Here is a 57100-nt window from a genome sequence, read left to right as displayed (position 1 = left end):
CGGCAAAGTGACGCGCGAGAAAGTCCGGTGAACAGACCGCCAGATAACGCATCCGCCCAAGACGCGTGGAGCGGCAACCCTGAACCGGCTCGGCTTGCGTGGTGAGCGCGCCTTGCACGCTGCCGTCGCGAATCCGCTGCGCGGTGTGGTCCTGATCGTCGATCACCAGATCGAGCAGCATCTCCCGCTCGACACAGAACTGCGCGACCGCGTCGATGAACCAGGTGCCCACGCTGTCGTCGTTGACCGCGATGCGCAGCGCCGGCCACGATTCGACCAGCGTGCCGGGCAGCGCCGGCAGGCGCCCGGTCAGCTCCGCTTCGAGCAATTGCACGCGTTCTGTGTGGCGGCACAGCAGCGCGCCCGAGGTGGTCGCGACGCAAGGCTGGCCGCGCTTCACCAGCACGCTGCCCACGCGCTCTTCCAGCAGTTTGACCCGTTGCGACACTGCGGAAGGCGTCACATTCAGTTCGCCGGCGGCACGGTCGAACGAACCGTGGCGCACCACGGCGGCGAGCGCATCGAGCAACGCATAGTCGAGCATTAGCGTTCCTTAATCGGCGTTAAGTGAATTAGCTTCTCTTATGAGAAGCAATCCCGCAGACTAGCCTCGTTCGCTGCTTCCGTCTACTGGATCGATTATGAATTGGCTTTCTTTTTCCCACGGCGCCGCTTTGTGCGCATCCCTGATCGTGACGATCGGCGCACAAAATGCCTTCGTGCTGCGTCAGGGCATCATGCGCTCGCATGTCGGCAAGATCGTTGCGCTGTGCGCGTTATCGGACTTCATTCTGATCGGTGCGGGCGTTGGCGGCGCATCGGTGCTGGTCGAGCGCTATCCCGTGTTCGTCCACGCGATGCTGTACGTTGGGCTCGCCTATCTGGTGTGGTTCGGGATCAATGCATTGCGCCGCGCGGTGCGGCCGGAGCATGCGGTGATGGATGGCGAGAACGTCAGCGCGGCGCCCGTGCAGCGCGCCGTGCCGATCATTCTGATGACGCTCGCCTTCACGTGGCTCAATCCGCATGTGTACCTCGACACGTTCCTGCTGATCGGCACGGCCGGCGCACGCGAACCCGAAGGCGCGCGGGTCGCCTTCGCGCTGGGCGCGATGGCGGTCAGCGGGATCTGGTTTATCGGTCTGGGTTACGGTGCGCGCGCCCTCGCGCCGCTCTTCAAGCGGGCAACGGCGTGGCGCGTGCTGGATGGCGCGATCGGCAGCATGGTGCTGCTTGCGGTGACGCAGTTGCGGTGAGCGCCGCCAGCGCCATTGTAATTGGACGATGCTGACAGCAAGCCGCGACTTTCAGAAAGCACGGGTGCCCGCGCCACGGCAAACCCGTACGCAGCGCCCCACCTAGATGCACCCGAGCGCGGACGCCTTCAACGTGGCCGCGGCACGGGTAGAACATTCGAGCTTGCGAAACACGCTTTCCACATGCGTGCGCACGGTACTCGGGCTCAGTTCGAGAATGCGGGCGACCTCCTTGTTGCTCGCGCCCAGGCTGATGTGCTTCAGCACTTCCGCTTCTCGCGGCGACAGCAAGCCTGCTTTCGGCGTCCGCCCACGCTCGCCGGACGCCGGCAAGTCGCCGAGTTCAGAAGAAACGGTTGCCTCGACCGCTTCTGTATCGAAACGCCCCGCCTGCGCCTGCTCGTTGAGCAGAGCCGCGGCCTGTTCCGGTGACAATACCGGCCGCCAGGGACGCGCTGAGCGCAACGCCACCCAGGCGGCGGCAACCGCGAGCACACGCGCTTCACGTCCCATTGCATCGCCGCCGCTGCCGCGGAAATAGCCTGAACCGTCCAGACGTTCGTACGCGAACGAAGCAATCTCCGACTCGCGAGCGAGGCCCTCGATCTGCTTGCCTGCACGCGCGGTCCAGTAAGGCACGAGCCGCACCTTTTCCCATGCGGCAGGAGAAAGCTCGCCGGCTGTGTTCCAGATGGCATTCGGGACCGCCATGCGTCCCATGCCATGGAGCAGCCCCGCCGTGTAGGTGCGCCGCCGCGCCTCATCGCTCAGGCCCAAATGCGCGCAGCAGGCGCCGGCTGTCTCGGCTACCTGGCGCGAATAGCCGGTCATCCAAGGCAGCTTCAGGTCGATCACGTCCGCGACGATCTCCGGCGCGCTGACAAGCTGCATCGCAGCCGTGCACTCGGGCTCGGCATGGCGCGGCGCGGCCGGATCGTCGAGTTCCCTGAGCCACGCGGCAGCGCGCGCTGAGGCGAGTTGCGCGAGTTCCAGCGGATATTGCCGGCCGGCTTTCTGCGCGATCAACATCTGCGCGCGCTCGAGACCGTAGACCCGGCTGAGAATCTCGAGATCCCCGGCCACGGCGACGATGAACACCGCAGCGGGCACATCGCGGCCCGGCCGATGGTCCGGGAAACCACCGCCGTCCCAGCTTTCGAAAATGCGTCGCAGCGCCTCCTGAGTCGCCTGTGCGAGGCCGAGCATGTGCGCCACCTCGCCCGAGACCTCGCAATGTATCTGGGCAAGCGGGGTGATCGCGGCGCCCACTTGCTCCGGCGATTTGCCGGTCCCGGTCCAGTCTGGCCGCATGGCGAGCATGGCCGCGCGGCCGCCGATATCGTCGCCGAGCCAGTCGGAAAAGCCGGTTGCATTTGCCGTGCAGCCCGACCACCTCAGAAGCGACACTTCCGTGACGGCATCGCACTGTGCGTCGTCCAGACCGGCCTCTGCCGCGAGCCGCGCCGCCAGCCAGCCCGTGCGTGGCGAATGGTCGGTGGGCTGCCCCATGCTGAGGTCGCCAATGAACGCCAGAGCCTTGACGGCGTCCAGCACCCGGATTGCAGAAACGTCATGCATAGCTTTCGACCTTGTTGTCAGTACCTGCTCATCCAGTGAAACCGGATCGGCTCGGTCATTCGACCGATACAGCAAACCGGCCAAACAGCGCATCCTCCAATCCGCAAACCGTTTCTAACCCAACCAAGTTGACGAAGAGGATGAACATTATGAATACCTTGTTGAAAAAGTGCCTGGCCGCGACGCTGATGCTCGGAGGCTTGCTGTCGCTGGCCGCCGTCACCCCGGCGAGCGCCGCCGCGCCGAACGACGGTCTCAAAGGAAAGAACGTCGTGCTGGTGCACGGCGCATTCGCCGACGGCTCGAGCTGGAACAAGGTGATTCCGCTGCTGGAAGCAAAAGGTCTGCACGTGGTCGCGGTGCAAAACTCCCTCAAGTCGCTCGACGACGATGCCGCGGCGACGCAACGCGTCATTGAACAACAGAACGGTCCCGTCATTCTGGTCGGCCACTCGTGGGCCGGCGCGGTGATCTCTCAGGCCGGCAACGACGACAAGGTCAAGGCGCTCGTCTACGTCGCGGCGTTTGCGCCGGATAGCGGTCAATCGATCAACGACATTCTCAAAGGCAAGCCCGCGCCTTCCTGGGCAACGGAATTGCAGAAGGACTCCGCCGGCTATCTGACGCTCTCGACCGATGCGATCATCAAGGACTTCGCGCAAGACCTGCCGCCGGCCCAAGCCCGTATCGTAGCCGCGACGCAAGGCCCCTGGTTTGCCGGCTGCATGGACGACAAGGTGGCCGCCGCAGCCTGGCACAACAAGCCGTCGTGGTACGTGCTGACGGCGAAAGACCGCATGATCCCCGCGCCCTTGCAGGCCGCGATGGCGCAACAGATCGGCGCGACGGTGGTCAAGGTCAACGCGAGCCATGTTGCGATGCTGTCGCAGCCGGCTGAAGTCGCGGCAGCGATTATCACGGCGGCTCGTGCGGCGAAGTGAGGACGGTTGGCTGACGGACTGTTCCGGGGAACCAACGGTTAGCCAGCCGCTGCACGCATCCTTGAGGATCTGTTAAGCCGGCAGTCGTAGGATTCTGGCCTGAGCGTGAATCGTGGGGCCGGGGTTGGTCTGCGCGCATGTCGGACGCAGCGCTTACATTCTCTCAGGTTCTGGAAGCCTCGGAAAACCAGAATCGTTCAAGCCGGCTATCGCCGGCTTTTTTTGCCCGTCAGCCTGACATCACGAACCGCACGCACCTGCACTGACGGCGATGGCCGGATGTGCTGTCAGGCCATACGCGAACTCTTTGCCGCGGTCAGTGATCGCGCGCGCTGACTCAGACGTCTACTCAGCAGTTTCGCGCTGCTCACCCGTGACTGTCGATCCAGGCACGCGCCCACTCGAGACCTGCGCGTTGCGCTTCGTCTTCAGTATCGAAGCAGGCGAGAACGCCCGACGCTTCAACCAGCTTGCCGGCTAGCGTGATGGTCCCGCTAGCGCCGTACCGCTCGGGCTGCAAGATGTCCTCCTGCTGCAAAATGGCGTGACCCCAGACGGTGTAGCCGTGATAAGTCTGGGACTCCATCAGCGTGTCACCTCGGGAATGACGCCGCGAGAACCCACCCGCAACACATTGCCCTCCGGCGTGATCTGCCGCGGAATTTCGGACATGTCCGGTACGTGTGCAGGCACGCTTTCCCGCCGATCCGATTTCGCAACGAGCCTTGCAACAGGCGCCGGTGCAGGCCGCGCGCGAGCTTTCACGGCGTGGGGAACGATGTGCCGACTCCCGGCAGGCCGACGGGCAACGACCGCGCAATGCGGCTTGCCAACTCGCGCCTCCGGCGGGTTCCAGACCTCGACATAGTGCCCGCCAGCCATTGCCGTCGATGCCGCCGCGAACAGCATGATGCCCAAGCCCAAAAATCGAAACATGTTCTCTCCCTATGCTCCGCAGCTCGCGCCGCCGCAACTACAGCGGCGCCGCGAGATTCCATGCAGGATACTGTACATCCATACAGGTCTTTGCGCAATCCGATGATCGTTGCGGAGCAGCTTGCGCTCCGGGCATGACGCCAATGCGTAACGAGGATGAGAACAGAGCCGCCGCGCGGTTTGCGAGCGATTACCAAAACTCTGGATGAGCTTTGGCAGGCAGGAAGCCCGACGCGGATTGTCGGGACCAGCAGTCGAGCTGCAAAACTAACACAGGGTGGTTTGAAAGCGTTTTCGGGTTGGTTGCGGATATTCGCTGCATCAAGGCCGGCGAAGCCGCCGGCCACCCCAACCCTACCCCTTCACTCCACCGTCACGGACTTGGCCAGATTCCTCGGCTTATCCACATCCGTCCCGCGCGCGCAGGCCGTGTGATAAGCCAGCAACTGCAACGGCACCACATGCAGAATCGGCGACAACGGCCCATAGTGCTCCGGCATTCTGATTACATGAATCCCGGGCTCACTCCCAATCCGCGTATCCGTATCGGCAAACACATAAAGCTCGCCGCCACGCGCCTTCACTTCCTGAAGATTCGACTTCAGCTTCTCGAGCAGCGCGTCGTTCGGCGCGATCGTCACGACCGGCATCGCGTCGGTGACGAGCGCCAGCGGGCCATGCTTCAATTCACCGGCGGGATACGCCTCCGCGTGAATATAGGAGATCTCCTTGAGCTTGAGCGCGCCTTCGAGCGCGATCGGATAGTGCGAGCCACGGCCGAGAAACAGCGCGCTTTCCTTACCCGAAAACTTCTCCGACCACGCGATGATCTGCGGCTCCAGCGCGAGCACCGCATTCAACGCGGCCGGCAGATGGCGCAACTGGCGCACGTAGTCGGCTTCCTGTTCCGGGCTCACCGTGCCGCGAATTTTTCCGAGCGTCGCGGCAAGCACGAACAGTCCGACCAGTTGCGTGGTGAACGCCTTGGTCGACGCCACGCCGATCTCGCGGCCCGCGTGCGTATGGAACGACAGTGACGTCAAGCGCACCATCGCGCTCGTCGCTACGTTGCAGACCGACAGCGTGTGCTCGTGTCCGAGCGACTGCGCATGCTTCAACGCAGCGAGCGTATCTGCCGTTTCTCCCGACTGGGAGATCACGACCACCAGCGCTTTCGGATTGGGCACCGAATCGCGGTAGCGGTACTCGCTGGCGATTTCGACCTGAGTGGGAATCTTCGCGATCGATTCGAGCCAGTACTTGGCCGTCAGTCCCGAGTAATAGCTGGTGCCGCACGCGAGAATCAACAGACTGTCGATATCCGCGAACACGGCCGCAGCCTCTTCACCGAACAGCGATGCATCCAGCGATTCGCCTTGTGGCACCGTATCGGCGATCGCGCGCGGCTGCTCGAAGATTTCCTTCTGCATGAAATGCCGGTACGGGCCGAGTTCCACGCCGCCGCCATATGCGGCCACCGTGCGCACTTCGCGCTCTACGTCGATGCCATCGCGGCTCACCACTCGCACGCGCTCGAGCGTCAGCTCGCACACGTCGCCCTCTTCCAGGAAGATGAAACGTTCGGTCTCGCCGGCCAAAGCGAGCGCATCCGACGCGAGGAAATTCTCGCCTTCGCCGATACCGACGACGAGCGGCGAACCCTGCCGCGCGCCCACCACGAGATGCGGATGCGCTTTATGCTCGACCGCAATCGCGTACGCGCCGTCCAGTTGCTTCACCGCCTCACGAACCGCGTCGAACAGATTGCCGCGATACAGGCTGTGCACCAGGTGCGCGACCACTTCCGTGTCGGTTTGCGACACGAACACATAGCCCTTCGCGCGCAGCATCTCGCGCAACGGCTCGTAGTTTTCGATGATGCCGTTATGCACCAGCGCCAACTCGTCCTTCGAGAAAATCGGATGCGCGTTGTCCGTGACCGGCGCGCCATGCGTCGCCCAACGCGTGTGCGCGACGCCCGTGCCGCCTTCGAGATGCGTCTCGCGCGCCTGCGCGTCGAGATCGGCAACGCGCGCCGTGCTGCGCGCGCGGCGTGGACCAGTGGCGTCCAGCACGGCGACGCCGCACGAGTCGTAGCCGCGATACTCGAGACGCCGCAGCCCTTCGATCAGAACCGGGACGATGTTACGTTGCGCTACCGCGCCGACAATGCCACACATATATTTGCTTTCCCACGTGATGTTGTATCGGATGGGGCGAATCGCCCCGAATCGAATCGAGCCTCAGGCGTAGCCGGCCGGATTGGTCGATTGCCAGCGCCAATGGTCGGCGCACATGCGTTCGATGCCGTACTGCGCGCGCCAGCCGAGCAGCTTTTCCGCCGCGGCCGGATCGGCGAAACAGGACGCAACGTCGCCCGGACGGCGCGCCACGATTTCATAAGGCACCGGCTTGCCCGAAGCCTTTTCGAACGAGCGCACCACGTCCAGTACGCTATAGCCCCGCCCGGTGCCGAGGTTCACCACGAAGCTCGCATCGCGCGCGACCAGCGCGTCGAGCGCGGCCAGGTGTCCGCGCGCCAGATCCACCACGTGGATGTAATCACGCACACCGGTGCCGTCAGGCGTGTCGTAGTCGCCGCCGAACACACGCAGCTTCTCCAGCTTGCCGACCGCGACTTGCGCGACATACGGCATGAGGTTGTTCGGCACGCCGCCCGGGTCTTCGCCGATCAGACCGCTCTCGTGCGCGCCGACCGGATTGAAATAGCGCAGCGTGGCGATCCGCCACGACGGATCCGACACTTCCAGATCGCGCAGGATCTGTTCGGCGATCAGCTTCGTCTGCCCGTATGGATTCGTGGCGGACAGCGGAAACGATTCGTCGATCGGCGAAGTTTTCGGCACGCCGTACACCGTGGCCGACGAACTGAACACGAACTGCTTCACGTTGCGAGCGCGCATCACCGACAGCAGCGTGAGCAGACTGCCGAGATTGTTGTCGTAGTACTCGATCGGCTTCGAGACCGATTCGCCCACCGCTTTGAGCGCCGCGAAGTGAATCGCGCCACTCACCGGATGCGCGTCGAAAATGCGCTGCAGCGCGGCTTCATCGCGTGAATCCGTTTCGTAGAATGCGACACGCTTGCCCGTGATCTGCTCGACGCGTTTGAGCGACTCGCGGTTGCTGTTGACGAGGTTGTCCACCACGACCACGTCGTAGCCACCGTTCAGCAATTCGACACAGGTATGCGAGCCGATAAAACCCGCGCCCCCGGTGACCAGAATCGTGCCTTTCAAGTCCATGCGAAATTCCCTTTGGTATTGATTCAATCCGGTTGTGACGGACGTGCATTGCTGGTCCCAGCCGCGCCGACGCCGACAGTGGCGAGTCCGCCATCGGTGACGTAGGGCACGAAGCCGGCTTCCGTAATCCGCGCCGCGGTGGCGGCTGCGCATGTGTCGTCGGCGGGCGGGCAATAGTCGATGGACAGCACCGGCAGTTTGTATTGATCGCGGATCGTCGCTGCCTGCGCCAGCAGCCAGTCGCGATCGGCTTGCGGCACTTCCGTGTAACGCTGCTTGCCGGCATCCCAACCGCGGTACAGCGATTCGAACGCCACCATGTAGGCAAGATCATGGACCTGCGGCAAGACCTCGAAGCCACGGTTGAAGATCAGCTTCGCGCCGGGATAGCGCTTCTTGATCGCGCGGACCACCCGCACCAGCCCCGCTTCCTGCGCGGCGCGCGTGGCGTCGGTTTTGGCGATCAGGTGGTAGGAATCGAGCGTGTCGAGAAAGAAGCCGCGGTAGCCTTTTCTCCATAACGGGGCGACAACCTTGTCGACGAAAAACGCCGGCCATTCAGCGGCCGTCTGATCGATCACATGCGAGGCCCACGCCTCGTTGACGCCCGGCAGCCACTCGCGCGGCATCGCGGTGTAATACGCGCGATGCGGGTTCACCTCGCCGACGCTCACATACGCGAACCACGCCGGATGGGCTTTCCGGTGAGCGCGCGGATCGAAGTGCGCGTCGGGGTCGACCACCACGACATCGAATGCGGCCAGGTCTTCGACAGGCGGATTCATGCCGTAGTACAACGCCACCGATGGTCCCGCCGGCGCGTTCGCCGCGCCCTGCGCGTGCGCGACCGAAGCCAGCGCGCCGAGCGCGGCCATGCGCGCGAAACGGCTGACACGGCGCAGCAGCGAGCGCACGCTGAAGCGTCGGCCTTGATCGTGATCGTGCTCGGACAAATCCGGCTCCTCGTTCATGTTATTCGGGCAACACCGTCCGCTTGAGGCTGTCGTACCTAGATGCCCACGGGCAGGAACGACCACCAGCAAATACTATCGAGCGATACAGTCGAGATCGACGGACTGAAGCCCGCCTGTTGCGCAGCCGCCCATGAGGATTGCGCGCTCGAACTCGCCGTGCATGACGACACGTAGTCGAGCGACCCGACGAGGAATGCGCTGCGGCCGAGATTCTGCTCCGTGCTTTGCCACGACTTCAACTGCTGCACGATCGACGTGCTCGTCGACGGCAAGAAGACCTGTTCCGCGATCACGCCGTCGATCAGCCACGGAAACGATACACCGCCCGTCGTTGCGCCGATGGCCGATACCGGCGCGGCATTCGGCACCATCGCCAGATCCGGGAAGCGGTCGCGCAGTTGCTTGACCAGATCGAGACCGCCCTGGGCGCAGCTTGCATTGCACGGTGCGCTCGACGCATTGGCGCCATGTCCGACGATTTCGAAGTTATCCAGCATGAAGCCGTCGACACCGGTTGCCGCGAGACGAGGCGCGATGTAGTTGACGATCAGGTTCTGATAGTCGGCGTTGGCGGGATTCATCCAGTATTCCTGGAAGCCCGAATATCTGCTGATTTGCGCCGCAGTATTCGCGCCGCACGACACGAAGCCGGACGGCACCGTGTTCCAGTAAGTCCGCGATTTTTCGCAGGCGCCGAAATTCAGGTAACTGAGCACTTTCGCGCCGTTCGCCTTCAATGCGGCGATCTGCGCGGCCGAGAAGGCAGGCGTGCCGTTACCCGGATCCGCGTCGATCACGATCACGTTGAACGTGGTCGCCACCTGAGCGATGTCGAGCGCGCCGCCCTGGCCGTAATAGACCGTCCACACCGGCGATGCCGGCAACGCACGGGCCGTCGAGATCTTCGGCGTGGTAGTCGAACCGGAATTCGTGTTGTTCGACGAATTGCCCGAACCGGTCGAGTTCGTCGAACCGGTCGAGTTACCGGAATTGCCGCTTGTACCGCTCGCCGAAGTCGCCGCGGCCGCGGTCGAATCGCTCGTACTGCCCGTGCCGCTGCCACCGCCTCCGCAGCCGGCCAACAGACTGCACGTCGCAACGATCACGGCTGCGCTGAGCCAGCATTGGACGACACGGCGGCCGTCATGAACACCGACGGCAAGGCGCGCGCGAGCGGCCCGCTGAAGCGGGCCAAAAACAGCTTGATGCATGGTGGAATCCGAAGTCGAACGGTGTGAGGCCAAAGTTGCCGGCGCGCCGGTTCGTCTCGTCATGCGCGCCCTGCCCTCACTGCTTCTAGAACGGCAGCATGAACGCGATCTTGAGCCGAAACAGCGACGCTCCGGTTTTAACCCCGCAACATATACGTTTCGTATTCCAAAGACATGAATTTGCGGTCGAGCACCTTCACGGATGCCACCACCACGACCAGCAACGCCAGCGCAAATCCATAGCCGTAGAAATCCGGCCCGAGCTTGAGCGTGATACCGGTGAAGAGTCCATTCAGCACGACGAATGCGCCGGTGAGCCGCAGCACCATACGCCGCCCGTCGAGATAGAAGAACACGTTGAGCAGACCGAGCAGCAACACCTGCAGACTCGCCGACACCACGTCGACGACGAGCAGCGGCATATACAGCGGCGAAATGCCGAGCGAGCCCAGCACGCGCTCGCCGAAGGCAACGATCAGCAGCAGCACGACCGTCTGCACCTTGATGATTTCATACAGGCCGGCGCGCACGCTGCCCACCATCATGTCGCGCATCTCGTTGATATGGCGCAGCGTCGCGCCGCTGCGCACGGCGTCGTAGAAGGCGTCGTAGTACTCGACGAAATCCGCCTCGATGCGCACGAGGAACGTCGCCATGCCTGGCATCACGCACACGTAGGCGATAAAAATCGGAATGTCGTAAATCACCGATGCATGCAGCGGCCCGATCACGCGCGTGCCCGTGCCCGGCGCATACCAGAACATGAACTTGTCGAGCCACACGCCGATATTGAACAGCAGGCCGACCAGCGCGAGGCTCGGATAGGCGAAGCGCCGCTCGAACACTTCGAACGAAACGAAACGCTCGCTGCGGTAGTTACGGTAAATCAGACCCGACAGACCGGCGAGCAGCACGATGTGGCCCGCCACGAAGCCGCCGAGCAGACCGACCAGTCCGTAGCCGTTCAACGCGAGCGCGAGACACACCACGCACGCATAGCCGACGGCGAACACCATCAGGATCTGACGGTACTGTTTCACGCTCGACAGGAAGATCACGGCGATCCAGATGTTACTGACCACCACGAAGCCCGTAATCATCAGCAAGCGGTAGATCAGCGGCTCCTCACGGAAACCCACCAGCATCGCGATCACCGCGACCACGCTGGCCATTACCGACGACACCAGCACCACGCCGTTATAGTTCGACAGCACGAGGTCGTCGCGCTTTTCGAACAGCCGGTCGGAGATGAAGCGCGTGAACGACAGTTGCAGCGGCCCGGTCAGAATCAGACTGAGCGCGATCAGATAAGTGACCGACACCTGAAACTGCACGATCGCGAAAGTCGGAATCACCGAAGTGAGACTGATCAAGCCGATGATCAGGATGCCGAAGATCGACAGGATCAGCGGACCGGAACTGATCAGGCCCGCGTAGGCATAGGCGCGCGCCACGCCGGTCAGCGTGTCGCGGCGCATGATCTTGCGTAATTCGAAGCCGATACCCGCCATCAGCGTGTCTCCTGCGATTGACCGGGCTGCGCCGAACTCGCGTGCGGCTCCGCCTTGGATTGAGTGCCGTGATGCATCGGGCAGCGCGCCGCATCGGCGGCCGAATAGTTGCGCTCGCGATCCGGCATGGCGGCGAGACGCTCATACAGCGCGCGATAGCGGTCGATCATCTGCTTTTTGGTGTAATAGCGGCGCACGCGCGCGAGTCCGGCCTGCTGCGCGGCCTGCCAGCGGGTTTCGTCGGCGAGCAGCGCCAGCACCGCCTGGGCGAAGGCCGCCGGGTCCGCGAGTTGCACTACCGCGCCCGCCGAGCCGAGCGCGCGATCTTCCGCATCCACGCCTTCGATCAGTTGACGGCACGAGCCCACGTCGGTCGTGATGGCCGGCACGCCGGCCGCGAAACCTTCCAGCACCACCAGCGGCAGCGCCTCGCTGATCGAGGTCAGCGCGATCACGTCGATCTGCGGCATCATGTCGTCGATGCGCTGGAAGCCGAGGAATTTCACATTGCGGCTCAGGCCGAGACTCTCCACGAGCGCGCGGCATTCGAGCGCGTAAGCGGGATCTTCCTCTTCCGGCCCGATGATCCAGCCTTCGAGGTCCGGCATGGTGCGCGACGCAATGAAGATCGCGCGAATGAAGGTCTTGATGTCCTTGATCGGCACCACGCGCCCAATCAGCGCGACCACACGGTGCGAACGCGGTTTGCGCTCTGCCACCAGCGGCCCGAGCGCGTCGACGTCGATGCCGTTCGGAATGCATTGCGTACGCTCGGCGCGCGCACCGTCCGTGATCTGACGCTGGCGGTTCGCCTCGTACAACGCGACGATATCGTCAGCGGCGTCGTACGCGAGCTTGCCGATCGCTTCGAAGAAACGCACCCACAGTTCGCGGAAATAGCTGACGCGCGAGATATCGCGTTCGAACACACCGCGGTTGTCGCGAATCCACTGGCTTTGCAGCAGATCGATCTTGCGCTCTTTCGTGTAGATGCCGTGCTCGGAGATCAGCAGCGGACGGCCCGTGCGGTAATGCATCAATGCGCCTAGAAAGCCGCCGTATCCCGTCGATACCGTGTGGTAGACCTTCGCCGGCAACAGTTTCTCAGCGACGCGAGCGAGTTGCCACAGCGGCTTGTGCATGATGCGCACGGTCCAGAAATAATCGGTGAACGACGGATCGGTACAGTACTTCTGATACTGATCGACGATCGTGTCCCACGCCGCGCGGCTCGACAGAAACTGCTCTTCGTTCAGCGCGCCATTCGCCCCGAGCATCGGAATCATGCTCGCCATCAGACCGCCGACGTCCAGCCCGCTGCGCGGATCGCGCAAGGCGTCGTGCAATCTCTGCGAGCGCGCGAACGCCGCGGCGTCGCCAGCGACGGCACGCGGCTGAAAATCCGCCACGACCTGTTCGTACAGGAAGTGCGTTTCGATATGCACCACGTTGTCCGGCAGCGCGTAAGCAACGCCGTTGTAGTCCTGTTCCCGGCTGCCGATGAACACAATCGCGAAGCGGGTCTCCGGGTAGGAGCGGATCATTTCATTGACCCAGCTCGACACGCCGCCACGCACGAACGGGAACGTGCCTTCGAGCAGCAGGCAGACATCGGCATCGGCGGCACGGCGGATCGGGAGTTCTTTCATCATGACCAGTACTTCACAACCGGTTTGAGTGTGGGCAACGCGGCGGCATTGCCCAGCGATGCGAGAAGCTGCTTGACGCGAGCGTAGTCGCCGCGCAGGAAGTCGGCTTCCGCGAGCCACGGCACCAGCCGTTCGCGCGGGAAGCCGAGTGCGAGCGCCTGGCCGATGTATTCATGCGCGGCATTGGGCAAGCCGTTCGCCAGCGCGAGACGGCCGCGAATCAGCCACAGCGCGGCATCGCCCGGATCGGTTTCGAGCGCCGCCTGGGCATAGCGGTCGGCTTGTTGCAGCGTATGGCGGTAAACCGCGCCTTGCACCAGGTTCTGGTACACGAGTTCGAAGTACAGCTCGGCGAGCAGTCGGTTCAGCGCATGGCGCTCGACGTCGTTGTCCGTCGCTTCCAGCGCTTTGCTGGTGCGGAAGATCTTCTGCATGATCTCGTTTTCGGCGTGATCCAGCGTGCCGTATGCGATCAGGCGAATGTCTTCGAGCGGGTCGGCCAGCAACTCGCGCAGCAACGTGCCCGTGGTGCGGGTGGGCATGCTCTGGATCGCCACCAGCGCGGACAGCCGGTCGGTGGGCGACACCTGAGTGTTGGCGAGGCGCGCCTGCAGACGCGCGCCGCCGCCGTGCGACACGCGCGACACCAAGTAGGTGACGAACTCCGGGCGCGGCACATCGGCGAGTTGATCGCTTTCCTTGCTGCCCGGAAAGAGCGCCGCCCAGATGCAACTGATCAGCACCACGAGGCCGCCGAACAGCGGCACGAAAGTACAGGCGAGCCACAGGAACAGCAACGAAACCGCGCGCGGCTCGCGGTAATTCAGCGGCAGCCATGAGCGGAACGCAACCGCCTCCGCGAGTCCCGCCAAGGCCTGCAACGCGAAAAAGCGCAGCAGCGGATCGATCGCGCCGGCCGGTTGCAGCAGGCTCGCGATCGCCAGATATTGCACGATCACGGCCACCACGGCCGCGAGCGCGCCGACGATGAGAGAAAGGGTCTTAGACATCGAGGCCGCTTCGTTTGAGAAGACGCACTAGCGCCGCGCCCGGCTCGTCGCCCTCGAGGTGGAGCGTATGAACGCCGACGCGCGCGCGTTCCAGGTCGGTGTTGAACTGGGCCGTCAGGCTGGCTTCGATCCGCGCGAGATAACCGTCGATACCGGTCGTATCGGTGGCCGGCATCAGATTCACCAGCACCGACTGCTTCGCGGTCTGCACCGGCCACATCACGTCGAGTGAACGGCGGCGGCGCATGACGTGCTCGAACAGCGAGTCGCCCTCTTCATCGCGCGGAAACGCCAGCGCGACGAGCGACGACGCCACGCCCGCCTTCTGTTGAAGACGCGTGAGACGGCTCAGGTCGAGTGCGAATTCATACGGGCAGTTCGGCACGCGGTCGAGAATGCGCTGCACGAATGCGGAATGCTCGACGCCGTCCGCGTAATAGCCGAGCAGCACCAGCAGCAATTGCAGGTTGTCGAAGTTGAGCGACAGGAACGGCATGCGCTTGACGACGAGCAGCGCGCGCAGTTCACCGTCCGCCGATACGAGCGGCGCGCACACCAGGTACTGGCTGACCGGCACGACGGTGTCTTCGTTCTTCAGATGCGCGACGCTCAGCGTGTTCAACGCATGCGTGACGAGTTCGTCATGCTCGGCGAGTTCGAACGGATCGCCGATCTGCGCGATGGCCTGCGTGCCGAGCTTGCCGTGATGCACCGGATACAACGCCGCCACTTCGATCTGGCAGGCTTGGGCGACGAATTCGAGCAGACCGCTCGCGCCGCCAAGCGGATCGCCGCCCGGCGGATCGTTTTGCTTGCCCGCTGCCGGCACGGCGAGCGCCGTATCCGTGGCGACCGACAGACGGCGCAATTCGGTAATCGAATCGCGCAACGTGGTGGGACGCGACAACAAATCCTTTTCGAGCCGCTCGTGCGAGAGCCGCATCAGATAGTGGCTATTGGTCAACGCGACGAGACGGTCGTTCAGGTAATCGTTCAGCGAGGACGCGCGCTCGGCGCGGCTGCCCCACGTATCGCCGAAGTGCCCGGCGAGAATCGTCTGGATCAGACCGCCCGCGAAATACAGCGTGGGGAACGGGCCGCCGTGCGGATAAAAGAGCGCCCACGCGCCGAGCATCAAGGCCCCGCTCAAGAGACCGAGCAGGCTGCCGTAGCGCAAGGCCACCAGCAGCGACGCCAGCCACAGCCACGGAAAACCATTGTGCAGCAGCAACGGGTCTTCAGGATGAAGCCAGCGGGCCACGGCCAGTACGACCAGCACGAGCACGACGGTTTCAACGATCGCGAACGGCCGCGCCACCGCGGGCGCCAGCAAGCGGCGCACGCGTCCGAGATTGCCGAACGGATGCGCATGGCGCGGCTTCGAGGCGCCTGGGTTGTTTTCCACGGCTGCGGTATTCACGGCCATTTCCTTTTCACATGTCGGGTTGCGGCTGGCGGCCCGCACTTCGGGCGCAAACAGGCAACCTTGGGGATATGCTTATTGATGCTTTTACTGACGCGCTTGCAACGGCGACAGAACCTTGGCGATCAGCGAGGTCGCCACGCTCGACAGACCCGAGCGGCTCCAGCCCGTACGCGTGCCCGTCGCGCTCCACACCACGGCGCCGTTCGACACGTCGATCAGTTCGAACGTCACGCCGACCACCGGCTCGCCGTCCACGCCCGTTTTGTAGCGCCACTCTTCGACCGCGCCCGACAGCACATAGCGGGCGTTCTGCGAACGCGCCCATTCCAGCGCTTTGTCGCTGTCGGCGCGCTGCGTCGTGTCGAACAGCGAGTTGCGGTTCGAATCGGCCGGCGCGATGCGCACATCGGCGATCCCGCCCGCGCGCAGCGTGTTGGCCGCGATCGACTCGGCGCTGTGACCGGCATCCGGCGTTTCAGTGTAGTTGGCGATCGACACCACCGCCACCTTGTCGCCGCGCGCGAGCGCGGGGCCCGAGGTCTGGCGAACCGTGCCGCAGGCGCTCACCATCAGGGCCAGCGCGGCTGCCGCGACACACCAGGCGCTCGTACGAGCCAATCGTTTAATGCCGTACATGAAGAATTCTCCTTGGGATAACTATGCGAAATCCGGTTCAATAAAACCAGCTATAGCGCGCGCCGATCTGGGTCACTGGCGTGCCGAGACGCGAGACGCGCTGATGCGAGAAAAAGAGTGCCGCGTGATCGCCGCCGAACACGGTGCCCGCGAGGCCCAGGCTGATCGACGGCCCCCAGCCCTGGAACGAGTCGTGCAGCACGCCCACGTCGAGGAACGGCCGCCATGCGCGCGTGTACTGGTCGATCAGATCGTTGCCGAAACCGAAGAACAACCCGTATTGCGAGTAGGTCTGCGGAACGAAGGTCGATGCGTCGGCCGGTCCGGCGCTCGCCGGAATCAGCCGCGAAATCAGGCCGTCCGCGGAGCCGCTCGCGCCGTAGTCGCCATGCGCGCCGATCAGGCGCACCGTGTAGTCCGGATAGTTCGTGCGGATCCGATAGCCGATCTCACCCGTCGAGAGCACGCCGCTGCCGAGGTAGTTGCGCGCCTGGCTGTAGAAACGATCGGCTTCGACGGTGCCTGTCGCATACAGATGCTGCGTCGCGCGGTACGTGATCGTGCCGACCACGTTGTCCTTCATGCCGCCCACGAGCAATGCCTGCGATTCCCGCGCGGTCTGATTGCGGCCCGCTTTCAGCGCGAACGACAACGGCGAATTCCTGCCCCACTCCGCCGCCACCGACACGCTATAGAAACTGTCGAGTGCTTCGCGGCGGCCGGCGGTCACCATGAAGGCGGTGTCGTACGTTTGACGGCGCGCGTAGATCTCCACCGAGCGATCCACCGAAGGCACGTTGGTCAGTTGCGACTCGTCCGTCGAGTGCTGAAAGCGTTGGACACCGTTCACGCCGACCATGTAGAGATCAGCGACCTTGATGCTGCCCGCCAACGTCTGCTCGATATAGTCGAGCGGATGTTCGACGAAACTGGTCACGGTCGCGTCGAGCGATTGCGGCCACGTCAGCGCGGTTTGCTCCAGGCGGCTATGCAGTTCCGAATCGTAGGGCGCGCCTTCCAGGCCCTGAAACGCGAGGTTTTCCGCCGCGCCCGGACGATCCACCGCGATCGAAGCATCGATACGGTTGTAGAGCGGCAAGCGTGCGCCTTGCTGGTCGAGCAGACGCTCCATCGCGGGCTTGTCATTTTCGGCGAGCGCGATCGCGATCAGCTGCTCCGACGGCTGCACCAGCACGTCGGCGTACTGGCGAGCCAGCCAGCGCTTCGCCAGCGGATTCGCTTCATGCGACATCGCCCAGGCGAGCGCGACGTCGCGCGCCACCGACGAAGTCAATTGCGCCTGATCCGGCGACTTCGCCACGGTGGGTGCCTTCCCGGGTTGCGCGGGCGGCAGGCCGGCCGCGTCGCCGAGCAGCGTGCGGCGCGCTTCGGCGTTGTCGTTGCGGCCCGCGTCGCTCGCGAGCAGATCGATCAGGAATGCCTTCGACACGTCCGCGTTTTCGAAGATCGACGCGAGCGTGACGCGGCGGCCGAGCATCTGCTCGCGCACTTCGCCGCCCTGCGAGGCGCGCGTGCGCAGCACGATCTGGCCTTGCGCGCTGTTGGCGCGAACCTCTGCCTCCTCCTGCTGCATCTGACGCCAGACGTTGCGGCGGATCGACCAGGCGAGATCGCTGCGCCCCGCCATTTCCTGCGCTTCGGCGTAGGCGAGTTGCCACAACGGATCGCGCGACATCGACGCAGACTGCAGGCGCAGATACTTGAGCGCCGCTTCCGGCCGGTTCAAACGCATCTGCGCGGCGGCGAGCGGCCCCCACAAAACGGGCGCCTGCGCGGGCGCATCGCGCCATTCGGCGACCGCCTCGCGCAATTGCGCTTCACTGCCGTAGTCGACCAGCGTCCAGAGCAGCGCGGCGCGCAAGTCGAGCGTCGCGCCGGGCAGCGACACCGCGTGCTGCAAATCGTGCAGCGCGTCGAGCGGACGATCGATCTGGCGATAGTATTCGGCGCGCACGCGCAAAAACGCCGGGTCGGCTTCGCCGGCCGCCAGTTGTTCGGGCGTCAGGCTCTTTAGCAATGCGTCGACGCGGTCGTATTGCTCGGCATCGGTGTAATAGTGAATCGCGCTCTGCAGCGCCCGCTGCGAGTGATCGCGGCGGAACTGCAGCTCGGACGTGCGGGCCGCGTCGACCGGATACGCGTCGTAGAAGTACGTCATCGCGCTCAGATCTTCAGGCGCCGCCTGGCCGCTTGCCAGCAGATGCTTGTAGGCGTCGTTCGCGATGTCGTCACGCTGCAGCAGGCGCGCGAGCTGCGCGGCGTTGCGCCAGAACAGCACGTCGTCGTCCCTGGCGCCGCGGCGCGCGGTGAGCAGCGTGTCGAGCGCGCCCTTGTAGTCGCCGTGGCGATACAGAAGGCTCGCCGTGCGCAGCGCGTATTGCGTGTTCGACGGATAAAGCTGGTTCAGCTTGCGGTAGTAAGTCAGTGCTTCGTCGTCGTGACCCGAGCGCTCGGCGAGCTGACCCAGACGCGCGTCGATCGCTTCCGCCGGCGAATTGCGTTGACGGCTGCGCAGGAATGCCAGCGCGTCGTCAGGACGGCCGAGGCGTTCGTAGGCTGCGACCACCGAGTCGACCAGCTTCAGGTCGCCGGGCGCAGCATTCGATGCCTGGATCAACGCGGCCAGATAGGCGTTGTCGTCGTTGAGCATCGGCGCGAGGCGCATCACGTTTTTCCAGCCTTCGGGGTCGTGCGTGGCTTGCGCGTAGGCGAGCCACATCTGTAAGGCGAGCGGCGACGCGTGATTCCATTCGGCGACCTGAGCGAGGCGCTTGGTCCAGACCGGCGAACCCGGGTTCTTGCTGACCTGCTCCGCCGCCACGCGCTGAGCGTTCGGCAGATCGCTCGATTCGAGGAACGACTGATAGAGGAGGCCCGGCACGTCGTTGGAAGCGGCGGAGTTCGACGCGGCGGCCGGCGCAGCCGCGGCGCCTGATGCCGTTGCGGCGGGCGCAGCAGCAGCAGCGGGTTTCGCGGATGCCGGCGCAGCGGTGGACGCCGCGACGCGCACGACATGCACCTCGCGCGAACCATGGGTACTCGCGCGCATGGCAAAACCGGCCCGAGCTTGCGGACCATCCATATAGGCGTACTGTCCCTGCGCGCCCTCTTTACCTGAACGTTCGCGGATAAAGTCGACGAGCCGCAGCGCGCCGTCCTCTTCCGGCTGAGCCTGCGCGTAGCCGGCCAGCGCCTTCGCGTAACGGTCCACGAGATCCGGACGATGCGCCGCGCGCGCCAGATTCAGCAGCACCACGAGCGTTCCGTGATCGTGCCTGAATTCGGCACCGTGTTGATCCGCGGCAGCGAGCGCTTCGTCGAGCAGATTGCCCGACTGCAAGGCCTTGATGCCTTCAATAAAGCACTGACGTCTCGCATCGAACGTCGCCGCGCCGGCTTGCAAACGGAACCAGCCGTTCGCCGCGCCGCGATAGTCGCCGCCATACATGGCGAAGCGCACTACTTCGCGGTTCCAGCGCGTTTGCTGCGCGGGGTCCTGCTCAGCGAGGCGCGCGTAGAGTTGCCCGGCGAGTTGCTGCGCATTCACCGACGCAGCCGCCTCGGCCAGCATCTGCAGATCGGCATTCGACCACGTCAGCGCAGCCGCATTCGTGAGCTGCGCGCGCAAACGGGCGAGCGCGGCTTCGCGGCCCGGATCGTTGGCGGGCAGCGCGAACGTCTCGCGCGTGTCGACCGTCAGACGCAGCAACTGCGCCGCGCGGCGCAGGTGGTCGTCCGGAATCGCCTCCATGCGGGCAGCGATACGGCGCGCGTCCTCGTTGCGGCCCAGACGCACGTACTGCGTGCCGAGCACCGAGAGGATTTCCGAGTTGTCGGGCTGCACGCGCAGCCATGCTTCCAGGTACGCGATGCTGAGATCGCTCGGCGCGTCGGTCGACGTCATCCGGCTGCGCAGACCGCCGCGCGGATGCACGAGATAGAGCGTGATCAACACCACGCCCGCGAGCAGCAGGACGAGCCACGTGGGCGCGATGCGAGGGCGATTATCGACCACAAGCGACCTCGATTGACTGATAGTTCAATTTCTGTCCGACGTCGGCCGGCGTATCGAAACGCAGGAATTCGCCGTCGCGACGCGTCGCGACAGGCTGTTTATTGACGCTGACCTTGCACTGCTGCGCGTTGGCCAGCTTGACGAACGGCTGATAGTGACCGGCGAACTCGAAACGCACGCCCTGCGCCGTGCGCTGGAAGTTGCGCACGAATCCGTTGGCTTCGCCGATATACGGCGCCGCGTTCGTGGCCGTGGCGTTGCCGATCGCAAAGCGCGCGCTGCCGCCGTCGATATGGATATACGTGCCGTCCGGACCGTTTGCGAAACCCGTCACGCCGGAAGCATCGGCCAGCGACGGTTTCGCCGCCTGCGGCCAGTGCAGTTCGCGCACCTCGCCGTTGCCGCGCACGATCCAGTCGTTCGCCTGCGGGCCCACCTCTTTCGCCACCGCGAACGTGTGCCAGTCGAGCACCTTGCGGATGTACTCGCTCACGTAGACCGGCATCACCGGCTGCTTGAGCACCGTCGAGAAGATCTGGTCGAGCGCGCGCAGCGAGGCCACCTTGGTGCCGCTATACATGTGGTAGTAGATATCGATCGGCTTGAAGCGCAGCGGCTTGTCGGTCATCGAGAAAGTTTCGAGCACGCGCTGGAAGCCGTAGAACGGGCCTTGCCAGTCGTTCGTGTAGACGTTCTCGTCCTGATTCGGCGCATACACCTGATAGGCACCCGGCCCCTTGTCCACGCCGATCGGCGCGATATTGGTCCAGCTATTGGCCGATTTCGTGATGACCGTGTCGCCGCCGTTGAAGTTGTAGACCCCGGCTTCGTACACCTTGCGCACGACGAAACCCGGCGGACGGCAGTCGCCGGACCATTGCAGCAGCACGGTTTTCTTTCCGGGCGGCGCAAGGCGCGTGTTGATGTAATCGATCGAACCGGTGATCTCGCGGTCGATATTGAAGTGATACCCCGGAATGTTCAGCGAGAACGCCGCGTCGCCGCCTCCGCGATCCACCTGTGCGCCGGTCTTGCTGTCCACCTGCTCCCACTGGAACGGATGCGAGTACGTGTGCGTGCCGATCTCCACGTGCGGCAGCGCGAACATCTTGCGCGCGATCTCTTCGAGGCGCGGCGAGATATCCGGATGCAGACCCTTGGGACCTACTTCACCTTCGATCACCGAGAGCGTCATCGGCACCTGATAGCGGGTGAAGATCTGCTGGTACAGCGCTTCGCCGGAATAGTCGGGACCGGGGAATTCGGCCCGCGAGGCGAAACCGTCGCCGTCCACGTGGGACATGAACAGACGCCGGCCGTTTTCAGTCGTGACGCTCGGCGACGGCATGTCCTGCAAATGCAATGCGGCTTTCATGAACGCCATCGGCTGGATCGCCCAGCGTTCCTGCTCGATGCTGTCGAGCGACGCCACGGTGTACGGGCTGAGCGCGTAGCCGCCCCACGGCGTGAGCGCGACCTGATCGAGCAGCACGCCGTTGGCCGAAACACGCAGCAACGACTGGCTGCGCGAGCCCACGCGCACGCCTTGCAGATCGCGCGGTTCGGGCTTCGGGCTGATTTCGAAGCCGACCATCGGATCGCTCTTGACCACCGTGACCGGCGCGGCCAGCGTGCCGCCCACGGCTTGCAGATCGAGCGCCGCGCCTGCCGAACCGGCCGCGTCGAAGCCGAACGCGCCGAGGAAGGCGACCGGCACGTGGTCCGCCATGCGAGCCGCGACCCAGCGTTGCCACGCCTCGGGATCCGGCACCGCGCCGCGCTGAATCCACGCGACCACACCGGCGTAACGGTCCGGCGTAATGGCGTCGGGCAGACGCGACGAGAAGTCGGCGTACTCGACGTCGTAACCCATATAGTTGAGCGGCGTGGCCAGATCGCGCACGCCGGCGCTCAGGTCGAGCGGATCTTTGGTATCACGGTCCTGCACGACGAGAATCTTGCGCGGCAGGACCTCGATCTTGCCGATGCCGACCACGTCGCGTGCCTTGCTCGTCACATAAGGCAGCATGCCGGCCGACACGACGCGCGCGGCGGTGTCGCGGGCGCATTGCCGGTCGTTGCGTGCGCAATATTCCACCGACACCACCGGTACGCCGCTTTGTTGCGTGAACGCGCGCGCATCCGCAATGCGTTGTGCGCGCAACGCTTCGGGGATTTCCAGAAGCTGGCCGCTGTCGTCGATACCGCGCACCAGCGAATCGCCGACTACCGCGTAGAGCGAGTTCGCCACCGGCAGCGCGTTGCGCATGACTTCGGCGCCGCCCGCTACGAGGCGCGCGTCCGGATGAGCTTGATGAATGCGGCCGGCGGCGGCCACAGCCGCGGGCGTATCGAGCAGGAAGCCACGATAGCCGCGCTGCCACAACGGCTCGATCTGGCTGGAGAGGAACGCGTCGGCCGAACCGGCGGACTCGGCGCCGCTAGTGCGCGCGATCCACGTGGTGTGCGCCAGCGGATGAGCCGCCGGTTCGAAACCCGTGGCGGGGTCGACCACGACGGCGTCGAATGCTTGCAATTCGCCGACAGGCGGATTGGCTGCATAGAAGAAAGCGAGGTTGGGTGCAGACGCGGCGGAGTGAGCCGCCGCCGCAGCGGACTGCAACGGTGCGGCTTCAGCCTGCGTCGCTGCCTGAGTCACTGCGTGTGTCGCAAGCGGTGCAATACCGGCCGCGCCAAGCACTACCGCAATCAAGGTTCGCGTAAGAAATCTTTCGCCCGCACGTTCGACAACCCCGCAAGAGTCCCCGCCGGCGCATGCCCGGGTCCGCTTCTTCATCGCCAAAATCTTTTCCCCGTTCAATCTGAACGCGAGCGGCCTTCTCCCACATAAGGAGAAAGTTTCCGCTTGCGGATTTTCAAGCCGGCCCGTCGGCATTATTTACATCGCGCAAAAATCACGTTGCGGCGGATGCGATACCGACTTTTTGTTTGGTTACTGGTAAGGCCGTGGACGATATCACATGACATAGGGTGCCTCAAGCTCGCTTATGGCATCTGGGCAATCCGGACGGTTAAATAGTGGCAAATGCATCCACTTGAATTCAAAGGCAAACGATTGCGCGACGCGACAGGCCTGATTTCAAACGGCGGGGCCGCTTAAAATCAAATCGTCAAGCAAGCCGCCAATGTGTTGGAAAATGGCCGCACAGCCTCCGGATCGGCCGCGGCGTCCGTTAATTCCTCTGATCATTAAATCATATGGTAACTGCGCCGACATACTCTCGGCCCAGCTTCTTTCAAATATTTTTAACCAGTGGCTAACAGGCAAATACGTCGGTGCGCCGACCGCGAGCGCTCCGCTCGCCAGCAATAAGTACCGAAACTCATGGACAGGGATTAATTTTCCGATATGCTTCACGGGCATTCGATTCAAACGCTGCGAATAAATAAATCGGCCCCCTAAAGAAAATTCAGGGGATGCCGTAAGCGCAGTTTGGGCAAACCCGGAGCGATCCGGCGACGCAAAACTACAGGGACTCCTTCGCGGGAGTTTGCCAGTTGCCCGCCGTATCCACGGCGGGCCAATCGACAGCGGTGACCACACCGCGTCAGGAGGCTACATGCAAGAAAATCGGGGAATGGGTGCAGTTGCGTTTGTGGCTTCGGAATCGGCGGAAGCAATCCGTGTTTTGGGCCGCACAGGTAGAAGTCTGAAACGGGCCGGGCTGATCGCGGGCCTGCTAGTTGTGGGATGTCTGAACGGCACAGCCTTCGCGGCGACCACGGCAACCACGACGACCACCAGTCTCGTCGTACCTTCCTACTTCAATGCCACCAGCAGCGTCGCGAACTGGAACAGTCTCGTGACCTCCGCGCGCAAGGTGCCGACCACGGCCATCCTGAATCCCAACAGCGGCCCCGGCACCAGGGAAGATCCCAACTACGCGGCGGCCACCGCCAAGCTTCGCGCCGCCGGCGGCAAGGTGCTGGGCTATATCTCCACCTCGTACGGCAAGCGCTCGCTTTCCGCGGTCGTGACCGACATCAATGCTTACGTGGCGATGTATAAGGTGGACGGCTTCTTCATCGACGAGATGACGTCCGACAGCCAGATGTCGCACATCCAGTTCTATCAGTCGATCTACAACTACATCAAAGGATTGAACGCCACCTACTCGGTGACGGCCAATCCGGGCACCAACATTCCCGAGCTCTACGCGAGCTTGCCGACGGCCGACCAGTTCGTCGTATTCGAAAGTACCGCGAAGAGCTATGCGAAATACCAGCCGATGAGCTGGCAGGCCGCCTATCCGAAGAGCCGCTTCGTACACATGGTGTACGGCGCGACCGCCGCGCAGTTGCCGGGTGTCGTGCAATACGCGAAGACGCATGGCGCGGGCGGCGTGTATGTCACGTCGCTCTCCGGCGGCAATCCGTATAAGGCGCTGCCGCCCTACTGGAACGATGAAGTCACGGACGCCGCCGCGCGTTGATGAGCCGACTCATATCGACATCGACATGATGTATGCAGCGGCCGGCGACGCCGGCCGCTGCATCTCGTGAACGACGCAGCCGCTGCGTCCTGAGCGTGACTAGAACACGCCCATCAGTTTCGACAACTGCGAAACGTACTCGCCATATAGCGGATCGCTTTTCACCTGATCGGGTTGTCTCGGCCTCGGCAGATCGATCTTGACGTCGTGAATCACGCGACCGGGGCGCTCGGACATCACCAGCACCCGGTCCGACAGAAATACGGCCTCGTGGATGCTATGCGTGACCAGCAACACGGTGAGCGTGCTCTGCTGCCAGATTCTCAGCAACTCGACATTCAGGCGGTCGCGCGTGAGCGCATCCAGCGCGCCGAAGGGTTCGTCCATCAACATCACGCGTGGCTCGAGCAGCAGAATCTGCCCGATCGCGGCGCGCTGCCGCATGCCGCCCGACAACTCATGCGGATAGCGGTCGGCGAACGCCGTCAGACCCAATGTTTCGAGCAAGGCGGGAAGGCGCTGATCCACTTGCGCGCGCGGCAGATTCCGCAATTTCGCGCCGAGCCGGATATTGGCGCCGACGCTCAGCCACGGCAGCAGATTGCTGGTCTGAAACACCACACCGATGTCCGGCACCGGCGCGCCGATCGGTTCGGCGCCGAGGAGAATGCGGCCTTCGTCGCAGGGCACGAGACCCGCGACCATGCGCAGCAAGGTGCTCTTGCCGCAACCGCTCGGCCCCAGGATCGAAACGAATTCGCTCTCGCGAATCTGCATCGAGACGCTGTCGAGCGCGCTGAACGCTTGCGCGCCGCCGCGCGCGGCGAAACGCTTGCCCACCTGCTCGACCGAGATCAGCGCGGGCGCTGTCTCGTCCTTGTGCAGTGGATGAGGCGCCGCGCCGGTTTCCGCGGCGCGCTGCACGATACGCAACTTGTCGACCAGTGCCATCAGACCGTCACTCCTCTCCACCATACGCCGCGCGAAACCAGTTCGACGGCCCAGTAAAACAGCATGGCCAGCGCGGTCACCATCAGGATCGCCGCGAACGAAAGCGCTGTCTGCGCGTTCGAGGTCGCGAAGACGATCAGATGCCCGAGCCCGGACTCCGAACCGATGAACTCGCCGACAATCGCGCCGATCACCGCGAGCGGCATGGCGATCTTCAAGCCGTCGATCAGCGCGGGCAACGCGGCAGGCAAGCGCAAATGCCAGAAGGTTCTGGCCGGCGACGCGCCAAGCGCGCGGAAATGCTCATCCAGATTACGCGGCACGCCGGCCAGACCACCCATCGTCGCGATCACGATCGGGAAGAACGCGAACAGCACGGCCGCGGCCAGCTTCGAGGCGAATCCATAGCCGAACCATACGATCAGCAAGGGCGCGAGCGCGATCTTCGGCATGCTCTGCAACGCGGTGACGAGCGGGAACAAGGTGCGTCGCGCGATGCCCGACATACTCGCGAGCAGGCCGATCGCAAGACCGCCGACTAGCGCCAGCGCGAAACCGGCGAACACTTCCCAGGCGGTCGCGAGCGTATCCGCGAGCAACTGGCCGCGCATCTCCCAACCGGCGGCGAACACCTGCGAGAGCGCCGGCAGCACGTAGTCACGCGTGCCCGTCCAGCGCACGCCGAACTCCCAGACCAGGCCGATCACGATCCAGAACGAGACGGTTTCGATCAATCGCTTCATAAGGGTTCCAAATTATGTCTGGGCGGAAGGATCGGATTTCGTCGCTTCTTCAGCGCTGGTTGGCGTGTCGCCTTGCGCTGTTTGCGCCGCCTTCTGCGCGACCAGGTGCGGCGGCGGTGGGACCACGAAGCGCTCGAAGCGATATTGATCGAACGATTCGATGGTGCGCTCCCACACCTGCGGCTCATGTTCGTCGCGCTCGCCGATCTGCGTCATCTCGCAGTACACCTCGACGTTGTTGCCGTCCGGATCCTTGAACACGAGGAACAGGTTATTACCCGGACCATGCCGGCCTATGCCGCGCACGATCTCCACGCCATGCTCCTGCAGTACCTTGACCGAGCGCTCCATTTCCTCATAGCTGTCGATCAGATAAGAGAAGTGTTCGAGTCCCGGCCGAGAATAGCGCGGCAGGTCGTTGAAATCGGCGGAATCTTTCGGCAGTTGCGCAAGCGCGAGATCGTGGTGATCGCTGCCGGCGCGCAGAAACACCATCTGATCGCCAATCCAGTCGGATACTTTGAGGCCTAGCACTTCCGTGTAAAAGCGCGCGGACTTCTGGATGTCGCGCACCATCAGCACCATGTGTCCAAGCCGCTTAGGACGCAAACTGTTCATTCCCTGTCTCCTTTGTCATGCACTGGCTGCGGTCTAAGTGCGGTTTAATGCGGTCTCAACCGCGCTTCATTCCACGAACCGGTTCGTATAGAGGTCGGCCGCCTTGATCTTCGCGCCGGTGTTAAATGCGTGCGACACGAATGCCGCGGTGGCGTCCATGCGTGCCGGCCGCAACCAGCCGGTCTTGTGTTGCGCGGGGTCGTCGCTGATCAGGCCGTTGGTCTCGACGATCTGCTGCAACAGGATCGTCTTGTCGAGCACCGGATATTGCGCCGCGATCGCATCGGCGGCTTCCTGCGGATGCTCGCGCATCAGCGCATAGCCGCGATAGGTGGCGGCCACGAAGCGCTTGACCACGTCCGGATGCTGGGCCACGAAAGTGTCCGTCGTGACGATACCGTTGCCCATCATGTCCAGACCGAAATCGCGGTAATACACCTTACCCAGTTGCTGCCCTGCCCGCTTCGCCAGCGCGGCCTGCACCGGCAGGCTCGCGCCTTCCCAGCACTCGGACAGATCGATGCGCTTCTGCAGTAACGCGGTGTTGATCACCGCCGGATCGAGCCGCACCGTCTTGATCGCATCGGGCGCCATGCCGTTCTGCTTCAGCCAGGCCGGCATGATGTTCTGCACCGGCGACGCGCCGCCGCCACCCAGCGTCATGCCGGCGAGATCCTTCAGCGAACTGACCTTGAAACCGGGCCGTTCCAGATAACACATCGCACCGGGCCAGCGCGTGTTGATCGCGCCGACCATCACGGCATGGCCGCCGTGCGCGCGATTCAGCATCACGCTTACGGGGTCGCCGTAGCCGAACTCGAACAGACCGCCATCCACTTCATTGACGGTGCGTTGGCCGCCATAGCCGCGCATCACGCTGACATCGAGCCCCGCCTCGCGGTAGTAGCCCTTGGCCTGAGCGAGCAGAATGCCGCCCGTGCTGCCCTGCGGCAGCCACGCCAGATTGACGCGCACCTTGTCAGCAACCTGCGCGGCCGCGTGGACGCCGGTGAAGAGCGTCGCGGCGGCCAGCGCTACCGTGCTCAACGCCGCGCGCCGCGTCAGTCGCGACGCTCGCTGCGCCACCGCGCGTCGTATCCGCTGCAACATGTCGTGTCCCCGTCAATGAATAGAGTCAATGGATGGCGCTCAGCCCGCGACCAATGGATTCTCGATCGAACCGATGCCGTCGATGGAAGCGACCATCACGTCGCCCGCCTTCAGATAAATGCCGCGTCCCATGCCGACGCCGGTCGGCGTGCCCGTGGCGATCAGATCGCCGGGCTGCAGCGTGAGGATCGTCGATAAATATTCGATCTGCTCGGCGATGTTGAAAATCATCCCGGACGTGTTGCCGTCCTGCATCATTTCGCCGTTCACCGAAAGACGCATGCGTAGATTCTGCGGCTCGGCAATGCACGCACGCGGCACGAACCACGGCCCGAGCGGACCAAAGGTATCGAAACTCTTGCCGCGAAACCAGTCGTGTTTGAACGGATAGTCGGTGCGGCGATTCAGGTCGCGCGCGCTGACGTCGTTCAGAATCGTGTAGCCGGCAATGTAGTCATAAGCATCGTGCTGGGCGATGTGGCGGCCGGTTTTGCCGATCACCACGGCCAGTTCCACTTCCCAGTCGACCCGCTCGGCGTGCGGCGGAATCACGACGTCGGCAAGCGTGGGCACCACACTCGTCTCGGCTTTCATGAACATGTACGGCGTGCTTTCCTCGCGCGGCGCGAGTTCGGTGCCCATCTCCCGAGCGTGCTCGTAATAGTTCGAAGCGGCCGCGAAAATACGCCGCGGCTGGAACGGCACGCATAGCGTGTGCCCTTGCAACGCGGCGATCTCCAGCGAGCCCGCCTCGATCGCGCGCGCCGCCCGTTCAAGCCGTTCGACAGCGGCGGCGCCGTCCGTCTCCCAGCCGGCGATCAGCGTGCCGACATCCGCGAGCGGCGCCTCTGGCGCGAGCTGCTTCAACGCGGCGTGCGCGTCGTACAGCTTGCCGCCGACAGCCAGGCCAGTGCCGCTGCGGCCATTCAATTCGTAGGTTGCGATACCAAACCAGGTCACGTCTTGCCTCGCTTTCTGTAGGGATGAATTTTCGACTGTCGAGGACTCAATAACCGGACTGAAATACTCGTATACATTCAGTCATTGGTGTATTTTTATTAAAATCCTCGTATACACTAATCGGGGCGTGAACACGTTCGCGCGTACACTGCATGAACTTGCAAAGGCCGGATATGCGCGGTGGCGATTGAGGCGGCTGGGTCGCTGGCGCATAATGAGGGCCGCCTGCCCACGGTTTCGCTCAACCCACGACCATCACGATGACCACGCTCTCCTCCAAGATTTACCGCCTGCTGTGCGACGAGATCATCGACGGCGCGCTCGAACCGGGCCAGAAGCTCGAAGAAGCGGCGCTCGCCGAACGCTTCAACGCGTCGCGCACGCCGATCCGCGAAGCGCTGCGCGAGCTGGCCGCGCGCGGCCTGGTCGAGCTGACGCCGCGCAAAGGCGTGGTGGTCGCGCAGTTCAGCATCGACGAACTCGCCGACATGCTCGAGGCCATGTGCGAACTCGAGGCGCTGTGCTGCCGTTTGAGCGCGCAGCGCATGAGTCTCGTCGAGAAGAAGCAGCTCGAAGAACTGCAGACCGAAATGAACGCCGCGATCGCGCGCGGCGACGAGACGGAGTACTTCGCACTCAATCGCGAATTTCACGAACTGATCTGCAAAGGCGCGCAAAGCAAGTCGCTGGCGCAGATCATGGCGGTGCAGCGTCAGCGTCTGGCGGGCTTTCGCGCCGCGCAGCCGGCTTCGCCGTCGCGCTTCGAAGCGGCGACCGACGAGCATCGCGAGATCGTGTCCGCCATCCTCAACTCCGAACCGGAACGCGCGTACAACGCCATGCGCGATCACACCGCACGGCTGTCGATCGTCGTGCTCGGCCGGCTCAAGCGCCAGCGCACGGAGCGCGAGAACGCCTGAGGTTGCGGCGTTTGCCGGCGTCGCGGCATGCGCCGTCACGCGCTGCGTGTTCATGCGGCCACCGTCGCAAGTGTTGCCATCGCGGGCATCGAAAAATCCAACGCCTGAAGCTGCTGCAAAAGCGCGCCTGATTGCGCGGGGTTCATCGGCGTCAGCGGCGGACGCACGCGGGTCCACGACTCGTCGTTCGTGAAGTGCGCGACGATATGCTTCAACGCCGGGATCATCGGTTGCGCCTGGACGGCCAGCCGCACCGTCGCCACTTTGCCTTCCCACACCGCCCGCTCTTCCAACGTCGCCGCGTTTAGCAGACTCGCGATCGCCTGCGGCTGAATATTCGCGGTCGCTGAAATGCAGCCGGCGGCGCCGAGCGGCAGCGCCTTGCCGAGCAACGCCTCGGACGCGGGAAACACCGCGAAGCCGGGAAACTTGCGCAGCATCGCTTCGGTGTTAACCCAGTCGCCCGAACTGTCCTTGATGCCTACCACCGTCTGCGGATACGCCGCGATCAGCCGCTCGATCAACGTGTGCGTGATCGGCACGCCAGTGAACTGCGGGATGTGATACAGCAGCACGCGCAACCGATCCGAACCGATTGCCTGGATCACGTCGGAGTAGTACGCGAACAGACCGTCGTCGCTGACGCCCTGATAGAAGAACGGCGGCAACATCAACGCGCCCGCGCAACCGGCCTCGCATGCATGACGCGTCAACGCGATCGCGTCGGGCAACGCGCACGAGCCGGTGCCCGGCAACATGTGCGCGGGATCGATGCCGGCCTCGATCACGTCATCCAGCAATGCGTGACGCTCGGTCATAGCCAGCGAGTTAGCCTCGCTGTTGGTGCCGAATAGCGCGAGGCCCGCGCCCTGCCCGACCAGCCAGCGGCAGAACGCGACGAACCGCGGCGCGTCGATCCGCGAGTCGCTGGTGAACGGCGTGATGACCGGCGCGAACACGCGTGGTGTCGCAAAAGCGGACGGCCTGTGGATGACCATGCGGAGCTCCTTGATATGGGATGCGCACGAAAGCGCCTGGACCTGCGCGCTCATGCGCCGAAAAAATCGAGCATGGCGTCGCCTAACAGCGTCTCGCCCGAATCGAAATGCGCGACCACCGAGGTGTGGTTGTGCCGCAGCATCTGCACGAAACGTGGTGCGCGTTGCGCGGCCGCGTCGCCGGCACTGCGGCGCGCCGTCAACACACGCTCGAAAAACGCCGCGCCGTAGGCATCCAGATAGGGGTTCTCGTATTCGGCGACGACCACCATCAGTGGCGTGTCGAAATACGCCGCGTGAGTCAGCGGCGAACGTGCGGCGTAGCGTGTTTCGTCGGCGCCGAAATAGGCGCGCACGCCGGCGGCGTTGGGATTGTCGACGTGCACGTCGGCGACGAGCCGCGCGCTGATCAGCACGGCGCCCGCGACGCGCGGCATGCTTCCGCGCAATTCGCTGAAGAGCGGGTCGCACAGATACGTGGCGACATGCGCGCCGCCCGCCGAGTGGCCGACCAGAAAGATTCTTTGCGGATTGCCGCCGAATTCGCCGACGTGTTTCAGCGCCCAGTCCAACGCGGCGGCGACATCATCGGCGCCGGCTGGATACGGCGCATCGGGCGCAAGCCGGTATTCCACGTTCAGCGCGACGCAGCCTTGCCGGGCAAACCAGCGCGACACGTTGTCGTAGATGAGTCCGTTGAAGCTCTTGCTGCCGCGCAGAAACGCACCGCCGTGGACGAACAGCACCACATCGGCATTGCCATTGCGGCGCGTTTCTTCGGACGCGAACACGTCCAGACGCTGCCGCTCGTGGCTGCCGTAAGCCAACTCGCGCGCGGCTTCGAACGATTCGCCGGCATCGCGCGCCGCCGCCACCAACGGCGAATACGCGTCGATCACCAGATCGCGATGGCTGTTGATGTCGCGTCCCCACACCGGCCCGATCTGCGCAAAGCGCTGCCTGAGCGCGGCGGAGAGACTGCCCAACGGTTCCTGCAAGGTGTGCATCGGTGGTCCTCATGCATTGCAGCGATTCAGCGCGGCCGCCTCGGCCAGCGCATGAGGACCATTCTGGTATATCAAATCCTTTTTGTGTATACATTTTCTGTACGTAGTATACCTGGTGAAGTTGCGGACACTCTTGATTCACAGTCACGACAACCCTCTTCTCGCCCGCGGGCGAATCACCTTCAGGACAACGCAAGGACATCACATGGACAAGCTCCGTCATATCGCGCTTTCAGTCGAAGATCCGGAAGCGGCCGCGCAATTTTTCGAGCAGGCATTCGGCATGCGCCGCGCGGGCAACGCGATGCGCGGCATCTACATGACGGACGGCACGATGAACGTGGCGCTGCTCGACTTCAAGGACGAGACCGTGCCCGGCTACGCCGGCCTGAAGGACGTGCGCGGCGTGATCCACTTCGGCATGTGGGTGGATAACGTCGAAGCCACCGCGGCGCGCGTGGTCGCGGCGGGCGGCACCTATCTGACGGGACGCCACGAGAAAGACCCGAATGTGTTCTACGAAGTGAAGTACCGCATGCCCGACGGCACCGTGTTCGACATCACCGAAAACGGCTGGAAAGGCGCGGTTAAAGAAGTAGCGCCGGCCGCGCAATCAGCCGACCCGCAAGCGTGAGCGGCCGCATGAGCGCCACCCACGTGCTCGCGCTGATCCCGCTGCCCGACACGACGCTCGATGCGCTGCGGCGCGCTTACACGCTGCATTACCTGCCGGATGGCTGGCCTGAAACGTGGCCTGCCGGCGTCGACCTGACGACGGTGCGCGCGGTAGTGACCAACGGCTCGACCGGTTTGTCCGAAGCGCGGATGGCTTCGCTGCCTGCGCTCGAGATCGTCAGCGCGTTCGGCGCGGGCTACGAGAACGTCGATGTCGCCGCGGCCGCGCGACGCGGCATCGTGGTCACGCATGCACCGGGCGCGAATGCGGCGACCGTCGCCGATCACGCCATTGGTCTGCTGCTCGCACTCGCGCGTGGCTATGCGCCGCTCACCGGCGCGGTGCGCGCCGGCAACTGGCGCACGTCGCGCGGCGAGCGTGCCACGCTGACGGGTGCGCGGCTCGGGATAGTCGGCATGGGCCGCATCGGCAGATTGATCGCGGCGCGCGCGCGGGGTTTCGACATGACGCTCGGCTATCACGCGCGCGGGCCGCATGCAGACGCGCCGGGCCGCTACTACAGCCGGCTCACGGAACTCGCCGCCGCCAGCGACTTTCTCGCGATCGCCTGCAACGGCGGTCCGGCGACGCAGCATCTGGTCGATCGCGAGGTCTTGTACGCGCTCGGGCCGCACGGCTACGTGGTGAACGTCTCGCGCGGCTCGGTGCTCGACACGCAGGCCTTGCTCGACGCACTGGCAGACCGCACGATTGCCGGCGCGGGGCTCGACGTGATCGAACACGAACCGGAGGTGCCGCGCGGGTTGCTCGATCATCCCGACGTGCTCGTCACACCGCACATCGCGGGACGCTCGCCCGCCTCGCTGATAGCGCAACGCGACGCATTGATCGCCAGCCTGGCCCAGCACTTCACGCACACACCCGTCGAATTCGCAGTGCGCACTGTCTGACACGCGGCGGCGCGGCGGTGCACCGCGCCGCGCCGCCGATCCGCTGTCTTTGCTGTCTTCGCTATTCCCAACCGCTCACAAGGACTCGCTATGAACGTTCGATCGTTGGGCGCGCTCGCGCTCATTTGCGTCGCCGCATGGGGTATCGCTTCACGTGCTGTGCAGGCGCAGACGTCCGTCACGTTGTATGGCCTCGTCGGGCTGGATATCGCCAGCAGCAAACGCAGCAACGGGCCACCCGCCGCACTCGCCGAACAGAGCCCCGGGCTCACGGCGCCCTACTGGGGCATCCGTATCAACGAAGAACTCGGTGCCGGCTATCGCGCGATCGCCGTGCTCGAGAGCTTCTTTCAGCCGACCAACGGCGGTCTCGGCCGCACCGCCGCCGATCCCTTCTGGGGACGTAATTCGTATGTCGGCATTGCCGGGCCGTTCGGGCGCGTGACGCTCGGACGGCACACCAATCTGCTCTACCTCGCCGAGCAGGTCGCCAACCCATTCCAGGCGTCGATCCTGTTTTCGCCGCTCGTCATGCAGACCTTCACCGCGCCCTACGGCGGCGCGATTGCCGGCGACACCGTCTGGAATAACGGCATCCAGTACACCAGCCCGAATCTGAATGGCGTGACGGCCACGGCCGTGTATGCGCCCGACGGATTCGCGGGCGCCAACGGGATTTACAACGCCGCGTTTTCCGCGCTCTACGCCGGCGGTTCGCTCACCGCTGTCGCGACGGTACAACGCACGCGCGTGGTTGCGGGTGTCGCGTCGCCGACACAGAACGCATACATCGTCGGCGCCGCGTACGACTTTTCGCTCTTCAAGCTGTATGGCGCACTGCAAGGACTGCGCACCGATTCAACCGACGTCGGCGCCCACACCTTCGAAGCCGGCCTGTCCGTGCCGCTGACCTCGCAGCTCACCGCCCTCGCCGAATGGGCGTACACGCGACGCAGCGCGCCGAAAAACATCGTCACCGGCCGCAATACGGGCTCCGCGGGGCTCGACTACTTCCTGTCCAAACGCACCGATCTATACCTGCTCACCGTCTACGACCGGCTTTCCGGCTACGGCACCGCGCTGACTTATGCGGCCGGAATCCGGCATCTGTTTTGACGCGCGATGCCATTCGGGTCAACCCGCTATAACCAAAACGTTGTTTTGTATAAAAAAATAAAGCTCGGAATCCAAATTTTGCCGTGGGTATAATTTTTACTAGTTTGTGTATACACGAACAAAAAGACCGTAACCGCGGCTGTCGAGCGCGCCGACAGCACTCTTCACAACACGAAAAGAACGACGATTAGTTTGGAGATGGAATGAAAAAGAAGACTCTCGTGTCAGGCGCCTTGATGCTCGCATGTGCCGGGGCACATGCTCAGTCGAGCGTCTGGCTGTCCGGCTATGTCGACCTGAACCTCGAACATCTGATTTCTTCCGGTTCCGGCGGCAACGTGACGCGCATGTCGAGCGGCGGCCTGAACAACTCGCGCTTCAACCTGAGCGGCGTCGAAGACCTGGGCGGCGGCAACAAGGCCGTCTTCACCATCGAGCCGATGTTCTCCGCGAACACCGGCGTGCAGTCCGCGCAATTTCGCCAGTCGTTCGTCGGCCTGAAAGGCAACTGGGGTGAAATCACGATGGGCCGCCAGTTCACGCCCTCGTACTGGATAGCGGGTTACGCCGATCCGAGCTGGGCCGCGGACTTCAGTATGGTCAACAACATGGAGTTCTTTTACGCGTCGTACCGCGTGGACAACGCGATCCAGTACAAGACGCCGACCTTCTACGGCTTCATTGGGCGGATCATGGCGACCACCGGCGTGGGCGACAGCACGCGCGCGGGACGCTTCCTCAGCACCAGCATCGACTACCGGCACGGGCCGATCTTTATCGGTGCGGTCAGCGAGTTGCAGTACACGCGGGACATCTTCAGGTCCTCGCAGATTCACTCTTCACGTGATAACTATTTCTCCGCCGTCTACAAGTTCGGCGGCTTCGAGCCGACGCTGATCTATCACACGTACAACGGCTATTACGCGTATCCGCCCTATGTCGCGTTCAATTCGCAGGGTTGGGATGCGCAGATCGGCGCACGCTGGAATATCGACGGACGCAACCGTGTGTATCTCAGCGTGGTGCATCGCCACGACGACAACAACACCAGCATTTCCAGCGCCACCGGCGGCGTGATCGGCTACATCTACGGTTTGTCGAAACGGACCGACCTGTATGCCACTTTCGCGCACGTCAAACATCAGCACGACGTGCCCGTGCCTTATCCGGTGACGTTCCAGGTTTATCCGAACGGTGGACAGAATCCGAGCGGCTTCCAGTTCGGTATTCGCCACGCGTTCTAATATAAAAAGGAGGAAGCCCATGCTTCGCACAAGCAATCTGAAATCATCTCTCGCAACAGGCGCAATGCTGGCGTTCATGTCGGCCGCGGCTTGCGCAAGCGGCGAAGCTGCTCAACCCGCTGCGGCTGCGGCTTCTGGCGCGACGGCGGCCGCGGTGACGCCGGCGTCGGGCGCACAGGTGACGCCCGGCACGCCGAATGTCAAGGATCCCTATCTGGCCGCGTGGCTGCGTCTGACGCCCGATCGCCGACCCGCTCCGCTCAAGCCCGGCGTCGATTACGGCATGGATCCGGCAACCGGGCAGTTCGTGTGGCCGAAGGCGACGCCCGAGGTGCATCAAGGCCAGCACTTCCCCGGCGAGATGACCACGTGGGACAAAAAGAGCTATGCAAAGGACGTGAAGGTGCTGGCCTTCTATCCGCTCGTCGATTCGCCCTTCCACGCCTGGAACAATATCGCCGACTTCGACGGACACCGGTACCTCTACATTCATGATCGCGACTATCTGCGCATCATGGACGTCACCGATCCGGCCAACGGCAAAGTGGTGTTTTCCCAGGGCGGCACGTGGGGACCCAAAGGACCGACCGAACACTTCGATCCGAACAATGTGCATGACTACCTGGGCGGCGCCACCATCGTGTGGAGCAAGAAGCTCGGCAAGCCGGTGCTGGTCGCGTCGTTCGAAATTGGCCGCTACGGTCTGCTGACCGACAAGAGTGAGCAACCGGACAAGGTCGAGGCGCAGCGTCACTACAACTCGCTCAAGGGTTTCAAGGTCTTCGAAATGGACGGCCCGCTGCCGAGCCAATGGAAGTTGATCGCGACGCGCACGACCGACTACAAGCATCCCGATGCGCCGATCGGTCAGCAACAGGGTTCGGGTTCGCTCGATGCGCCGGAATACTACGGTGGCAAGTACATGATCCTGTCCGCCGCGCCGGACGACAGCTATGGCTTGACCGAGTACCCGAACTATCTGTATTCGCCGGGCTATCAGGTGTGGGACATGTCCGACCCCGCCGATCCGAAGTTCGTCTCGCAGATCTCGGTGCCGGGACAGATTCTCGGCAATGAGGCGCACGAACAGGCGTATCTGACGAATCCGCGCGCGGGCAACCGCACGTCGTGGATGGGTTCGCGTATTCCTATCTTCCTGCCGAAGCCGCTGGAACAAGGTGGCAAGATCGGCTTCGGCGCGATGGGCGGGCTGGGACTTTATTCCTTCGATCTGTCGAATCCAGCCAGGCCGAAGGTGCTCGGCAACGTGAACACGGCGCCGAGTTTCGCGGGCACCGAATACGACAACGCCGATGTCAGTCAATACGAGCGCACCGGTTACGTGCTGACGAGCGGCTATCCGATGAACCGTGACTGCTACGAGCCGTACAAAGACATCTTTGTCGTGGATGCACGCGATCCTTCGCATCTGAAGGTTGCGGCGAAGCTGCCGCAGCCGACGCCGCCCGAAGGCGCGCCGTTCACCAGTTTCTGCCAGCGTGGCGGCAACTTCGGTCCGAAGCGGTCGAACGCCACCGGGCAGCCCGGGGGCTCGCGGCAAGGCGTGATTCCGTATTCGTTCTATAACGCCGGTGTGCAGATTTTCGATGTGCGCGATCCGGCCAAGCCGACTATTGCCGGGTATTTCGTGCCGGCGCTGGCTGATGAGAGTGAGTTGCCGAGTTATACCTTGGGCAAGGGTGTGCTGGCGATTTATACGGAGTACGACCGGAACATCATCTGGGCTTTTACGGAGAACGGGGCTTATGCGTTGTCGACGCCGTTGCTCGGCAAGCCTGTGATCGGTGTGCCGGCCAAGCCATGGCCGGCGCGGTGAGCTGGTTCTTCATGTTTCTGCGTTGATAAGTCTTTTGGTGAGCGCTTTGCCCTGCCGGCGGTTTTCGTCGGCGGGGTTTTTTAGGTTTCTGGTTTTTGCGGTTGCTATGGAGGTGTGGGTGTGAATTTACGTATTCTGGTTGCTGCCTGGTTATGTTTGATTTGCGGGAGTACTTTTGCGGCGGCGCCTGCTGGTGGTATTACTACAGCTGGCTCTATTTCTGCCAGCGAGCAGACTTGCCGCGCTTGTCATTCCATGGATACGACCAAAGTCGGTCCGCCTTTTCGGGCTATCTCCGAACGGTATCGCGGGGATCCCGATGCTGTCGCCAAGTTGAAGAAGAGCATGCTCGAAGGGAGTTCGGGGAAGTGGAATACCGGTGCGCAGATGCCGCCTAATGCTATTTCTGTTGAGGAGGCTGAGCGGTTTGCCAAGTGGATTTTGGGGGTTCGGTAGACCGTGTCCAATGCTTTCGCCTAGAACTGTGCGGTCATCTGAAACCCGACCGTCACGCGAGCGGTTGGGAATCCCGCCGGTTTATAGATTGGCGTCCCGGCAAACAGGTCATACGAAACGCCGACAAACCGCGACGGAACACCACCGCGTATGCCGATCACCGCACCCGCCAGTTGAGTGCCCGCCAGAAACGCCGTATTCGGCCCGAAAACGCGTCCGTAATCCGCTCCTGCATACAGGGCCTGTCCGGTCTGCCCGAGCGGCACCTGTAGTTCATTGCGCCAGTAGAATCCGCGTTCCGCCGCAAGCATTGTCTCGCCGTCGAAGCCGCGAACCGTATAGCGGCTGCCGATCGTCATGTCGTCCAGATAGAACAGTGTGTTGCTGGTGAACTGCCCGTGAACCGTTGCCACATACCGGAAGTTTTGTGTCGCGACGGCGAACGGAACCGAGAGGTTCGCATCGAGTACGCCCATGTGGAAGCGGTACGTCGGGCCGTTCGCGTAAGGGTCTGCCGTTGCACCCATGCCACCGATACCTTGACGGTACGCGAGTGTGCCGTCGAACTGTGCGGCGCCAAAGTAATGCCGGTCGGTCACACCCAATTCCAGGAACGTGTTGTTGCGATGTTGCTGCGGTATGTCGGTGTCGTCGATGAAACTGGCACCGAAGCGCTTCGATAGCTGCACGTAGCCGCCGAGCACGTCACGCTGACTGCGCGTGATGACTCGCGCGAGACGCAGCGCCGCTGTCTGCGAGTTGCCACTCGAGACAAACGTCTGGTTCACGCCCGCGAGGTTCTGGTAGTACGTATTCGTGCTACCCGACAGTGTCGCCGTCCAGTAGCCCCAGGGGATTGAATACGAGCCGTTGAAGCCGTGCGAACCAAGCGACTTGTTGCCGAACGACAGATCCTGATTCGCGCCCACAGTGAATACGTCGTTTAGGCCGAGCGGGTTGTCGACGCCGATGCTCACATTGCCTTGCCATTTGCCCGTCGCGTCCGCGCCCGAGTTATCGACCGATGCGACGAAACGCCAGGGCTTCGAACGCTTCACGGTTAGCACGACATCGCTTTCGCCGGGCGTGTCGGTGGGCTCGATTTTCATGTCCACATCCTGACTGCTGACGCGTTTCATCTGTTCCAGACCCTGCTCGAGCGCGCGAAGGTTCAGCATGTCGCCGTCGCGCGATGGGAACGCGGATTTCCATGTGCCGCGTGTGGATGGGTCGGCGTAGCGCAGGTTGCGAATGACGCCTGGCACGAGCGCGAATTTAAGCGCGCCCGTTGACAGATTCTGTTCGGGTAATAGCACGCGCGTGGTGATATAGCCGTCACTCAAGATCGCCTGCTGCAAGCCTTTCGTGAGCATGTCGAGTCCGGTCTTGCCGACGCATTGCCCGCGGTAGTAGTCGAGCCATTCGCGCGCAAATGCGAAGCGGTCGAGCGGTCGTTCTGATGCGCCCTGACTGCGTACTGCGTCAGGAAGGTTGGATGGCACTTCGAGCGTAAACGAGTCGATGCGGAAGCATGGTTTTTCTGCCGGCAGGTCGGGTTGGCCTTTCATGCTCGGCACTTCCGAGCGCACTGTGGGCGCCTGCACGGTTGCGTCACGTTGTTGTGCTGCGCGTTGTTGCTGGATCTGCTGGCTCTGTTCGGCGTTGGCGCGTGCGGCGGCGGCTTCGTCGGCCGGCGTTGGTGCGTGCTGCGCGTTCGATGCGAGGGAGACCAGGGCTGTGAGCGGCAGAGCCGCCAGCCTCTTGCTGAGTTTCATCGTGAATAATTTTTGATTTCGATTTATATGCCGTGCGGTGGCGGATTTGTTGCCGAACGGCACCCAAAATAGCCCGCCATGATTGCCGCAATGCCTGCACGTGCCGCACAATCCAGGGCATTCCCGCCGCGCAAGCCGGCAATCAATCCGCATTGACCAAGCGGATTTTTCCTACCCAACGACCACTTGCAAAAGGGTTTCGCCTGACGATCTAAGCCTGCGATTGTTTGCCCGACGTGGGTTTTAGCCTAATACGCGAGTCTGCCAGTAACGCATTCGGTCTTTGTAAAAGACTGTCACGGTTGCAGGCATCATCCTCCCGCCAGGGTTTGACGGGCTCCCGAAGGAAGACGGCAAACCCGGCGGAACTGGGCCGTGGCATTGCGCCCAGCCCTCGCACCCGCCGCAGCCTGTGCAGCCGTTCCGATGCTGCCGCCATCCTGACTCGCGACGAGCCCAAGCCCGTGCAACGCAATTCGGTTTGCTCCGCCCTCATCCCACAGCAGAAGACTACTATTTAAGGTTGCTCAAACGTGTGATGCACTTGTTTCAGCTATTCTGAATAGCTGATCCCTTTCGAGCATGGAAATAACAACCCAGCAGTTGTTCAAGCACCGCAAATCTCTGACGAATCATGGCTTTGTTAGTATGTTTAAATGGCCGAATGCCAATTTTCTCCGACCTCCGTACGCCTCCGGCCGCAGGCCGCAGGCCGCTGGATTATCTTTACCATCGGCCACAGGCCCGCACTTGCTGATACTGCCCACAACCGAACGCAACGGCGTCGATGGGCGCTACCGCGTAACGCTAAATCATCTGCACACGAGCCGTTATCCGCCCGTCACGCACATGCCGGTCTGCGCGCCGAAGTACGCGTCCCACTCCGGCGTGTCGAGTTCCATACCCGCGAGCACACGATCATCTTCCGTCTTCACCAGGCGCTCCAGCATGTCCCGTTTCGTTACGCCGTAACGGCGCGCGAGCCGCGGCCGGGTCTGTTGTTATTCGATCTCTAACGCATTTAGTGGCTCGTGAACTTCAACTTCGTGGACATCACCATCTGGCCAAACCCAAAGCTGCCAGTTGTCGATTAGCCATCGAGTCGACACATGATAGGGTGAGGTTTCCTTTGGAAACACAACATAGCAGTTGATCCCAGCCTTATAACCACTGATCGTTATTAGGCCGAGTCGATCTGACTTATCAGGGGCCTCGCAGACCATCATTACTACGTGACTTTCGAATGGCTGCCCCGCAGCGAAACGAAGCAATGTGCCTCGCTTCATTTCCGGGTCGGCGCTCTCAATCAGCTTTTTCCAGGTCATCATTTCAATTTAAGGTCGTGTCGTCCCGACGTATCCGCGGGTTTGGTGGGTTGCAAATCAAGCATACTCACTTCTCCCATATGTGCGCCGGTTTTTCCGTTGACTTGCTCGAGGCGCCCATGCTGCGAATCAACAGCATATAAGGTTCCATCCTCTGCCCGATACACATCCCGGCCATTTATGCGACTGAGCTGCGAGTCCTTGGTCCAGCCATTGTCAGTAGCAACAGTTCTACCGAAGGACACGCTCCGGATGCGTCAAATATCGTCAAGGTTCGCGCCGGCACGACGCTTGACCCAAAATCAGTCTTGTCTGATTGCGCGGCAACAATGCTCAAGCGGAAAAATGCGCGCGGGGAGCGCGCAAAAGACACATGATCTGCGTTAGATGCGGGAATATTTTGATCTGCATGACAAGCACTCGGCCGCGCGTTTACGGAAAGACCGTCTTTGCAGCCGGACGGACTCACGTCGCAGGATTCAAGCGTTCATACAAGCTCGGCCGCCGCACTCTCAACTGCTCGCTTGCGATACCAGACGAAATAAACGACCAGCAAGCAAACAATAAACGGTACGCCAATCACGAGCGTCATTCGGAACTCCCTGGTGAACCAGGTGGTAACCAGTGCGCTCACCATCAACCCGGCTCCGAGCGCGGAAGTCCCCGGATAGCCCCACATCCTGAACGCCAACGGCGTGCCCTGATGCCGATGACGAAAGAAGAAGTGCGTCACAAAGATCATCAGCCAGGTAAACATCGCACCGAACATGGAAACCGACATCATCAACACAAACGAAGCGTCCGGATAAACCACGTTCAACACGGTAGCCAGCGCGATCCCGATCGTCGATAACCACAGCGCGGCCACAGGTACACCTTTACCGTTCAATGCGCCCAACTTTCGCGGCGCATACCCGGCCCGCGACAAGCTGAACATCATCCGCGTCGTGATATAGAGCTGGCTGTTCATCGCCGACAACGCCGCGACCAGAATCACGAAGTTGATGACGCCAGCCGCACCCGGCACGTGAGTAGCGGCCATCACCCGCACGAACGGACTCTCGTCCGTACCGGCCGCATTCCACGGCACGATCGCCAGCATGAGCGCCAAGGTCAGCAGATAGAAGAACACCAGGCGGAACATCGTCGCGCGAAAAGCCCGCGTGATCGCCTTCTGTGGATCGCGCGCCTCACCCGCCGCGACCGCGATCATCTCGATGCTCAGATAACTGAAAATCGACACGATCACTGCCACCCACATACCCCATACGCCCTTCGGAAAGAAGCCGCCGTGCGACGTGTAGTTGGCAAAGCCGATCGTCGAATCCGCTGGTGCGCCGAACACCACATACGCGCCGAGCAGAATGAAGCCGACGATCGCGACGATCTTCAGCATCGAAAATACATACTCCACCGCGCCGAACACTTTCACGCCGACCGAATTGATGCCGATCAGCGCCGCTGAAAATCCGACGATCCAATACCAGCCAGGCACGGCGGGAAACCAGTACTTCATATAAACCGCAATTGCCGTCACCTCGGTGCCGACCGCGAATACGATCGACGACCAATACGCGTAGCGCACCAGAAAGCCCGCCCACGGCGCGATATAGTGCTCGGCATACGCGCCGAACGAACCCGAAGTAGGATGCGCGACGGTCATCTCCGCGAGACATCCCATCAGCAGCAATGCGATCAGCGCGCCGATTGCATAACTGACCAGCACGCTCGGCCCGGCAAACCCGATCGCAAATCCACTGCCGAGAAAAAGCCCGGTGCCGATCGCGCCGCCAATCGCGATCATCGACAACTGCCCGGTCGACAATCCGCGCTGCAACCCCTTCTCACGTTCGACAATCGTGTCGAAGCCTCGCTGCTCTTGCGTCATCTTTTGTCTCCTCCTGGATGCGCTTGCGTGTGGACACAAGCGCCGGTGCCGCGCTGTCGTGCGCCTTCGCTATTCGAAGCGCGGCGTATGCTTCACCATCAATTCTGCAAACGCTTCACGTGACCGACTTGCGCGCCTTGAACTCATCGGTATTCCATGCATCGGTCGCGATGATGTCCTGAAGTTGCGCGATCGTGTCCCAGACATCCACGTAGCGCACATAGAGCGGCGCGAAACCGAAGCGCAAAATGTCCGGAGCGCGAAAGTCGCCGATCACATTGCGTGCGATCAGCGCCTGCATGATCGCGTAGCCTTGCGCGTGAGCGAGGGAAACCTGACTGCCCCGCTTTTCGGCGTCGCGCGGCGAAGCCAGCGTGCAACCCAGGCCCGTCAGTTCCTGATCGGTCAATTCGATAAACAGGTTGCCAAGCGCCACGCTCTTGTCGCGCAGCACGTCGAGATCGACACCGTCGAAAGCCTCCAGCGCGCTCTCCAGTGCGACCACGCCGAGTTGCGGCGCGGTGCCCGTCAACATCCGTTCGATGCCAGGGTGCGGCGCATAGTCATGCGTGAATTCGAACGGTTTGGAATGCCCATGCCAGCCAGTCAACGGTTGGCGAACAGCCTCGATATGGCGCGACGCAACGAACACGAAAGCCGGCGCGCCAGGACCGCCGTTCAGATACTTATAGCCACATCCGACCGCAAAGTCGGCCTCGCAACGATTCAGATTCACCGGCATGGCGCCCGCCGAATGACACAGGTCCCACACGATCAACGCACCGGCCTCATGCGCCTGACGCGTGACCGCTTCCATGTCGTAGCGTTTGCCGGTTTTGTAATTGACGTGCGTGAGCGACACGATTGCCACGTTGTGGTCGATAGCCGCAACGATCTCATCGGGATCGACGCAGCGCAGTTCGCAACCGGTCATCTCCGCGACGCTCGATGCGATATACACGTCAGTTGGAAAGTTGGTGCGTTCGGCCAGAATCACATTGCGGCCGGGACGCATGCGCGTAGCCGCCACCAGCACCTTGAACAGATTCACCGAGGTCGAATCGGCGACGATCACTTCGTCCCGACCCGCGCCGATCAGCGTGGCGATCTTGTTGCCGGTGCGCTGCGGCGCCGGATACCAGTCGGCGTCGTTCCATGAACGGATCAGACCGTGCGCCCATTCCTGCTTCAATGCCTGTTCGATGCGCGCGGGCACATTGGCGGGCATCGCGCCCAGCGAGTTGCCGTCGAGGTAAATCGTGTCGGCGGGCAGATCGAAGCGCGCGCGGCAATGGGCCAAGGTGTCGGCAGCGTCGAGCGCGGCGCAGTGTTCCCGGGTAATCATCTGGCTATTTTCCTGTTATTTCTTATTGCAATGACAAACGCCGTGACGCGTTGCCGGAGTCCTGTTTTTAAACCGTGTGCGCGACGTTCACCGGCAGGCCGAAGAATCGCTGCGCGTTAGTGCCGAGGATCCTGGCCTTGGCCGTCTCGCTCAGTTGAGGATGATGTGCGACGAGGTCGCCGATCTTCTGTTCGCCGAGCGGGAACGGATAGTCGGAACCGAGCAGCACATGGTCCTCGCCCATCGTTTCGACGAGCAGGCGCAACGCGCCTTCGTCGAACACGGCGCTATCCACGTGAAAGCGCTCGAGGTACGACACCGGTGGATTGGGACAATCTTCACGCACGATGTCGCGCTGCTCCCACGCGTTCTGCACACGGCCAAGCAGAAACGCGAAGCTGCCGCCACCATGCGCAAAGCACAACTTGAGCGACTTCGGAATCCGCTCGAACGCGCCCGACAGAATCAGCGACACCATGCTCAGTTGCGTTTCCGCCGGCATCGCGACGAGCCACGGCAGCATCCATTTCTTCATGCGGCCGTCGGTCATCATGTCCCACGGATGCACGAGCACCGGAATGCCTTCGTTCGCGCAGTGCGTGAGGAAGGTCACGAGATGTTCATCGTCGAGATCGCGCGGGCCGAGGTGATTGCCGATCTGCACGCCGCGATGGCCGGCGCGATGCGCGCGCGTCGCTTCACGGCAAGCCAGTTCGACGTCCTGCAGCGGCACCTGAGCGAGCGCCATCAGGCGCTGCGGCGCGTGTGCGCAGAGTTCGAGCGCGTGGTCGTTCATGCGCGCGGCCCAATCGTGCGCGGCGACCGCTTCATAGCCATAGCCGAACATCACGGGCGTCGCGCACATCAATTGAATGTCGACGCCGAGTGCGTCCATTTCGGCAATCCGCGCCGCCGGATCCCACAGCGCGCGATACACCGGGCGAAAGCCCTTCTCGCCGGTCATGATCATGCCGCGTTCGCCGTCCGCGTCGATCCGCAGCCACGGCGCGTGTTGCGCGTCGAGACGTGCGGCCTCTTCCCGCGCGATCGGCGGAAAGAAGTGGGAATGCATGTCGATTCGAAGTGTCATTGTGATTCTGTTGGTTTAGACGGCCTTGCCGGGGTGGACATGACCGCAATGCCCGCAACGTCGTTTTTCCTCCGACGCATAGAACGCGTTGAAGAGCGGCGGCAGATCGCTGACGATGCTCTTCAATTGCACTTCGACGCGATACACGAGATGCCCGCAAGCGTCGCAGTACCACTCGAAGCCATCCACGAGGCCCGCCGGCCGTTGCCGTTCGATCACGAGGCAAACGCTGCCGGCCTCGGGCCGCTGCGGCGAATGGCGCACATGCGGCGGCAGCAGAAACACGTCGCCTTCTTTCAGATCGACGCGTTCACGCTTGCCGTCTATCCACAGATGCAGATACGCATTGCCGCGCAACTGATAGAAGAATTCCTCGAGCGGATCGTCGTGATAGTCGGTGCGATGATTCGGGCCACCCACCACCGTGACGATGAAATCGCTGTCCCGCCACACCTGTTGATTGCCGACCGGCGGCTTCAGCAAGTGTGCGTGATCGTCGATCCAGCGCTGGAAATTGAACGGTTTGCCGTATGTGAGCATGGCTGTCTCTTTATCGTGTTTGCGCGTGTCTATTTTTGCGGCGCGTACGCAATCGCCTTCATCTCGATCAATAGATGCGGATGAGGCAACTGATGCACGGCGACCGTGGTGCGCGTCGGACCGGTTTCGTCGAAGTACTCGCCGTACACGGTGTTGTAGCCGCCGAAGTCGTTCATGTTGACGAGGAACGACGAGATTTCGACGAGGTTGGACAGGTCCGCGCCTTCACTCTGCAGAATATCGCGAATGTTCTCGATCACCACGCGCGTTTGCTCGCGAATGTCGAGTTGCACGGTGCCGAGTTCGTCAGCGGACGCGCCCGCAATCGAATTGTCGGGACGGCGCGAACTCGTGCCGGAGACGAACAGGAAGTCGCCCGCTCGCGTCACATGAGGAAAACGGCCGCGCGGTTTGGCTTTGCCGGGCACGATGCGCCCTTGAATGGTCGAGTCGTTGGTCATGACAGTCGATAGGTGGTGAATTCAGTGCTGCCGAGCCCATTGACGGCGCAATGCACGTGCGCATTCGTGGGCAACGGATGAGCGGCGGTCGCGGCGCCCGCCATGATCAGCGAACCGGCCGGCAACGCCAGGCCGCTTTGGGTAAGCAGGCGCGAAGCCTGCACGATCGAACGCAGCGGGTCGCCGAGAATCGCCGCGGTCGAACCGGCCTGAACCAGCCGGCCGTCGATGCGCATCGTCACGCCCGCATTGCGCAGGCCGTCGAACTTCCGCGTCCACGGTCCGATCACGAGGCCCGCCGACGAGCAGTTATCGGCAACCACGTCCTCGAGCGTGAACCTGAAATCGCGGTAGCGCGAATCGATGATCTCCATTGCCGGGGCCACTGCTTCCAGATAACGCGAGGCTTCGAGCAGCGTCAACGGACGATCGATCTCGCGGCTCGTCAGAAAGCAGACTTCAGGTTCCACGCGCGGATGAATGAAACGATCGAGCGCGACGCGCCCGCCGTCTTCGTCAAGCATCGCGTCGGTGAGCCAGCCCCAGATCAGGCTATCGACACCCATCTGTATCATCTTCGCGCGGCTCGTAAAACCGAGCTTCACGCCGACCATGCTCTCGCCGCGATGAATGCGCCGCTCGATCGACGCGCGCTGGATCACGTAGGCGTCGTCGAGCGAAAAAGGCGCGGCCGCGGTGATCTGCGCAATCGGCTCGGCGTGGCGGGCCGCGTCATCGAGACGTGCGGCGATACCGTCGAGGTCGATCATGCGGCCTCCTTATTCGCCAGCTCGCGTGCCTTGAGCATGTCCAGCGCGACGTCGACGATCATGTCTTCCTGCCCGCCCACCATGCGGCGCTTGCCCAGCTCGACCATGATGTCGAACGCGGACAGACCGTATTTCGCCGCGGCCGCTTCAGTGTGGCGCAAGAAGCTCGAATACACGCCGGCGTAACCGAGCGCGAGCGTTTCGCGATCCACGCGCACCGGCCGTTCCTGCAACGGGCGCACGATATCTTCCGCGGCATCGATCAGTTGCTTCACATCGCAACCGTGCTTCAGCTTCATGCGATCCACCGCGGCAATAAACACTTCAAGCGGCGCATTGCCTGCGCCCGCGCCCATGCCGGTGAGCGACGCATCGATACGATCGCAGCCGTGCTGGAGCGCGACGATGGAATTTGCCACGCCCAGCGAGAGATTGTGATGCGCGTGCATGCCGGTTTGCGTTGCCGGATCGAGTACGGCTTTGAACGCGTCGAACCGCTCGGCGACGTCGCGCATGTTCAGCGCGCCGCCCGAATCGACCACATACACGCATTGCGCGCCGTAGCTTTCCATCAGCTTGGCCTGCTTCGCCAATGCGTCGGGCGATGTCATATGCGACATCATCAGAAAGCCGACCGTGTCCATGCCGAGCGAGCGCGCGTACTCGATGTGCTGCTTCGAGATGTCCGCTTCCGTGCAGTGCGTGGCGATCCGCACGACGCGCGCACCGGCGTCGTAGGCCGCGCGCAGATCGTGGACGGTGCCGATGCCCGGCAGCAACAGCGTCGCCACTTGCGCACGCTTCACCGTCGCCGCTACGGCTTCGATCCATTCGAGGTCGGTATGCGCGCCGAATCCGTAATTGAAGCTGGAGCCCGCGAGTCCATCACCGTGCGCGACTTCGATACTGTCGACGCCCGCTTCATCGAGCGCTTGCGCTATCGCAACCGCGCTTTGCAAAGAGTACTGATGGCGGATCGCGTGCATGCCGTCGCGCAACGTCACGTCGGACACGTAGATTTTTTTGGTGATACCGGTCATTGCGTCGTTCCTCTCACGCTGCCACGCGGCTCGCCGCGATCTGCTCGGCGGCGGCCAGCGCGGCCGATGTCATGATGTCCAGATTTCCCGCATACGAAGGCAGATAGTGCGCGGCGCCCTCCACTTCGAGGAACACGCTCACTTTCAAACCCGCGCGGCGCTCGTTTGCATGCAAGGCGAGCGGATCCGCGGCCGTGTAGCGGTCGAACTGCACGGCTTGCTTCAACCGATAGCCCGGCACATAACTAGCAACTGCCGCGACCATCGCGTGAATGGAGCTTTCGATTTCATCGGTATCGGCGTCTTCTTCGGTCAGACAGTAGACGGTGTCGCGCATCATCAACGGCGGCTCGGCCGGGTTCAACACGATGATCGCCTTGCCGCGCGTGGCGCCGCCAACGGTTTCAATCGCCTTCGAGGTCGTTTCGGTGAACTCGTCGATATTGGCGCGCGTGCCCGGCCCCGCCGAACGGCTGGCGATCGAGGCGACGATTTCCGCGTACCGCACCGGCGCAACGCGTGAGACCGCGTGCACGATCGGGATCGTCGCCTGGCCGCCGCATGTCACCATGTTCAGGTTCGGCGCGTCGAGATGCGCGAACAGATTCACGACCGGCACGACGAACGGCCCGATCGCGGCAGGCGTCAGATCGATCACGGTCACGCCGTGTTCGCGCAGCACGGCCGCATGCCGGTGATGCGCGCCCGCCGAGGTTGCATCGAACGCGATGCGGATCGCGCCGAAATTCGGCATCGCGACGAGGCCTTCGATGCCGTTCGCAGTGGTCGCCACACCGAGCCGTTCGGCGCGCGCGAGACCGTCCGAAGCCGGGTCGATGCCCACCATCGCGCCCATTTCGAGGTGCTTTGCGTGGCGCAACACCTTAATCATCAGATCGGTGCCGATGTTGCCGGAGCCGATGATGGCTACAGCCTGCTTGTCCTGTTTGTCGTACATGGCGCTCCCGGTCACGACGTGGATTCAGAGTGATGAGCGAAGCTCGCGCTCACGGAGCCGAGTCCTTCGATGTGGGCGGTAAAGACGTCGCCGGCCTGCACGGCCGCCATCGGTCCGAGCGCGCCCGTCAGCACGATGTCGCCGGCCTTGAGCGGGGCACCGACACGCGTCATCGTGTTGGCAAGCCACACTGCCGCGTAAAGCGGATTGCCGAGGCATGCCGCACCCACGCCCACACTCACCTGATCGCCGCGGCGCTCCATTGCCATGCCGCAGTTAACGACGTCGAACGCGTCGAGCTTGACGGGCCGGTTGCCGAGCACGAAGAGGCCACTGGATGCGTTATCGGCCACCGTGTCGGTCAGGCGGATATCCCAGTTGGCGATGCGGCTGCCGACAATTTCGATCGCGGGCAACGCGTAAGCCGTCGCGCCGATCAGGTCGGCGATCGTGTGGCGTTCGTGCGGCAAATCGCGCGCGAGCACCAGCGCGATCTCCGCCTCCACCTTGGGCTGTTGCGTGCGCGACAGCGCGATCTCCTCGCCGTCGGCAATCGACATGTCGTCGAACAGCATGCCGAAGTCCGGTTGATCGACGCAGAGTTGCGTCTGCACGGCCTTCGACGTGAGGCCGATCTTGCGGCCCACCAGCCGGCGGCCGGCAGCCAACTGGCGCTCGGTATTCACGCGCTGCACCGCGTAGGCCGCGTCGAGCGCATCGCCGCCGAGGTCCGCGATCGCGGCGCGAACCGGCGCGACAGGCACGCCGTTCCGTTGCGCCTGCCACAGTGCGTCGGCGATTTGTTGCACGGCGTTCGAGTCGAATCCGCTCATGCGATCCTCACGCAAATGTTGGTCAGTTCCGAATAGAAGTCGAGCGAGTGACGTCCACCTTCGCGGCCGATGCCCGACAGCTTCGCGCCGCCGAACGGCGTACGCAGATCGCGCACGAACCACGCATTGACCCATACGATGCCGGTTTCGATCTGCCGCGCCACGCGGTGTCCGCGTGCGAGCTGCGTGGTCCAGATGCTCGCGGCGAGACCGTAAGCGCTGTCGTTCACGCGGCCGATCACTTCGTCTTCCGTGTCGAACGGCGCAATGTGGCACACAGGTCCGAAGATTTCTTCCTTGACGCAGCGGGCGTCGTCGGCGAGACCGGTCCAGATGGTCGGCATCACGAATGCGCCCTGATCACGCGCGTCGCCGAATTGCGGCACGCGGCCGCCCGTTACGACGGTGGCGCCCTCTTCGACCGCGAGGCGGAAATACGACAGCACCTTCTCGCGATGGCCGCGCGAAATCAGCGGCCCCATCGTCGTCTCGGGATCGTGCGGCGCGCCTACGCGTAATGCTTCGGTCTTCTCTTTCAATGCGGCGACGAAGCGCTCGAAGATCGGCCGCTCCACGTACACACGTTCACTGCACAGACACACTTGCCCCGCATTCGTGAAGCTCGACTTCAGCACGCCCGCCACCGCCGCGTCGAAGTCCGCATCGGCGAAAACGACCGCCGCATTCTTGCCGCCGAGTTCGAACGAGATTTCCTTCACGCCATCGGCGACGGTCTTCATGATCGTGCTGCCGGTGCGAGATTCGCCGGTAAAGGTAATCGCGCTGATGTCCGGATGACGCGTGAGAAACTCGCCGGCCGCATTCGGACCGTGACCGTGAACAAGATTGAACACACCGGGCGGCAAGCCGATGTCGTGCATGACTTCAGCCAGCAGCGTGGCCGAACTGGGCGTCTCTTCCGAAGGCTTGGCGACGACGCAATTGCCCATGGCGAGCGCCGGCGCGACCTTCCACGTGAACAGCAGCAAGGGCAGATTCCACGGCGAGATGATGCCGATCACGCCGAGCGGCTTGCGCGTCACATAGTTGATCAGCTCGCTGCCGTCGGCCGCGTGCGTTTCGAAGAACTCGCTATTCGCGGTGCGGATCAGATCGCCAAACATGCGGAAGTTGGCGATGCCGCGCGCGATATCGAGCTTGCGGGCCTGCTCGACGGGACGGCCGGTGTCGGCAACTTCGGCGGCGACGAACTCGTCGAAGCGCGCCTGAATACCGTCGGCGATCTTGTGCAGCCAGTCGGCGCGTTGCGCCGGCGTGGTATTGCGCCAGCCGGCGCGCTGCGCGGCGGCCGCGGCGCGCACGGCGGCGTCGACCGTGGCGGCGTCGGCCTCGCAAACTTGTGCAAGCACGCTGCCGTCGACCGGGCTGAGATTAGGGAACGTGGTCGCGGTCGCGATGAATTCGCCGTCGACGTAATGGCGAAGTAACGGTTGAGCGCGCTGCGCGGCGGCCGGGGTGAAGGTCACAACGTCTCCTGCTCGATTGAAGTATTGGCAGGAGTCTACGGTTGGCGCCTCACGCGGCGGTAATCAAAGATTGAGCGCTGGATATGCTAAAGCGGAATACCAGAGTTCCTCATGCGGGCACATCGAGTTCAGGCGCGGCCACCTTGACCGCCTCGCGCAGACACTCGACAAACGCCTGGCACGCCGCGCTCTGCTCCTTGTGCGAGCGCACCGAAAAACCGACCGTGCCGAACGCGCCGCTCTCGGGCAAATCGAGAATCCGCAGCAAGCCCGCCTCGGCGAACTGCTGCGCAGCGACGCGTGGCATCAGCGCGATCCTCGGCGTATCGAGCAGCAAGCCGATATTCGTCAGCAGCGAGAGCGACTCCACGATATCCGTGGGAAGCGGTAAGCCCGCCGCGCGAAACAGATGTTCCGCCGAGAGCCGCGCAGGCGAGTCGGGCGTCGGCAGAATCCACGGCGAGCCGGCCAGCTCGGCCAGATGCGTCACGCCCGCCGGGGCGGGACCATAGCCTTTGCCGACCACCACGCACAGCGATTCGTCGAAGAGCGCCTCGTGCGTCAGCGGAAAAGCGCTGGCGATCGGCAACTCGCGTTCAGGCAGCCGTCCCACTACGATATCCAGGTCGCCGGTGGCGAGCGCCGGAAACAGATGCGCCGTGGTGCCTTCGCGCACTGTCACGAGAACGTTCGGTGTGCGCGCCTTCAGCATGGCAATCGCAGCGGGCAACAGCCGCGCCGATGCCGAGATGAGCGTGCCGACGATCACATGTCCGCTGGTGCCGAGCCTGAAATCGTTGAGCTCGTCGGTCATATAGCGCAACTCCGCCATCAGCGACTTGACGCGCCGCCCGAGCAGCAGCCCCAGTTCCGTGGGCACGACGCCGCGATTCGAGCGCGCGAACAAGGCGCCGTCGAAACAGGATTCGAGTTCATGGATGACTTTGGTGACGGCCGGTTGCGTGAGGCGCATTTCGTTGGCTGCGCGCACCACCGAGCGCGTTTCCAGTACGCGCTCGAAGATCATGAGCTGATTGAGCTTCAGCTTGCGGATCAGGGAAATCTCGCTGAGCGGATTGGCTTGCATGGCGGGCTGTGCGGAAATCGACGATCCGCGATGGTAACAGCAGAGAAGCAGCGGGCCGATCAGGGGCTCCCCTTGGTGCGCCAAGGTCTGGGCACATCTATTGCTCTATTCCGCTCGCCGGCAAATAACCCGTCAAAGCACGCAGTGCCCACAACGAGTCGCCGTTTTCCATTTAATCCAGCAATCCATCGGTGGGAGGCCCCATGCTTCGATACGCTGCAATCTTCTTCATCATCGCGATCATCGCCGCGGTATTCGGCTTTGGCGGCATAGCCGCAGGCGCGACGGAAATCGCCAAGGTCCTGTTCTTCATCTTCGTGGTGATCTTCCTCGTCACCTTGCTGATGGGCGTGATGCGACGCTGATGAACTAGTTGACTGTTTAGGTTGAAGCACACCTGCCCCGGCGCGAAAACGGCACTCCGTTGCAATACTTGCCGTACCGTATTGCAATTGTTGCTGACCGCGCCGGGGTTTTCAGTTCAGGCCAGACCTGCATCCAGAGGTTTTCTTCCACGCATTGCACTGCAGCACTTCTCCGTCTTCGTTATCGCTTCGTTGCCGCTTCCTTGTCTTCACGCCGCGCGCGCAATCGGCGCACGCACACTCAATCGATGCGACCAGTTAGCGAGCGTACGCGTCGCCACCGGCGGCTTGCTCAAGATCGCGCTGTCATAACCCTTGCCGTCGAAGCGTACGAAATCGACGATACGAAACCCCTGTCCACGATAAAACGCGATCAGATGCGCGGCCGGTTGCGGCGTATCGAGTGCAAGCTCCGCATAACCGCGCGTAGCGGCCCAATGGTCGGCGAAGGCAATCAGCAACGTACCGATACCGCGCGCCTGCCAGACCGGCTCGACCGCGAACTGGCGCAAGCTGGCGATATCGTCGCGCCGGTATAGCTCACATGCCGATTCACGATCCGTCGCGTAGAGAGTCATCGTGCCGACGATGCGCCCGTCGCACACCGCGACATAACAATCGCCGCGCGTTGCGCGCAGGCGTGTCGTCTCGACGGTCTGATCCACGCACGTGCAATTGAGGCCCATCGCGCCGAGCGGCGCGAAGGCCCGATGCAACAACGCCGTCAGTGCGACGAACGAATCGCGCGCCGGATCGAAGCGGCGCAATTCGACACGGCCCACGCCGTGACACACGTAGTCGATACGAACGGATTGTTGCTTCGTTGCACGTCGCTTCACGTTGAGCACCTCGCGGTATCAAGATGCCCGAAGTGTAGATTTCGCGTGGACGCGTCTCAAGAAAAAATGTCGTAAAAACTCACATGGGAGCTGCCGACGATGCATTAGGCCAGGGCCGCGGCAAGCTGCGGGTCGCCTTCGCGCAAACCGAGATGCAGCTCCTCGCAGAGAAACGTTTGCAAGGTTTGCACAGCAGCCGCCTGCGCGCCGGAAACCTCGCCCATGAAGAGACCGAAGTCCGCAGTGGGCGCATCGGGCAAACCATCGGCCTGGCCGAGCACGCGCATCGACTCCGAACGGATGTTGCCGTCGAGCAGCACGGACACGCCGAGCCCCGCTTCAACCGCGGATTGCACGGCCGGCAGACTGGTACTGGTGCACACGATGCGCCACGCGATTCCCGCGCGGCGCAACGCCGTCAACACCTGCTGCTGCCACAGGCACGCGTCGCCGAATGCCACCACCGGTAACGCCGCCTGCGTGTCGCGACTGAAGCCGCGCGCGCCGACCCAGAAGAGCGGCTGCTTCCACGTGAGATGCGGAGCTGCGTCGACCAGCGCGGGATCGCCGACCACCACGTCGAGGCTGCCATCCGCGAGCCGGTTCGATAACGCCGCACTGCTGTCGACGACGATCTCCAGCGCCACTTGAGGATAAGCGATCGAAAAGCGCCGCAACGCCCGTGGCAACCGGCCGACCGCAATGTCCTCCAGCATGCCGAGCCGCACGGTGCCGGACACCTGCCCCGCGCTCAACGCGCGGCGCGCATCGGCGCCCGCGCCGAGTATCGTGTGGGCATAGGGCAGTAGCAGATGTCCCGCTTCGGTGAGCTGCACGCCGCGCGGCGAGCGGTCGAGCAAACGCTGCCCGAGTTCGTCTTCGAGCCGGCGCAATTGCATGCTAACCGCGGCCTGGGTGCGCGCGAGGCGCGTCGCCGCCACGCCCACCGCGCCCGTCTCCGCCACGGTGACGAAGGCGCGCAACAGGCTGCTGTCGAGATCTCGGGTCATAAGGGTTCTTGAAGTCGGCATAAGAAATATCAACTTATCTTAATACCGCCAGCACCGATAAGATAGCGATGACGAATTCCGATCGACCGCCAACTCACCAGACGACCATGCAGGACGCCACTCTCCAACCTGCGCTGAATCCCGCGCAAACCAGCGTGAAACCCGCCCGCAGCGCTGCCGGCGCGGCATTGCTGTGCGTGCTGTCGATGTCGTGCGTGCAGTTCGGCGCCGCACTTTCCGCGCCGACGATGGCCACGTACGGTTCACTCAGCACCACCTGGCTGCGCCTGTGCTGGGCGGCATTGGTGCTCGCCTTGCTGGTGCGCCCGCGCCTTCTGAGTTACTCGCGCGCTCATTGGACTGCCGCGGGTGTGCTCGGCGCCGCAATGGCGGGCATGACACTGTGCTTTTTCGCGGCGCTTCAGCGCATTCCGTTGGGACTCGCCGTCGCGATCGACTTTCTTGGGCCGCTCGCCGTGGCGACCTTCGCGGTGCGTCGCGCCCGCGCATTGCTCTGGCCCGTGCTGGCGATCGCCGGCGTGATCCTGCTGTCGCGCGATCGGGCCGGTTGGATCGGTGAACCGCTCGGCGTGCTGCTCGCCTGCGGCGCGGCGCTCGGATGGGGCAGCTATATCGTGTTGATGAAGAAGACCGGCACCCTGTTCGCGGGACTCGAGGGGCTGTCCGTGTCGCTGATCGCGGCGGCGCTCGTGGCCACGCCATTCGGATTGGCGCAAAGCGGTCTGCATGTCGCGGCGGGCCAGGTCGCGGCGACGGCGGGCCTCGCGCTATTGGTCCCGCTGCTGCCGTACGCGCTGGAAATGGTGGCGTTGCGGCACATGCCGGCCGCCTCATTCGGAATCCTGATGAGCGTCGAGCCGGCGATCGGCGCGTTGGCCGGCTTCGTCGTACTGCATCAGCCGATGGGGATTTTGCAAATCATGGGCACGCTGCTGGTGGTGACCGCAAGCGTCGGCGCCGTGATGGTGGCGCGCTGAAAATCCGCGGCACGATTCGCACGCACCTCGGCGCGCGCCGGACCGTGCGCCTGGCTCAGGCGATGTTTTCCGCTTCGTAAAGACGCCGGCCCCCGGCATCCTTCGCGCCAAGGGTGGGCTCGAAATCGATCGGCCACTCGATGCCGATGTCGGGATCCCGCCACAAAATGCAGCGCTCCAGTTCGGGAAACCAGTATTCGGTGGTTTTCCACAAACACTCGGCGACGTTGGACAGCACCACAAAGCCGTGCGCGAAGCCCGGCGGCGCCCAGATCTGCCGGTAATTCGCCGCGCTCAGATGCGCCCCGCACCACTTGCCGAAATTCGGCGAATTGAGCCGCACGTCCACGGCGACGGCGAACACTTCGCCCACTACGACCCGCATGAGCCGGCCCTGAGGGCGTTGCACCTGATAGTGCAAGCCGCGCAATACGCCACGCACCGCGCGTGAATGCCGGTCCTGCACCAATTGAAAAGCTTGCGAGACGTCGTCGATAAACTCGTCCGCGCTAAAGCTCTCGAAGCAGAAGCCGAACTCGTCGCAAAACACCTCGGGCTCGATGAGTTTCACCTCCGGCAATGCCGTTGCGATCACCTTGTTGCCCATTGCTGCTGCGCCCGTAAGAAACCTGACCGGCGAAAACGCGGCCGCCACGACGGAGGACGCGTCCACGTGTCGTAAGGCACCCCGCCGCCGGCTCGGGCACCTGCATGATTGTTATGCCTCGCTCGCCACGCGGCTGCGCGCGCGATATTCGGTTGGAGACAGCGCCATGCGCTTGCGGAAAATCTTCGCGAGACGATCGCCGTTGCCCGTACCGCTGCGCCGGGCGATCTTGTCGACCGGCAGTTCGGTCT

At 63.1% G+C, this 57100-nt stretch carries 53 protein-coding genes and 1 riboswitch (2 of these 54 running past the window's edge); of the genes, 12 read left to right on the top strand and 41 right to left on the bottom strand.

The window, feature by feature from the left end; translation table 11 throughout:
- On the bottom strand, positions 1-544 hold the 5' portion of the coding sequence (locus PQR54_RS19070) for a LysR family transcriptional regulator ArgP (RefSeq protein ID WP_408248351.1). Its footprint begins 350 nt before the window's first position; only the first 544 of its 894 coding nucleotides appear in the window; it begins with the start codon at positions 542-544; its stop codon lies off the left edge, out of view.
- Positions 545-641: 97 nt separating this feature from the next.
- Between PQR54_RS19070 and PQR54_RS19065 the strand changes: the two genes are divergently transcribed.
- Positions 642-1256: a LysE/ArgO family amino acid transporter gene (locus PQR54_RS19065; protein WP_408248349.1), complete on the top strand. Its 615-nt coding sequence runs from the start codon at positions 642-644 to the stop codon at positions 1254-1256.
- A gap of 102 nt (positions 1257-1358) precedes the next feature.
- Here the strand turns inward: PQR54_RS19065 and PQR54_RS19060 are convergent, their stop codons facing one another.
- Positions 1359-2834, bottom strand: a complete 1476-nt coding sequence (locus tag PQR54_RS19060) for an HD domain-containing phosphohydrolase (protein WP_408248347.1) — start codon at positions 2832-2834, stop codon at positions 1359-1361.
- A 149-nt stretch (positions 2835-2983) separates the two neighbouring features.
- Here PQR54_RS19060 and PQR54_RS19055 point away from each other — a divergent pair, with 149 nt between their 5' ends.
- Entirely contained in the window at positions 2984-3775 is a 792-nt protein-coding gene (locus PQR54_RS19055) for an alpha/beta fold hydrolase (protein ID WP_408248345.1), read from the top strand.
- 367 nt (positions 3776-4142) lie between these two features.
- Here the strand turns inward: PQR54_RS19055 and PQR54_RS19050 are convergent, their stop codons facing one another.
- From PQR54_RS19050 to PQR54_RS18985, 14 genes are all read right to left on the bottom strand, one after another.
- A complete protein-coding gene (locus PQR54_RS19050) occupies positions 4143-4361 on the bottom strand; it encodes a DUF6566 family protein (RefSeq protein ID WP_408248341.1) in 219 nt (72 codons plus the stop codon).
- The gene (locus PQR54_RS19045; protein ID WP_408248339.1) at positions 4361-4711 is read right to left on the bottom strand and encodes a type II secretion system protein M; all 351 of its coding nucleotides are present in this window, start codon (positions 4709-4711) and stop codon (positions 4361-4363) included. The genes PQR54_RS19050 and PQR54_RS19045 overlap by 1 nt, the downstream gene beginning before the upstream one ends.
- A gap of 362 nt (positions 4712-5073) precedes the next feature.
- The gene (gene glmS / locus PQR54_RS19040) at positions 5074-6891 is read right to left on the bottom strand and encodes a glutamine--fructose-6-phosphate transaminase (isomerizing) (RefSeq protein ID WP_408248337.1); all 1818 of its coding nucleotides are present in this window, start codon (positions 6889-6891) and stop codon (positions 5074-5076) included.
- A gap of 63 nt (positions 6892-6954) precedes the next feature.
- Positions 6955-7977, bottom strand: coding sequence for a UDP-glucose 4-epimerase GalE (galE, locus tag PQR54_RS19035; RefSeq protein ID WP_408248335.1), 1023 nt, complete (start codon positions 7975-7977; stop codon positions 6955-6957).
- Between the two features lie 23 nt (positions 7978-8000).
- The gene (locus PQR54_RS19030) at positions 8001-8948 is read right to left on the bottom strand and encodes an endo alpha-1,4 polygalactosaminidase (protein ID WP_408248333.1); all 948 of its coding nucleotides are present in this window, start codon (positions 8946-8948) and stop codon (positions 8001-8003) included.
- A gap of 38 nt (positions 8949-8986) precedes the next feature.
- The gene (locus tag PQR54_RS19025; RefSeq protein WP_408248331.1) at positions 8987-10162 is read right to left on the bottom strand and encodes a glycoside hydrolase family 191 protein; all 1176 of its coding nucleotides are present in this window, start codon (positions 10160-10162) and stop codon (positions 8987-8989) included.
- 137 nt (positions 10163-10299) lie between these two features.
- The gene (pelG, locus tag PQR54_RS19020; protein WP_408248329.1) at positions 10300-11673 is read right to left on the bottom strand and encodes an exopolysaccharide Pel transporter PelG; all 1374 of its coding nucleotides are present in this window, start codon (positions 11671-11673) and stop codon (positions 10300-10302) included.
- On the bottom strand, positions 11673-13325 hold the full coding sequence (pelF, locus tag PQR54_RS19015; protein WP_408248327.1) for a GT4 family glycosyltransferase PelF: 1653 nt from the start codon (positions 13323-13325) through the stop codon (positions 11673-11675). Before pelF ends, pelG begins: the two co-directional genes overlap by 1 nt.
- Positions 13322-14332 carry a tetratricopeptide repeat protein gene (locus PQR54_RS19010; protein ID WP_408248325.1) on the bottom strand — a complete coding sequence of 337 codons (1011 nt, stop codon included), beginning with the start codon at positions 14330-14332 and terminating at the stop codon, positions 13322-13324. Before PQR54_RS19010 ends, pelF begins: the two co-directional genes overlap by 4 nt.
- Positions 14325-15752, bottom strand: a complete 1428-nt coding sequence (locus PQR54_RS19005) for a PelD GGDEF domain-containing protein (RefSeq protein ID WP_408248323.1) — start codon at positions 15750-15752, stop codon at positions 14325-14327. The genes PQR54_RS19010 and PQR54_RS19005 overlap by 8 nt, the downstream gene beginning before the upstream one ends.
- A gap of 90 nt (positions 15753-15842) precedes the next feature.
- Positions 15843-16394: an LpoB-related protein gene (locus PQR54_RS19000; RefSeq protein WP_012432521.1), complete on the bottom strand. Its 552-nt coding sequence runs from the start codon at positions 16392-16394 to the stop codon at positions 15843-15845.
- Between the two features lie 37 nt (positions 16395-16431).
- Positions 16432-20430 (bottom strand): tetratricopeptide repeat protein, encoded by a 3999-nt coding sequence (locus tag PQR54_RS18995; protein ID WP_408248321.1) that lies wholly within the window; start codon positions 20428-20430, stop codon positions 16432-16434.
- Complete coding sequence (locus PQR54_RS18990) at positions 20420-23227, bottom strand: sugar ABC transporter (RefSeq protein ID WP_408248319.1); 2808 nt, start codon at positions 23225-23227, stop codon at positions 20420-20422. Before PQR54_RS18990 ends, PQR54_RS18995 begins: the two co-directional genes overlap by 11 nt.
- A 303-nt stretch (positions 23228-23530) precedes the next feature.
- Positions 23531-23809: a hypothetical protein gene (locus PQR54_RS18985; protein WP_408248317.1), complete on the bottom strand. Its 279-nt coding sequence runs from the start codon at positions 23807-23809 to the stop codon at positions 23531-23533.
- Between the two features lie 68 nt (positions 23810-23877).
- Positions 23878-23957, top strand: a riboswitch (cyclic di-GMP riboswitch).
- A gap of 54 nt (positions 23958-24011) precedes the next feature.
- Between PQR54_RS18985 and PQR54_RS18980 the strand changes: the two genes are divergently transcribed.
- Complete coding sequence (locus PQR54_RS18980; protein ID WP_408248315.1) at positions 24012-24884, top strand: spherulation-specific family 4 protein; 873 nt, start codon at positions 24012-24014, stop codon at positions 24882-24884.
- 99 nt (positions 24885-24983) lie between these two features.
- On the opposite strand, the gene PQR54_RS18975 is transcribed toward PQR54_RS18980, so the two are convergent.
- The 5 genes from PQR54_RS18975 to PQR54_RS18955 form a co-directional block, all read right to left on the bottom strand.
- Positions 24984-25835: an ABC transporter ATP-binding protein gene (locus PQR54_RS18975; protein ID WP_408248313.1), complete on the bottom strand. Its 852-nt coding sequence runs from the start codon at positions 25833-25835 to the stop codon at positions 24984-24986.
- A complete protein-coding gene (locus PQR54_RS18970) occupies positions 25835-26578 on the bottom strand; it encodes an ABC transporter permease (protein ID WP_408248311.1) in 744 nt (247 codons plus the stop codon). Before PQR54_RS18970 ends, PQR54_RS18975 begins: the two co-directional genes overlap by 1 nt.
- A 12-nt stretch (positions 26579-26590) precedes the next feature.
- Positions 26591-27196: a VOC family protein gene (locus PQR54_RS18965; protein WP_408248309.1), complete on the bottom strand. Its 606-nt coding sequence runs from the start codon at positions 27194-27196 to the stop codon at positions 26591-26593.
- A gap of 66 nt (positions 27197-27262) precedes the next feature.
- Complete coding sequence (locus tag PQR54_RS18960) at positions 27263-28306, bottom strand: ABC transporter substrate-binding protein (protein ID WP_408248307.1); 1044 nt, start codon at positions 28304-28306, stop codon at positions 27263-27265.
- Between the two features lie 39 nt (positions 28307-28345).
- Complete coding sequence (locus PQR54_RS18955; protein ID WP_408248305.1) at positions 28346-29266, bottom strand: fumarylacetoacetate hydrolase family protein; 921 nt, start codon at positions 29264-29266, stop codon at positions 28346-28348.
- 260 nt (positions 29267-29526) lie between these two features.
- Here PQR54_RS18955 and PQR54_RS18950 point away from each other — a divergent pair, with 260 nt between their 5' ends.
- On the top strand, positions 29527-30186 hold the full coding sequence (locus PQR54_RS18950; protein WP_106312468.1) for a GntR family transcriptional regulator: 660 nt from the start codon (positions 29527-29529) through the stop codon (positions 30184-30186).
- A 50-nt stretch (positions 30187-30236) separates the two neighbouring features.
- Here PQR54_RS18950 and PQR54_RS18945 read toward each other — a convergent pair whose 3' ends face one another.
- Positions 30237-31184, bottom strand: coding sequence for a dihydrodipicolinate synthase family protein (locus tag PQR54_RS18945; RefSeq protein ID WP_408248303.1), 948 nt, complete (start codon positions 31182-31184; stop codon positions 30237-30239).
- A 50-nt stretch (positions 31185-31234) separates the two neighbouring features.
- Complete coding sequence (locus PQR54_RS18940) at positions 31235-32191, bottom strand: alpha/beta hydrolase (protein WP_408248301.1); 957 nt, start codon at positions 32189-32191, stop codon at positions 31235-31237.
- 205 nt (positions 32192-32396) lie between these two features.
- On the opposite strand from PQR54_RS18940, the gene PQR54_RS18935 reads away from it, so the two are divergent.
- The 6 genes from PQR54_RS18935 (at position 32397) to PQR54_RS18910 (ending at position 38431) form a co-directional block, all read left to right on the top strand.
- Positions 32397-32825: a VOC family protein gene (locus PQR54_RS18935; RefSeq protein WP_408248299.1), complete on the top strand. Its 429-nt coding sequence runs from the start codon at positions 32397-32399 to the stop codon at positions 32823-32825.
- Between the two features lie 8 nt (positions 32826-32833).
- Complete coding sequence (locus PQR54_RS18930) at positions 32834-33778, top strand: 2-hydroxyacid dehydrogenase (protein WP_408248297.1); 945 nt, start codon at positions 32834-32836, stop codon at positions 33776-33778.
- Between the two features lie 90 nt (positions 33779-33868).
- Positions 33869-34894, top strand: a complete 1026-nt coding sequence (locus tag PQR54_RS18925) for a porin (protein ID WP_408248295.1) — start codon at positions 33869-33871, stop codon at positions 34892-34894.
- A 203-nt stretch (positions 34895-35097) separates the two neighbouring features.
- Positions 35098-36138 (top strand): porin, encoded by a 1041-nt coding sequence (locus tag PQR54_RS18920; protein WP_408248293.1) that lies wholly within the window; start codon positions 35098-35100, stop codon positions 36136-36138.
- A 19-nt stretch (positions 36139-36157) separates the two neighbouring features.
- Positions 36158-37975, top strand: a complete 1818-nt coding sequence (locus PQR54_RS18915) for an LVIVD repeat-containing protein (protein WP_408248291.1) — start codon at positions 36158-36160, stop codon at positions 37973-37975.
- Between the two features lie 120 nt (positions 37976-38095).
- Entirely contained in the window at positions 38096-38431 is a 336-nt protein-coding gene (locus PQR54_RS18910; protein WP_408248289.1) for a c-type cytochrome, read from the top strand.
- 20 nt (positions 38432-38451) lie between these two features.
- On the opposite strand, the gene PQR54_RS18905 is transcribed toward PQR54_RS18910, so the two are convergent.
- The 14 genes from PQR54_RS18905 to PQR54_RS18840 all read right to left on the bottom strand — a co-directional run bounded on the left by PQR54_RS18905 (position 38452) and on the right by PQR54_RS18840 (position 53030).
- Entirely contained in the window at positions 38452-40206 is a 1755-nt protein-coding gene (locus PQR54_RS18905; RefSeq protein ID WP_408248288.1) for a ShlB/FhaC/HecB family hemolysin secretion/activation protein, read from the bottom strand.
- A gap of 1001 nt (positions 40207-41207) precedes the next feature.
- Positions 41208-41534 carry an Imm45 family immunity protein gene (gene imm45, locus PQR54_RS18900; RefSeq protein WP_408248286.1) on the bottom strand — a complete coding sequence of 109 codons (327 nt, stop codon included), beginning with the start codon at positions 41532-41534 and terminating at the stop codon, positions 41208-41210.
- Positions 41531-41698 carry a colicin E3/pyocin S6 family cytotoxin gene (locus tag PQR54_RS18895; protein ID WP_408248681.1) on the bottom strand — a complete coding sequence of 56 codons (168 nt, stop codon included), beginning with the start codon at positions 41696-41698 and terminating at the stop codon, positions 41531-41533. The genes imm45 and PQR54_RS18895 overlap by 4 nt, the downstream gene beginning before the upstream one ends.
- Before the next feature lie 320 nt (positions 41699-42018).
- Positions 42019-43419: an amino acid permease gene (locus PQR54_RS18890; protein WP_408248284.1), complete on the bottom strand. Its 1401-nt coding sequence runs from the start codon at positions 43417-43419 to the stop codon at positions 42019-42021.
- A 115-nt stretch (positions 43420-43534) separates the two neighbouring features.
- Positions 43535-44764 carry a kynureninase gene (gene kynU / locus PQR54_RS18885; protein ID WP_408248282.1) on the bottom strand — a complete coding sequence of 410 codons (1230 nt, stop codon included), beginning with the start codon at positions 44762-44764 and terminating at the stop codon, positions 43535-43537.
- 67 nt (positions 44765-44831) lie between these two features.
- Positions 44832-45854, bottom strand: a complete 1023-nt coding sequence (locus tag PQR54_RS18880) for an amidohydrolase family protein (RefSeq protein WP_408248280.1) — start codon at positions 45852-45854, stop codon at positions 44832-44834.
- 15 nt (positions 45855-45869) lie between these two features.
- The gene (locus tag PQR54_RS18875; RefSeq protein WP_408248278.1) at positions 45870-46394 is read right to left on the bottom strand and encodes a 3-hydroxyanthranilate 3,4-dioxygenase; all 525 of its coding nucleotides are present in this window, start codon (positions 46392-46394) and stop codon (positions 45870-45872) included.
- Between the two features lie 29 nt (positions 46395-46423).
- On the bottom strand, positions 46424-46855 hold the full coding sequence (locus tag PQR54_RS18870; RefSeq protein ID WP_408248276.1) for a RidA family protein: 432 nt from the start codon (positions 46853-46855) through the stop codon (positions 46424-46426).
- Positions 46852-47625: a 2-keto-4-pentenoate hydratase gene (locus tag PQR54_RS18865; RefSeq protein ID WP_408248274.1), complete on the bottom strand. Its 774-nt coding sequence runs from the start codon at positions 47623-47625 to the stop codon at positions 46852-46854. Before PQR54_RS18865 ends, PQR54_RS18870 begins: the two co-directional genes overlap by 4 nt.
- On the bottom strand, positions 47622-48665 hold the full coding sequence (gene dmpG / locus PQR54_RS18860) for a 4-hydroxy-2-oxovalerate aldolase (RefSeq protein ID WP_408248272.1): 1044 nt from the start codon (positions 48663-48665) through the stop codon (positions 47622-47624). The genes PQR54_RS18865 and dmpG overlap by 4 nt, the downstream gene beginning before the upstream one ends.
- A gap of 13 nt (positions 48666-48678) precedes the next feature.
- Positions 48679-49623, bottom strand: a complete 945-nt coding sequence (locus PQR54_RS18855; RefSeq protein WP_408248270.1) for an acetaldehyde dehydrogenase (acetylating) — start codon at positions 49621-49623, stop codon at positions 48679-48681.
- Positions 49624-49634: 11 nt separating this feature from the next.
- Complete coding sequence (locus PQR54_RS18850) at positions 49635-50456, bottom strand: 2-keto-4-pentenoate hydratase (protein ID WP_408248269.1); 822 nt, start codon at positions 50454-50456, stop codon at positions 49635-49637.
- Positions 50453-51943 (bottom strand): 2-hydroxymuconic semialdehyde dehydrogenase, encoded by a 1491-nt coding sequence (locus PQR54_RS18845; protein WP_408248267.1) that lies wholly within the window; start codon positions 51941-51943, stop codon positions 50453-50455. Before PQR54_RS18845 ends, PQR54_RS18850 begins: the two co-directional genes overlap by 4 nt.
- A gap of 109 nt (positions 51944-52052) precedes the next feature.
- Positions 52053-53030: a LysR substrate-binding domain-containing protein gene (locus PQR54_RS18840; protein ID WP_408248265.1), complete on the bottom strand. Its 978-nt coding sequence runs from the start codon at positions 53028-53030 to the stop codon at positions 52053-52055.
- Between the two features lie 203 nt (positions 53031-53233).
- On the opposite strand from PQR54_RS18840, the gene PQR54_RS18835 reads away from it, so the two are divergent.
- Positions 53234-53395, top strand: a complete 162-nt coding sequence (locus tag PQR54_RS18835) for a DUF1328 domain-containing protein (protein WP_007182451.1) — start codon at positions 53234-53236, stop codon at positions 53393-53395.
- A 209-nt stretch (positions 53396-53604) separates the two neighbouring features.
- Here the strand turns inward: PQR54_RS18835 and PQR54_RS18830 are convergent, their stop codons facing one another.
- Both PQR54_RS18830 and PQR54_RS18825 read right to left on the bottom strand, forming a co-directional pair.
- Entirely contained in the window at positions 53605-54234 is a 630-nt protein-coding gene (locus PQR54_RS18830) for a GNAT family N-acetyltransferase (protein WP_408248263.1), read from the bottom strand.
- Between the two features lie 104 nt (positions 54235-54338).
- The gene (locus tag PQR54_RS18825) at positions 54339-55244 is read right to left on the bottom strand and encodes a LysR substrate-binding domain-containing protein (RefSeq protein WP_408248261.1); all 906 of its coding nucleotides are present in this window, start codon (positions 55242-55244) and stop codon (positions 54339-54341) included.
- 107 nt (positions 55245-55351) lie between these two features.
- Between PQR54_RS18825 and PQR54_RS18820 the strand changes: the two genes are divergently transcribed.
- Positions 55352-56242 (top strand): EamA family transporter, encoded by an 891-nt coding sequence (locus PQR54_RS18820; protein WP_408248259.1) that lies wholly within the window; start codon positions 55352-55354, stop codon positions 56240-56242.
- Between the two features lie 55 nt (positions 56243-56297).
- Here PQR54_RS18820 and rfbC read toward each other — a convergent pair whose 3' ends face one another.
- Both rfbC and PQR54_RS18810 read right to left on the bottom strand, forming a co-directional pair.
- A complete protein-coding gene (rfbC, locus tag PQR54_RS18815) occupies positions 56298-56849 on the bottom strand; it encodes a dTDP-4-dehydrorhamnose 3,5-epimerase (RefSeq protein ID WP_408248679.1) in 552 nt (183 codons plus the stop codon).
- Between the two features lie 111 nt (positions 56850-56960).
- A protein-coding gene (locus PQR54_RS18810) for a GlxA family transcriptional regulator (RefSeq protein ID WP_106312152.1) crosses the window boundary here: on the bottom strand, positions 56961-57100 show its final stretch. It continues 856 nt past the right edge of the window; 140 of the gene's 996 nt are visible here — the last part of the coding sequence; the start codon falls outside the window, past its right edge; the stop codon is at positions 56961-56963.

Origin of the sequence: Paraburkholderia phytofirmans (genome assembly GCF_046028095.1) — a bacterium.
GTDB classification, from domain to species: Bacteria; Pseudomonadota; Gammaproteobacteria; order Burkholderiales; family Burkholderiaceae; genus Paraburkholderia; species Paraburkholderia phytofirmans_A.
The sequence above is the reverse complement of the archived record's forward strand: the minus strand, read 5'-3'. Positions and strand labels throughout refer to the sequence as shown.

Excerpts from the sequence above, each read along its gene's own strand:
- PQR54_RS18880 (WP_408248280.1), bottom strand. The coding sequence starts at position 45,854 with ATGACACTTCGAATCGACATGCATTCCCACTTCTTTCCGCCGATCGCG.
- PQR54_RS18975 (WP_408248313.1), bottom strand. The coding sequence starts at position 25,835 with ATGGCACTGGTCGACAAGTTGCGTATCGTGCAGCGCGCCGCGGAAACC.
- PQR54_RS18940 (WP_408248301.1), bottom strand. The coding sequence starts at position 32,191 with ATGCACACCTTGCAGGAACCGTTGGGCAGTCTCTCCGCCGCGCTCAGG.
- PQR54_RS18915 (WP_408248291.1), top strand. The coding sequence starts at position 36,158 with ATGCTTCGCACAAGCAATCTGAAATCATCTCTCGCAACAGGCGCAATG.
- PQR54_RS18990 (WP_408248319.1), bottom strand. The coding sequence starts at position 23,227 with ATGAAGAAGCGGACCCGGGCATGCGCCGGCGGGGACTCTTGCGGGGTT.
- PQR54_RS18835 (WP_007182451.1), top strand. The coding sequence starts at position 53,234 with ATGCTTCGATACGCTGCAATCTTCTTCATCATCGCGATCATCGCCGCG.
- PQR54_RS18855 (WP_408248270.1), bottom strand. The coding sequence starts at position 49,623 with ATGTACGACAAACAGGACAAGCAGGCTGTAGCCATCATCGGCTCCGGC.
- PQR54_RS18980 (WP_408248315.1), top strand. The coding sequence starts at position 24,012 with ATGCAAGAAAATCGGGGAATGGGTGCAGTTGCGTTTGTGGCTTCGGAA.
- PQR54_RS18925 (WP_408248295.1), top strand. The coding sequence starts at position 33,869 with ATGAACGTTCGATCGTTGGGCGCGCTCGCGCTCATTTGCGTCGCCGCA.
- pelG (WP_408248329.1), bottom strand. The coding sequence starts at position 11,673 with ATGGCGGGTATCGGCTTCGAATTACGCAAGATCATGCGCCGCGACACG.
- PQR54_RS19025 (WP_408248331.1), bottom strand. The coding sequence starts at position 10,162 with ATGCATCAAGCTGTTTTTGGCCCGCTTCAGCGGGCCGCTCGCGCGCGC.
- PQR54_RS18890 (WP_408248284.1), bottom strand. The coding sequence starts at position 43,419 with ATGACGCAAGAGCAGCGAGGCTTCGACACGATTGTCGAACGTGAGAAG.
- PQR54_RS19065 (WP_408248349.1), top strand. The coding sequence starts at position 642 with ATGAATTGGCTTTCTTTTTCCCACGGCGCCGCTTTGTGCGCATCCCTG.
- PQR54_RS19000 (WP_012432521.1), bottom strand. The coding sequence starts at position 16,394 with ATGTACGGCATTAAACGATTGGCTCGTACGAGCGCCTGGTGTGTCGCG.
- PQR54_RS18905 (WP_408248288.1), bottom strand. The coding sequence starts at position 40,206 with ATGAAACTCAGCAAGAGGCTGGCGGCTCTGCCGCTCACAGCCCTGGTC.
- PQR54_RS18970 (WP_408248311.1), bottom strand. The coding sequence starts at position 26,578 with ATGAAGCGATTGATCGAAACCGTCTCGTTCTGGATCGTGATCGGCCTG.
- PQR54_RS18950 (WP_106312468.1), top strand. The coding sequence starts at position 29,527 with ATGACCACGCTCTCCTCCAAGATTTACCGCCTGCTGTGCGACGAGATC.
- imm45 (WP_408248286.1), bottom strand. The coding sequence starts at position 41,534 with ATGATGACCTGGAAAAAGCTGATTGAGAGCGCCGACCCGGAAATGAAG.
- PQR54_RS18875 (WP_408248278.1), bottom strand. The coding sequence starts at position 46,394 with ATGCTCACATACGGCAAACCGTTCAATTTCCAGCGCTGGATCGACGAT.
- PQR54_RS19055 (WP_408248345.1), top strand. The coding sequence starts at position 2,984 with ATGAATACCTTGTTGAAAAAGTGCCTGGCCGCGACGCTGATGCTCGGA.
- PQR54_RS18930 (WP_408248297.1), top strand. The coding sequence starts at position 32,834 with ATGAGCGCCACCCACGTGCTCGCGCTGATCCCGCTGCCCGACACGACG.
- dmpG (WP_408248272.1), bottom strand. The coding sequence starts at position 48,665 with ATGACCGGTATCACCAAAAAAATCTACGTGTCCGACGTGACGTTGCGC.
- glmS (WP_408248337.1), bottom strand. The coding sequence starts at position 6,891 with ATGTGTGGCATTGTCGGCGCGGTAGCGCAACGTAACATCGTCCCGGTT.
- PQR54_RS18870 (WP_408248276.1), bottom strand. The coding sequence starts at position 46,855 with ATGACCAACGACTCGACCATTCAAGGGCGCATCGTGCCCGGCAAAGCC.
- PQR54_RS19060 (WP_408248347.1), bottom strand. The coding sequence starts at position 2,834 with ATGCATGACGTTTCTGCAATCCGGGTGCTGGACGCCGTCAAGGCTCTG.
- PQR54_RS18820 (WP_408248259.1), top strand. The coding sequence starts at position 55,352 with ATGCAGGACGCCACTCTCCAACCTGCGCTGAATCCCGCGCAAACCAGC.
- PQR54_RS19030 (WP_408248333.1), bottom strand. The coding sequence starts at position 8,948 with ATGAACGAGGAGCCGGATTTGTCCGAGCACGATCACGATCAAGGCCGA.
- PQR54_RS18920 (WP_408248293.1), top strand. The coding sequence starts at position 35,098 with ATGAAAAAGAAGACTCTCGTGTCAGGCGCCTTGATGCTCGCATGTGCC.
- PQR54_RS19050 (WP_408248341.1), bottom strand. The coding sequence starts at position 4,361 with ATGGAGTCCCAGACTTATCACGGCTACACCGTCTGGGGTCACGCCATT.
- kynU (WP_408248282.1), bottom strand. The coding sequence starts at position 44,764 with ATGATTACCCGGGAACACTGCGCCGCGCTCGACGCTGCCGACACCTTG.
- PQR54_RS18840 (WP_408248265.1), bottom strand. The coding sequence starts at position 53,030 with ATGCAAGCCAATCCGCTCAGCGAGATTTCCCTGATCCGCAAGCTGAAG.
- rfbC (WP_408248679.1), bottom strand. The coding sequence starts at position 56,849 with ATGGGCAACAAGGTGATCGCAACGGCATTGCCGGAGGTGAAACTCATC.
- PQR54_RS18965 (WP_408248309.1), bottom strand. The coding sequence starts at position 27,196 with ATGAACAGTTTGCGTCCTAAGCGGCTTGGACACATGGTGCTGATGGTG.
- PQR54_RS18935 (WP_408248299.1), top strand. The coding sequence starts at position 32,397 with ATGGACAAGCTCCGTCATATCGCGCTTTCAGTCGAAGATCCGGAAGCG.
- PQR54_RS19010 (WP_408248325.1), bottom strand. The coding sequence starts at position 14,332 with ATGTCTAAGACCCTTTCTCTCATCGTCGGCGCGCTCGCGGCCGTGGTG.
- galE (WP_408248335.1), bottom strand. The coding sequence starts at position 7,977 with ATGGACTTGAAAGGCACGATTCTGGTCACCGGGGGCGCGGGTTTTATC.
- PQR54_RS18850 (WP_408248269.1), bottom strand. The coding sequence starts at position 50,456 with ATGAGCGGATTCGACTCGAACGCCGTGCAACAAATCGCCGACGCACTG.
- pelF (WP_408248327.1), bottom strand. The coding sequence starts at position 13,325 with ATGATGAAAGAACTCCCGATCCGCCGTGCCGCCGATGCCGATGTCTGC.
- PQR54_RS18945 (WP_408248303.1), bottom strand. The coding sequence starts at position 31,184 with ATGGTCATCCACAGGCCGTCCGCTTTTGCGACACCACGCGTGTTCGCG.
- PQR54_RS18825 (WP_408248261.1), bottom strand. The coding sequence starts at position 55,244 with ATGACCCGAGATCTCGACAGCAGCCTGTTGCGCGCCTTCGTCACCGTG.
- PQR54_RS19045 (WP_408248339.1), bottom strand. The coding sequence starts at position 4,711 with ATGTTTCGATTTTTGGGCTTGGGCATCATGCTGTTCGCGGCGGCATCG.
- PQR54_RS18960 (WP_408248307.1), bottom strand. The coding sequence starts at position 28,306 with ATGTTGCAGCGGATACGACGCGCGGTGGCGCAGCGAGCGTCGCGACTG.
- PQR54_RS18865 (WP_408248274.1), bottom strand. The coding sequence starts at position 47,625 with ATGATCGACCTCGACGGTATCGCCGCACGTCTCGATGACGCGGCCCGC.